Origin of the sequence: Metabacillus litoralis (assembly GCF_007994985.1) — a bacterium.
Classification (GTDB): Bacteria; Bacillota; Bacilli; order Bacillales; family Bacillaceae; genus Metabacillus; species Metabacillus litoralis.
On sequence record NZ_VOQF01000018.1, the window covers coordinates 1 to 57671 of the forward strand.

The window sequence follows — 57671 nt, forward strand, 5'->3', positions numbered from 1 at the left end:
GTGAGAGTAGGACGTCGCCAAGTAAAGAGTGGGAAAGATCAGTAGAGATACTGGTCTTTTTTTTGTGGAGAAAAAGGTAAAAGGTAAAAAATAGAGTCAATGTTCTTTACATTATATTGAATATATCGAAGATATGTATGTAAGAGGTAGAGACTAAAAAGTACTACTAGCCTGAGGCTTGGGAGCAGCAAGAAGGTCAAGGAAGCGCAGTGAATGAAGACCGGAATGTGCGTAGTTGGCGCATGAGGATCTGAATGAACAAGCTGACGCGGAGATTCGCCGCTTATCGCAAGCCGAGGTCCGAACGCGGAAGTTAAGCTCCAGCGCCGATGGTAGTTGGGGGTTTCCCCCTGTGAGAGTAGGACGTCGCCAAGTAAAGAGTGGAAAAGATCAGTAGAGATACTGGTCTTTTTTTGTGGAGAAAAAGGTAAAAAAATAGAGTCAATGTTCTTACATTATATTTAATATATCGAAGATATGTATGTAAGAGGTAGAGACTAAAAAGTACTACTAGCCTGAGGCTTGGGAGCAGCAAGAAGGTCAAGGAAGCGCAGCGAATGAAGACCGGAATGTGCGTATTTGGCACCTGAGGATCTGAATGAACAAGCTGACGCGGAGATTCGCCGCTTATCGCAAGCCGAGATCCGAACGCGGAAGTTAAGCTCTAGCGCCGATGGTAGTTGGGGGTTTCCCCCTGTGAGAGAAGGACGTCGCCAAGTAAAGAGTGGAAAAGATCAGTAGAGATACTGGTCTTTTTTTGTGCTTAAAAAAGACCAAGAGTATCATAGTAATGATTAAGCTAGAACTAGATATGTATTTAAATGTCAAGCTAGCGATGTACAATTTCAATCGTTTATGAATGTACAAAAATTAAGCAACAGCTTCTTATTCTAAGTAATATTTAATTCTGAAAGTAGACCCACCAATATTTACGACTGTTGAGTGGTATAGAATACAATCTAAATTTACATTTGCTAATTTATTTTTCCTCGCTAATGTCCTTCATCAGCTCTATGATGACCTTTTACTGGGGCTTTCCTCTGGCTAATGTCCTTCATCACCTCTATGACAATCTTTTAATTGGGATTCCCCCTTGCTTATGTATAAAGGTAGAGATTAAAAAGCACTACAAGCCTGAGGCTGGGAGAAGTAAGAATATAAGTAATGAGTGAAAAGATCAGTAGAGATACTGGTCTTTTCTGGTGTAGAAAAATATATCGAAATCATTTTATTTTAAACATTAAATCCAATGAAAATATGTTTGAGGAACTCCCTAGTATCAACGCAACTAACTCAATTCACTAAATATTAGCATATATAGTAAAAATATAATTAGTAATTAAGGGTATAAGTGACTCATTGTCTCTATAAATTAACGATGACTATTTCCTTTTTTAAAACTCTTTATTACTTTTCATATATAGCTTTTTTAATTTGGTTATATTAAAAACGGAAAACATAAAAAAAGCTTATGCTCGAACTTAAAACAAACTAATTTTTATTTTTTTAAAAGAATTGTGGTTTAACAATTCAAAATGCGTATATATATATTAAAAACTCTAAATAATTTTACTGGGAGAAAAAAATGAATCTACTTAATTTTATTGATCATGATACATATGTTATGTTTACACGAATAATTATAGCAACTATTTTATGTGGTGTTATAGGATTGGAGAGAGAGTTTAAGAATCATCCAGCAGGTTTTCGTACTCATTTACTTGTAGGAATTGGATCTTGTTTAATGATGATTTTATCTTTATATGGTTTTGATGATTATATAGAGGGAAATAATCGAGTACAGTTTGATCCTTCAAGGATTCCATCATATGTTATTAGTGGAATAGGATTTTTAGGAGGAGGAACAATTTTAGTGAAGGGAGCAACAGTGAGAGGATTAACGACTGCTGCCTCGATATGGATTGTTGCTGGATTGGGTTTAATTATTGGAACTGGAATGTACACATTAGCGATTTTCACGACAACTTTAGTATTGATGTCGCTAATATTTTTAAATAAACTGGAGAAATTTATGTATGTTAAAAAAGCAAGAAGGAAAATGAAGGTTATTGTTCACTCCAATAAATCAACGATTGATGATGTTATCAAGAAGCTAACCTCTTTTGATATTGATACGAACAAGGTTGTTATGACATCATGTAGAAAAGTTAGGGATGATTATGTCACATTTTATTATCAGTTAGATATTGATATTTCCTCTGTTACACATACACATTTAGAGAAAGTATTAGTAGAAGTTGATGAGGTTGAAAAAATATTTTAAGTAGGTTTCACTTTCCTTGAATTTGGCAATATTTAATATGGGACAGAAAAGTTGAAAAATTTCTCTGTTCCATTTATAGTTAGGTTATAGTCAAATATAGTCAAAGTCAGTGAGGGGGAGGTTGAGTGAGGAATATTTCAGACATTATTGAACAGTATCTAAAAAATGTACTGGACGGTAGTGGGAAAGAAATTGTAGAAATTAAACGCAGTGAAATAGCAGATAAGTTTCAATGTGTTCCTTCACAGATAAACTATGTTATTAATACAAGATTTACAATCGAAAGAGGCTATGTTGTTGAAAGTAAGCGTGGCGGCGGAGGATATATCCGGATTATTAAGGTTACAGCAAATAACCAAGCACATCTCCTTGATCAGATATTACATCTGATTAGTCAACGCCTTTCCCAAGCTGCTGCTGAGGATATTATAGGTCGCTTAGTAACAGAAGATGTAATATCTTCCCGTGAAGCTAAGTTGATGTTAAGTGTAATAGATCGTTCAGTCCTATATATTGAACTTCCTCATAGAGATGAATTAAGGGCAAGAATGTTTAAAGCCATGATTACATCATTGAAATATAAGTAAAGGTAGGGGAGACGAATGATTTGCCAGGAATGTAATGAAAGACCGGCAACGTTTCACTTTACAAAAGTGATAAATGGTGAAAAAACTGAGTTTCATATTTGTGAACATTGTGCAAAAGAAAACAGTGAACTTTTTATGTTTAATGGTAATGCTGGATTCTCTTTAAATAGTCTTTTAACAGGATTACTTAATATGGAGCAGGGTATAGCAAATAAAGAGGAAACTAATGTTTTTAAATCAGAAGATATACCAAAGTGTGATTGTTGTAGCATGACTCTTCACCAATTTAAAAAGGTAGGAAGATTTGGCTGTTCAAATTGTTATTCCACTTTCAAAAATTATATTACACCTGTTCTAAAGAGGGTCCATGGAGGCAATACAGTCCATTCGGGGAAAATCCCTAAAAGAAGTGGTGGAGACATTCATATACGTAAAAAAATTGATGAATTAAAAACTAAAATACACAGTTTCATAGAACAAGAAGAGTTTGAGCAAGCAGCAAAAGTTAGGGACGAGATTCGATCGCTTGAAAAAGAACTTAGTAATATTCGTGAGGAGGGATCTTAATTATGTCACTCCAAAATTTCATGAGTAAAGCAATGAGTGCATGGATGAGCCAGGAAGGTCCAGATTCTGATATTGTATTAAGCAGTCGAATTCGTCTTGCTCGTAACATGGAACAATATAAATTTCCAACCTTATCTTCAGATGAAGAGGCACAAAAGGTTCTAGATTTTTTTGAACAAACATATGCAAATAAGACACTTGAAAAAATTGGGCAGTTAGAGCTGTTAAAAATGAATGATTTACAGCCTATCCAAAAAAGAGTGTTGGTAGAAAAACATTTAATAAGCCCAAATCTTGCTGATCATTCAGTTTACGGTGGTTGTTTACTATCAGAAAATGAAGAGGTTAGCATCATGATTAATGAGGAAGATCATATCCGTATTCAATGCCTCTATCCAGGTCTTCAATTAGAAGAGGCATTGAAGATCGCGAACCAGCTTGATGATTGGATTGAAGAAGAAGTTGATTATGCTTTTGATGAGCAAAGAGGATACTTAACAAGCTGTCCAACTAATGTGGGAACAGGCTTAAGGGCGTCTGTGATGATGCATCTACCGGCTTTAGTACTCACACAAAAGATTAACCGAATTATTCCTGCTATTAATCAATTAGGTTTAGTCGTTAGAGGAATTTATGGTGAAGGTAGTGAAGCTGTAGGTAATCTGTTTCAGATATCTAACCAGATCACATTAGGTAAGTCAGAAGAGGATATTGTAGAAGATTTACTTAGTGTTGTGCAACAGCTCATTACACAGGAGAGAAATACTAGGGAAGCACTCTATGACTCATCACAAATTCAGCTGGAAGATCGAGTATATCGTTCTTTTGGAACGTTAGCTTACAGCAGGGTTATTGAATCAAATGAGACAGCAAAATGTTTATCTGATGTACGGCTAGGCATTGATTTAGGCATTATAAAAGATATTTCTCGTAATATTTTAAATGAGTTGATGGTGTTAACACAGCCAGGATTTCTTCAACAGTATTTCGGAGGTCCATTGAGACCTAATGATCGAGATATTAGGCGTGCAGCATTAATAAGAGAAAGATTGAACTTAGAGAAGGAAAGTAATAATCGGATGGAGGATGATGAATTATGATGTTTGGAAGATTTACTGAACGCGCTCAAAAGGTACTTGCTTTAGCACAAGAGGAAGCAGTTCGTTTGGGGCACAACAATATTGGTACTGAACATATTCTTCTAGGTCTAGTTAGTGAAGGTGAAGGCATTGCTGCTAAAGCATTAATTGCATTAGGCTTAGGACCTGAAAAAATCCAAAAAGAAGTTGAAGGATTAATCGGAAGAGGTCAAGATGCTTCTCAAACAATTCACTACACTCCTAGAGCAAAAAAGGTTATTGAATTATCTATGGATGAAGCTAGAAAGCTTGGACACTCTTATGTTGGAACTGAGCATATTTTATTAGGACTTATTCGTGAAGGTGAAGGAGTTGCAGCTAGGGTATTAAATAACTTAGGTGTAAGTTTAAATAAAGCAAGACAGCAGGTTCTTCAATTATTAGGAAGTAATGAATCTTCTGCAAACCACCAAGGTGGAAGTATGACAAATGCGAATACACCTACACTAGATAGTTTAGCAAGAGATTTAACTGTAATTGCAAGAGAAGGAAGCTTAGATCCTGTTATCGGAAGAAGTAAAGAAATTCAACGTGTAATTGAAGTGCTAAGCCGACGCACAAAAAATAATCCTGTATTAATTGGTGAACCAGGTGTTGGTAAAACAGCAATTGCTGAAGGGTTAGCACAGCAAATCGTACAAAATGAGGTTCCTGAAATTTTACGTGACAAACGAGTAATGACTCTTGATATGGGTACAGTTGTTGCAGGTACCAAATATCGTGGGGAGTTTGAGGATCGCCTTAAAAAGGTTATGGATGAAATCCGACAAGCAGGTAATATCATTCTATTTATTGATGAACTTCATACATTAATTGGTGCTGGTGGAGCAGAGGGAGCAATTGATGCATCAAATATTTTAAAACCATCATTAGCTAGAGGTGAACTACAGTGTATTGGTGCAACAACTCTAGATGAATATAGAAAATACATTGAAAAAGATGCTGCGTTAGAAAGAAGATTCCAACCAATTCAAGTTGATGAACCAACAGTAGATGAAAGCATTCAAATCTTAAAAGGGCTAAGAGATCGATATGAGGCTCACCATAGAGTTTCCATTACAGATGAATCTATTGATGCGGCCGTTAAGTTATCTGATCGATATATCTCTGATCGTTTTTTACCAGATAAAGCAATTGATTTAATAGATGAAGCAGGTTCAAAGGTTCGCTTACGCTCATTCACAACACCACCTAATTTAAAAGAGCTTGAGCACAAGCTAGAGGAAATACGTAATGAGAAAGATGCTTCAGTACAAAGTCAAGAATTTGAAAAAGCTGCATCATTACGAGATACTGAGCAGCGTTTACGTGAACAGCTAGAAGAAACGAAGAAAACATGGAAAGAAAAACAAGGACAGGAAAACACAGAAGTAACTGTTGAAGATATTGCATTGGTTGTATCAAGCTGGACTGGTGTTCCTGTTTCAAGACTAGCACAAACTGAAACAGATAAATTGCTCAACATGGAAAGTCTTCTACATTCAAGAGTAGTTGGTCAAGAAGAAGCTGTTGTAGCTGTTGCTAAAGCAGTGCGTCGTGCACGTGCAGGACTTAAGGATCCTAAGCGACCAATTGGATCATTTGTATTCTTAGGACCAACTGGTGTTGGTAAAACAGAACTTGCTAGAGCACTTGCAGAATCAATTTTTGGTGATGAGGATTCCATGATTCGAATTGATATGTCTGAATACATGGAAAAGCACTCAACATCTCGTCTAGTAGGGTCACCTCCAGGATATGTTGGTTATGAAGAAGGTGGACAATTAACTGAAAAGGTTAGAAGAAAGCCATATTCAGTTGTTCTTTTAGATGAAATTGAAAAAGCTCATCCTGACGTATTTAATATATTATTACAAGTATTAGAAGATGGACGTTTAACAGATTCTAAAGGCCGAACTGTAGACTTTAGAAATACTATTTTAATTATGACTTCTAATGTTGGAGCAAGTGAATTAAAGAGAAATAAATATGTTGGTTTCAATATTCAAGATGAAACACAAAACCATAAAGATATGAAAGGTAAGGTAATGAATGAGTTGAAAAAGGCATTTCGACCTGAGTTCATTAACCGTATCGATGAAATTATCGTATTCCATGCATTAGAAAAGAAACATTTAAAAGAAATTGTTTCTCTTATGTCAGATCAATTAACTAAGAGATTAAAGGAACAAGAATTATCACTAGAGCTTACTGATTCAGCAAAAGAAAAAATTGCTGACGAAGGTGTGGATCTAGAATATGGTGCAAGACCTTTACGTCGCTCTATTCAGAAAAATGTTGAAGACCGTTTATCTGAAGAGCTATTAAAAGGAACAATAAACAAAGGTCAAAAAATTGTTTTAGATGTTGAAGATGGTGAGTTTATCGTTAGAACAACTGAAAAAGAAGAAGTAAAACAATAATAAAAAAAATTATATAGAGTTAAGAAAGAAGTTGAGGCATACAAGAATTGTGTGCCTCGCTTTCTTTATTTAAATCAGACATTTATCTAAATCTTACATATGTTATTTTACATTATTTAAATATAATTACAGGATAAGTATCATAAACAACTTGTCTACTTGCTAATCTAATAAGAGAGGAACTATTTAATGGCTAAAACAAAGGTAAAATTTATCTGTCAATCATGTGGTTATGAATCACCTAAATGGATGGGCAAATGCCCTGGTTGTGGTGAATGGAATACGATGACAGAGGAAATATCTAAACCGGCATCTTCACGTAGAGCTGTTTTTGCACATTCCAGTCAAACCTTACAAAAACCCTCTCCAATCACAAGCATCGAGACCGCTCAAGAGCCTAGAATATTCACAAATTCAGAAGAATTTAACCGAGTGTTAGGTAGTGGAATTGTAAAGGGATCTTTAGTTTTAATTGGGGGAGATCCAGGTATTGGGAAATCAACATTACTGCTACAGGTGTCTTCTCAATTAGCTGATAATGGTAATGATGTTTTATATATATCAGGTGAGGAATCTGTTAAGCAAACAAAGCTTAGAGCAGATCGTCTTGGAGTAAAGTCTGATAAATTACTAGTTTTGTCTGAAACGGATTTAAGTTTTATCTCAAAAGCAATTGAAGAAGTAAATCCCTCTTTTGTTGTAGTGGATTCAATTCAGACCGTATTTCATAGTGAAATTAGCTCAGCACCAGGAAGCGTATCACAAGTTAGAGAGTCAACAGCTGAACTTATGAGAATAGCAAAAACAAAGGGCGTCGCTATTTTCATTGTTGGTCATGTGACAAAAGAGGGCTCTATTGCAGGTCCAAGGATTTTAGAGCATATGGTTGATACAGTCCTTTATTTTGAAGGTGAAAGGCATCATACTTATCGTATATTAAGAGCTGTTAAAAACCGTTTTGGCTCAACAAATGAAATGGGAATTTTTGAAATGAAGGAATCAGGTCTTGAGGAAGTTGAAAATCCTTCTGAAATTTTCCTTGAAGAAAGATCAAAGGGTGCAGCAGGCTCTACTGTAGTTGCATCTATGGAAGGTACAAGATCGGTGTTGGTTGAAATACAGGCATTAATATCACCGACAAGCTTTGGTAATCCTAGGCGGATGGCCACTGGAATTGATCATAATCGAGTTCCATTGCTTATGGCTGTGTTAGAGAAGCGTGTAGGACTTTTATTACAAAATCAAGATGCTTACTTAAAGGTTGCTGGTGGAGTGAAGCTTGATGAGCCTGCCATAGATTTAGCTATTGCTGTAAGTATTGCTTCAAGCTTTAAGGATGCCCCACCAAAGCCAACAGATGTCATCATCGGTGAGGTTGGGCTTACTGGAGAGGTTCGAAGAGTTTCTAGAATTGAACAAAGAGTCATGGAAGCTGCAAAATTGGGCTTTAAGAGGGCAATTATTCCGGAAGCAAATATAGGAGGATGGAACCCACCAGCAGATATTGAAATTGTAGGAGTAAAAAATGTTGCAGAGGCCCTTCAAAAAACATTAGGGGGTTAACAGATCGATGACTGACATAGAGAGCAAGACTGGAGAAAAAACCTTAAATGAGATCCTGCAATTTGTTGCACCAGGTACACCGATTAGAGAAGGAATTGAAAATGTCCTTAGAGCAAAAACAGGTGGGTTAATCGTAGTAGGTCATAATGAAGAGGTGAAAAAAGTAATTGATGGTGGTTTTTCAATTCAATGTTCCTTTTCATCTGCTCACCTTTATGAATTAGCTAAAATGGATGGTGCAATTGTATTAAGTGATTCTGGTCATAAGATACTGTATGCAAATGCACAATTAGTTCCAGATCCTACTATTTACTCTTCTGAAACAGGGATGAGACATCGAACAGCAGAACGAGTTGCTAAACAAACTGGAAATTTGGTTATTGCCATTTCCCAACGAAGAAATGTGATCACTTTATATCATGGAGAATTAAGGTATGCATTAAGAGATATAGGTGTTATTTTAACAAAGGCAAATCAAGCTATTCAAACGTTAGAGAAATATAAAATTGTCCTTGATCAATCAATAAAAATATTAGGCGCACTAGAGCTCGAAGAACTTGTAACATTTAAAGAAGTTTTACAAGTATTACATCGCTTTGAAATGGTGTTAAGAATCAAGGATGAAATAAATGATTATGTTAATGAGCTTGGAGCAGAGGGACATTTAATTAGGCTACAGCTGGCTGAACTTCTTACAGGCTTAGAAGGAGAGGCAGCATTATTGATTAAAGATTATGCAAGTGACAAATCTGTTGATCCTTACCCAATCATTAAACAATTACAAGATTTATCTAGCTTTGAGCTATTAGATGATTCTGTGTTATTTAAGTTATTAGGACACTCTTCATTTACTAACATTGATAGTCCTGTGGTGCCTAGAGGATATCGAACACTAAATAAAATTCCTAGACTTCCCTCCATTATTATCGAAAATTTAGTGACAAAATATAAAAATTTGAAACTTATCTTGCAGGCATCCGTAGAACAGTTAGATGATGTAGATGGTATAGGTGAAGTTAGAGCGAGGAAAATTAAGGATGGCCTTAAAAGACTTAAAGAACAGCTCCTGATTGATCGCACCATATAATTTTAAATTACTGTGAAACTTTTCATAATATTGTTTTAAGCTGGCGAAAATAGGGTATATTATAATTGTTTTTACTGTCATTTGAAATTACAGTCTTATGTCAATCTATTTACATTTTTAAATATCTATTTTATAAATAACTAAATTAGGATAAAGTAGTTATAACCTAAAAAGGAGGTGAAGGTATGTTAATTAAACGCATAATCCAACTATTATTCCTAAGTGTGGGTGGAATGCTAGGTATTCTATTCATACCAGAATTGCTTGAACTATTAAATATGCAGGACATACCTTTTATTAATACACCTTATACGTTAGCGGTACTAGGTGCAATAATATTTTTTGTCGCAACATTTTGGTTAGTTGATTATGTAGTAAACTGGATAAAGGTTTTAGAAGAAGCTGTAGTAAAAGCACCTGTTACAGATGTATTATTTGGGAGTCTAGGTTTAATATTCGGTCTTATAGTAGCTTTTCTTATTGTTATCCCATTAAAAGATATACAATATCAGGTGTTTAATACAATCATCCCAATCTTCCTTACACTATTACTTGGTTATTTAGGTTTCCAGGTAGGGTTTAAGAAAAGAGATGAGCTTGTTAATTTATTTACCGTACCTAATAAAATTGGTAAGAAAAAGGGTATGGCTGATGATGAAAATGAACATGAGGATAAAAAGCTTAAAATTTTAGATACAAGTGTGATTATAGATGGGCGGATTGCTGATATATGTCAAACCGGCTTTTTAGAGGGCACAATAGTAATCCCGCAATTTGTTTTAGAAGAGCTACAACATATAGCTGACTCTTCTGATGTGTTAAAAAGAAATAGAGGACGAAGAGGATTAGATATCCTTAATAGAATCCAAAAAGAGCTTTCAATTAATGTGGAAATATATGAAGGTGATTTTGAGGAAATACAGGAAGTTGATAGTAAGTTGGTAAAACTTGCGAAGTTAACTTCAGGTGTTGTTGTAACAAATGACTTTAATTTAAATAAAGTATGTGAACTTCAAAAAGTTCATGTGTTAAATATTAATGATTTAGCTAATGCGGTGAAACCAGTTGTTCTTCCTGGTGAAGAAATGAAGGTTCAAGTGATTAAAGATGGTAAAGAACATAATCAAGGTGTTGCTTATTTAGACGATGGTACAATGATCGTTGTGGAGGATGGCCGAAATTATATCGGAAAGCATATTGAGGTATTAGTAACAAGTGTTCTTCAAACCTCAGCAGGACGAATGATTTTTGCCAAGCCTAAGCTATTAGAAAAAGCATTATAGAAAGCGGCTTTACCATTTCTCATAGAAGATCATTATTTGTGATTAATGACTATAAAGTGCAGTGAACAGCCCATGAACAGCATATTTAATGTTCATGGGCTGTTTTACATATGATGAGTAATCTCTTATTATGTTTGTATGCATGTTTTTAAATGAACTTTTAAAGGAGTCACTTCAAATGAATTATCAAGTTGTCATACCAGCAGCTGGTCAAGGCAAACGAATGAATGCTGGGAAAAACAAACAATTTTTAGAGGTTAATGAAATCCCGCTTATTATACATACGTTAAGAGTATTTGAAAATCATTCACTATGCTCTGGTATTATCCTTGTGATTAATAAAATGGAAAGAAATGAATTTGAAGAACTAATACATAAGTATAAAATAACGAAAGTGAAACAATTGGTTTATGGTGGTGCTGAAAGACAAAATAGTGTTTATAACGGTTTAAAAGCATGCCATAAAGAAAACTATGTGCTTGTCCATGATGGTGCCCGCCCGTTTGTGTCACATACTAGTATAGAAGAACTAATACAAGCCACAAATCGTACTGGTGCAGCAACCTTGGGTGTTCCTTTGAAAGATACGATTAAAGTGGTTAGAGATGGAGTTGTCAGTCATACTCTTGATCGCTCTAATTTATGGGGAATTCAAACCCCACAAGCTTTTGAGCTAGATTTGATTTTAAATGCCCATAATCAAGCTATAGAAGAAGGTTATTTAGGAACAGATGATGCTAGCCTTATGGAAAGAACAGGTCAAGCAGTATCGATTGTAATGGGTGATTACATAAATATAAAAATAACGACTCCTGAAGATTTAATCATTGCTGAATCAATCATTAAAAGAAAGTGAAATCATATAGAGAGAATAAAAGAAAGAGGGAAGCATAATGATCAGAGTTGGACAAGGTTTTGATGTACATCAATTAGTTGAAGGAAGACCACTTATACTAGGTGGAATTGATATTCCTTATGAAAAAGGATTATTAGGTCATTCAGATGCAGATGTATTATTACATACTGTTGCAGATGCATGTTTAGGTGCTATAGCAGAAGGTGATATCGGAAAGCATTTTCCAGATACAGATCCTGAATTTAAGAATGCGGATTCTGCAGAGCTATTATCACATGTATGGAAACTAGTGAAAGACCGCGGATTTGAACTGGGAAATATCGATTGTACAATCATTGCTCAAAAGCCTAAAATGGCTCCTCATATTGAAAAGATGAGAGCGCGTATAGCAGAATTGTTAGAAGCGGATATTTCTCAAGTGAATGTAAAGGCAACAACAACTGAACAATTAGGATTTACAGGTAGACAGGAAGGAATTGCGTCACAAGCAACTATATTAATTCAGAAACGATAATTCGCAAACCGATAAGAGTGCAACTACTTTAGATTCTACTATGAATTATTTTGTGTCTCTGATACATTGGTGGTAAAATTAGGTCTTATTAATACGCTTGACAATACAGGAAAAGCATAAAGTATTATGTTAGAAGTTATCATTTAAAATATAGAAACAGTAATAAATGGAGGTAAACAAATGACAAGTGAAGTAAGAGTGCGTTATGCACCAAGTCCAACAGGACATTTACATATAGGAAATGCAAGGACTGCATTATTTAATTATTTATTTGCAAAAAACCAGGGTGGAAAATTTATTATTCGTATTGAAGACACCGATAAGAAAAGAAATATCGAGGGTGGAGAGCAAAGCCAACTGAAATATTTGAATTGGCTAGGAATCAACTGGGATGAAAGTGTCGATGTTGGCGGAGAATACGGTCCTTATCGCCAATCAGAAAGAACTGATATTTACAAAAAATATTATGAAGAGTTACTAGAAAAAGGATTAGCTTATAAATGTTTTTGTACCGAAGAAGATCTAGAAAAAGAACGTGAAGAACAAATTGCCCGTGGAGAAACTCCTCAATATTCAGGAAAACATGCTAGTCTGACTGTTGAAGAACAACAAGTGCTTGAAGGACAAGGGCTAAAGCCAAGTATTCGTTTCAGGGTGCCAGCTAAAAAAGAGTATCGTTTTAATGATATGGTAAAAGGTGATATATCTTTTGAATCTGAAGGTATGGGTGACTTTGTGATCGTCAAAAAGGATGGAACACCAACATACAACTTTGCAGTAGCAGTTGATGATCATTTGATGAAAATCTCACATGTTTTACGTGGTGAAGATCATATCTCAAACACACCAAAACAAATGATGATTTATGAAGCATTTGGTTGGGATATACCAGTATTTGGCCATATGACGTTAATTGTAAATGAAAATCGAAAAAAATTAAGTAAACGTGATGAATCAATCATCCAATTTATTGAGCAATATGAGGAGTTAGGTTATCTTCCTGATGCTTTATTTAACTTCATTTCTCTACTTGGGTGGTCTCCAGGTGGAGAAGAGGAAGTGTATTCAAAAGAACAATTAATCGAAATCTTTGATTCAGCAAGATTATCAAAATCTCCTGCTGTTTTTGATACACAAAAATTAGCATGGATGAATAACCAATATATTAAACAGTTAGATTTAGCTCAGCTGATTCCACTTTCATTGCCACATCTTGAGAAAGCTGGAAAAGTTACTGATGATATGAATGAAGAAGCTAAGGATCGAATTCATCAGCTTATCGCACTTTACCAAGAACAAATGAGTTATGGAGCAGAAATTGTTGAGCTTACAGAGCTATTCTTTAAAGAAGATATTACTTACAATAGAGAAGCAGAGACTGTTCTTGAAGGTGAGAGTGTACCAGAGGTGCTAAAGGCATTTTTAACTGAGGTAGAGAGTGTAGAGGATTTTTCTGCTGAACAAGTAAAATCTTCAATAAAGGCAGTCCAAAAAGCAACTGGTCAAAAGGGTAAAAATTTATTTATGCCTATTCGTGTGGCTATTACTGGTCAAACACATGGACCGGATTTACCAAAATCAATTGCAGTTTTAGGTAAAAATATTGTAATATCTAGATTAAATAGTGTTATTAGTTAACTTTTCGACTAAAATGTAATATAGTATGGTTAATACATTTTAAAAGTCATATAGATAAAGCATTGATAAGGAGAGTAAAGTTTAATTTCCTTTTTAGAGAGAACCTCCACTGGCTGAAAGAGGTTTAAGTGAAGTTATACTTGAAATGCACCTTTGAGCCTTTTACTAAACGTCTATTATAGATCAGTAAGTAAAAGCGTATTACTCTACGTTACAGAGTCAAAAGTTGAGGTGTTGAGATGTTCTTTTCTCATACCTAAACAGAGTGGAACCGCGCATTTAAGCGTCTCTGTATCATATATACAGAGGCGCTTTTTTATATGTAAAAAAGTTAAATTTATATCAAATAAAGGCAATAAAGGATGAGGATTGGAGGGATTAAAGTGTTAAAAATGATGAAAGAAGATGTTGATGTTGTATTTGAACAAGATCCTTCTGCCAGAAGTTATTTTGAGGTTATCCTAACTTACTCTGGTTTACATGCTATTTGGGGATACCGGATTGCACATGTGTTGTATAAGAGGAAACTCTTTTTCTTAGCAAGAGCTGTTTCTCAGGTAAGTCGCTTTTTTACTGGTGTAGAAATTCATCCGGCTGCAAAGATAGGGCGTCGCTTTTTTATAGATCATGGTATGGGTGTAGTGATCGGAGAAACCTGTGAGATCGGTGATGATGTAACCGTATTTCAAGGAGTTACTCTTGGGGGTACTGGTAAAGAAAAAGGAAAACGACATCCTACAATTAAGGACCATGCATTAATTGCAACAGGTGCAAAAGTATTAGGATCAATCACAGTTGGTGCATACTCTAAAATAGGTGCAGGATCTGTGGTGCTTAAAGAGGTTCCTGATCACTCAACAGTTGTTGGTATTCCTGGTAGAGTGGTCATTCAAAATGGTAAAAGAGTTGATCAAGACTTGAATCATTGTGATTTGCCTGATCCGGTTGCAGATCGGTTTAAGGAATTAGAAGCAGAGCTTAAAGGGTTAAGAGATGAAGTACAACAGTTAAGGAAAGGGACGAGTGAATATGACAATAAAGTTGTACAATACGCTAACAAGGCAAAAGGAAACATTTGAACCACTAGAAGCAGGTAAGGTTAAAATGTATGTGTGTGGTCCAACGGTTTATAACTATATTCATATAGGAAATGCGAGACCAGCAATCGTATATGATACTGTAAGAAGATATTTAGAATATAGAGGCTATGATGTTAATTTTGTTTCTAATTTTACCGATGTAGATGACAAATTGATCAAAGCAGCTAATGAACTTGGTACAGATGTTCCAACAGTTGCTGAGCGGTTTATTGATGCATATTTTGCTGATGTATCAGCACTAGGCTGCAAACGTGCTAATGTACATCCGCGTGTTACAGAGAACATTGAGCTTATTATTGAGTTTATTCAGGCTCTAATTGATAAAGGCTATGCGTATGAAGCAGATGGAGATGTTTATTATAAAACTAGAGAGTTTAAAGGATATGGTAAGCTTTCTCATCAATCAATTGAAGAATTAAGATTAGGTAATCGAATTGATGTAGGCGAAAAGAAGCAGGATGCATTAGACTTCGTTCTATGGAAAGCAGCGAAAGAAGGGGAAATTTCCTGGGAAAGTCCTTGGGGCAATGGTCGACCAGGCTGGCATATTGAATGCTCTGCTATGGCGAAGAAGTACTTAGGAGATACAATCGATATTCATGCTGGTGGTCAGGATTTAACATTTCCACATCATGAAAATGAAATCGCTCAATCAGAAGCAGTAAATGGGAAGCTATTCTCAAAATATTGGATGCATAATGGCTATATTAATATAAATAATGAGAAAATGTCTAAGTCTCTTGGTAACTTCGTATTAGTACACGATATTATTAAAGAGATTGATCCACAAATTGTTCGATTCTTTATGTTATCTGTTCATTATCGACATCCAATTAATTTTTCACAGGAGCTGTTAGAAAGTACAAAAAATGCTTTTGAGCGTATTACAACTTCTTATGGCAACCTTCAGCATCGAAAGAATAGCTCAACAAATTTAACAGAAAATAATGATAAGTGGTTAAATAAGATAAAAGAATTCCGCCAGCAATTTGAGAAGGAAATGGATGATGATTTTAATACAGCAAATGCAATCTCAGTACTTTTCGAGCTTTCAAAACAAGCAAACTACTATGTAGAAGAGCAAAATACGGCAGAAGACGTTATTCAAGCCTTTCTTGATGAACTAGATTCGTTAGGAGATGTTTTGGGAATTAAGTTTGCATCTAACCAACTGTTAGATGAAGAAATAGAGGCTATGATTCAGCAACGAATTCAGGCGAGAAAAGAGCGAAACTTTGCTTTATCAGATGAAATTCGTGACAAACTAAAAGAGCTAAATATTATTTTAGAAGATACTCCACAAGGTACAAGGTGGAAACGAAGTTAATCAATTTGGCTATATCCGAAAACTTTGTTGTTTTAGAAACTTAAAGGAAACAGCAATGTAGTTAGTTTAGTGGCAACTTTTCTTCTTAGAATAGTACTAATATACAATTGCAATTAAGCCAAATAACAGCAAACTTTAAGAAGAGAGCCATTGATTATGAAGTTCGTTTTGAGGGAATAAAGATAAAAAAGGTTACAAAGGTGACAAAGTACCCGAGTTGGGAACGTACGTTCTTTTATGACTTTGTCCCCTTTTTCTTTAGGAAATGAGGAGCAAAATGTTTCTAGATTTAAAAACAATTAAGGATTCTAAACTTTTAAATAGCTTAGCTTTAGCATATGTGGGAGATGCTGTTTTTGAGATATATGTTAGACATCATCTGTTGTTAAAAGGAAGTATTAGACCAAATCAGCTGCATAACCAAGCAAAAAGATTTGTTTCGGCAAAGGCACAAGCCAGTATCTTGCACTATCTGTTTTCATTAGAGCTGTTTTCTGAGGAAGAGGAAGGTGTAATCAGACGAGGAAGAAATGCGAAGTCAGGTACAGTTCCAAAAAACACAGATGTTCAAACATATCGATATAGTACAGCATTTGAGGCATTACTAGGTTATTTATATTTAGAGAAGAAGCATGATCGTTTAGAGGAATTGATAGAAAAGGCATTTCAATTCATTGATGGTGAAGGAAAGGAGGGAAGACGATGAGTCAGGATTATATTATTGGACGTAATACAGTTATTGAAGTATTAAAGTCTTCTAGAGATGTTAATAAAATATGGGTAGCTGAAAACTCTTTAAAGGGACAAGCTCAAGAAATAACGAGGCTTGCGAAAGAAAGAGGTATAACTATTAACTTTGTTCCAAAGAAAAAAATAGATCAAATGGTTGAGGGAAATCATCAAGGAGTTGTGGCTCAAGTAGCTGCGTATGAATATGTTCATATTGATGACATTTTAAAAATAGCTGAGAAAAGAAACGAAATGCCATTTCTTTTATTGTTAGATGAAATTGAAGATCCTCATAACCTTGGTTCAATTATGAGAACTGCTGATGCTGTTGGTGCACATGGAATCGTCATCCCAAAAAGAAGAGCAGTTGGACTAACTGCAACAGTTGCTAAATCTTCTACTGGTGCAATAGAACATATTCCTGTTGCTCGTATTACCAATATGGCTCGAACAATAGAAGAACTGAAAGAAAAAGGAATCTGGATTGTTGGGACTGATGCTAAGGGAGCGGATGACTATCGTAACCTTGATGGTAATATGCCGTTAGCATTAATTATCGGTAGTGAAGGAAAAGGAATTGGTCGTCTCATTAAAGAGAAGTGTGATTTCTTAATAAAAATGCCTATGGTTGGTCATGTAACATCACTGAACGCTTCTGTTGCAGCAAGTCTTTTAATGTACGAGGTATATCGGAAACGAAATCCTTTAGGGGAATAGAAGCCAATGGATATCCTATTAGTTGATGGATATAACATTATTGGAGCGTGGCCGGATTTACAAAATCTAAAAAAAAATAATCTCTCAGAAGCAAGAAATCTTTTGATAGAAAAGATGGCAGAATACCAAGCATATACTGGTTACAGAGTAATCGTTGTCTTTGATGCACATATGGTCAAGGGTATTGAAAAGAAACAAAAAAACTATCGGGTAGAAGTTATTTTTACTAGGGAAAATGAAACTGCTGATGAACGTATAGAAAAGCTAGCAAAATCATTGGGAAATATTAAAACACAGGTACATGTAGCAACCTCTGATTTTACAGAACAATGGGCGATATTTGGTCAAGGAGCTCTTAGAAAGTCAGCTAGAGAGCTCTTAAATGAAATGAATTCAATTGAAAGTCGAATCAAACATAGAGTGAAAAAGATCGAAAAAGATCGCCCATCATCTAAAATAGCTTTTCCTGATGATGTGATGGAAAAGCTTGAAAAATGGCGTAGAGGAAATTTATAGTTGGTTGACGCTTTCAAAACCATTACTGTATAATATTGTTATCTTGCGTGTGGTCGGGGGGATCGACTTGAATTCATCATTCAACAAAGACAAGGTCAACAGAGAAGAATTAGTATTAATGGAGGATGAACAAGTAGTTGAACTCGTTCATCAGGGAGAAAGTGAAGCGTTGGATTACCTTATCAACAAATATCGTAATTTTGTTAGAGCGAAAGCACGGTCATACTTTTTAATTGGGGCAGATCGAGAAGATATTATCCAAGAAGGAATGATTGGATTATACAAAGCTATACGTGATTTTAAAGAGGACAAGCTCACTTCTTTTAAAGCATTTGCTGAGTTGTGTATTACAAGGCAAATCATTACCGCTATTAAAACTGCTACTCGACAAAAGCACATTCCTCTAAATTCCTATGTTTCATTGGACAAGCCAATTTATGATGAAGAGTCAGATCGAACATTATTAGATGTGATTTCTGGTACAAAAGCATTGGATCCCGAGGAACTCATTATCAATCAAGAGGAGTTTGATGATATTGAAGTGAAGATGGGAGAATTGCTAAGTGACCTAGAACAAAAAGTATTGGTTTTATACTTAGATGGCAGATCATATCACGAAATATCTGAAGAGTTAAATAGGCATGTGAAATCGATAGACAATGCCTTACAGCGTGTTAAAAGGAAACTAGAACGATATTTAGAAATTAGAGAAATTAGTTTATGATCATAAAAGGATAAAAACTTGAATTTTATCGTTTATTGACGAAGAAACCTCACTATGATACAGTTTTAAGGAATAATGTAACGGCAGGTGAGGTTATGCGAAAGAAAGTAACATTGGCTTGTACTACTTGTGGAAGTAGAAATTATACAACAATGAAAAATGTATCAAGCACTAACGATCGGTTAGAAGTAAAGAAGTTTTGTAAAGTTTGTAACTCGCATTTAAACCACCGTGAAACGAAATAATTCTATTTATTTTATTTTATAAGAATTTCCCTATTATTCCTGGAGGTAGGCATACATGCAGCGTTTAATTAATTTTTTCCGAGATGTTTCTCGTGAAATGAAGAAGGTTAGTTGGCCTAAAGGTAAAGAACTTACGAAGTATACAGTTACAGTTGTATCAACAGTAACATTTGTGGCAGTGTTCTTTGCGATAACTGACTTAGGGATTTCCTCTTTAATTCGTTTATTTTTTGAATAATAGATGGAAAATCGTGCTATAATAGAAAATATAAATTCTTTGTCTTTGAAACCCGTTAAACGGGTTTTTTCATTGTATAAAAAAAGAGTTAGTATTTATGCACATTAATATAGAGTTACATAAACCTATCGTGGGGAGGGAAGGACAAGTTGTCCTGACACTATGGAAAAGAATTGGTATGTTGTACACACATATTCAGGTTATGAAAACAAGGTTAAAGCAAATCTTGAAAAACGTGTAGAATCAATGGGCATGGAGGATAAAATATTCCGTGTTGTTGTACCTGAAGAAGAAGAAACAGATTATAAGGACGGCAAGAAGAAAGTTGTTAAGAAAAAGGTGTTTCCTGGATATGTACTTGTAGAGATTGTCATGACTGATGACTCTTGGTATGTAGTTCGTAATACTCCTGGAGTTACTGGATTTGTCGGCTCTGCTGGACATGGTTCAAAACCAACACCTCTACTAGATGAAGAGATTATGTTTATCTTAAAAAGAATGGGTATGGATGAACATAGAGTTGAGATTGATTATGAACTAAAAGAAACAGTTAAGGTTACAGAAGGACCATTTGCTAACTTTACTGGATCAATTGAAGAGATAGATTCTGACAAAAATAAGTTAAGAGTTCTTGTTAATATGTTTGGCCGTGAAACACCTGTTGAATTAGATTTTTCTCAAGTTACTAAATTATAATGTGAAAAAACTTGAAATCAATTAAGAAAAGTGGTAATATTTCATAGGTCAGTATGTCTTAAGAACCTGAGACAGAAATAAGATGTAACGCTGATCAGAAATTTAAGTGTTTCTGAATGCATAAGGGTAGGTATGCTCATTGTGAGTTGCCCGAATTTTATCCATTTGTAAAACAAGTGGATTAGATGAGTGGGAGGGTTATTAACCCATTTACCACATCACGGACTTAAGGAGGTGTGTCTCGTGGCTAAAAAAGTAATTAAAATTGTAAAATTGCAAATTCCTGCAGCGAAAGCTAATCCAGCACCACCAGTTGGTCCTGCATTAGGTCAAGCTGGTGTTAATATCATGGGATTCTGTAAAGAGTTTAACGCTCGTACAGCTGAACAAGCTGGTTTAATCATTCCGGTTGAAATCACGGTATTTGAAGACCGTTCATTTACATTTATTACAAAAACTCCTCCTGCTGCTGTTCTTCTTAAAAAAGCAGCTGGTATTGAGTCTGGTTCTGGTGAACCAAATCGTAATAAAGTAGCGACTGTTAAACGTGACAAGGTACGTGAAATCGCTGAAACAAAAATGCCTGATTTAAACGCTGCTAGCGTTGAATCAGCAATGCGTATGGTTGAAGGTACTGCACGTAGTATGGGTATCGTTATCGAAGACTAATCATTGATTAGTTGGGAATGTTTTTTGGGGTTGCGAGTTTGCTTAAAAACAAGTTCGCAACCTTTATTCGTGGGAGGTTATTCCGCTAAAACCACTAAGGAGGAAATAAAAATGGCTAAAAAAGGTAAGAAGTTTCAAGAAGCTGCGAAACTTGTAGATCGTTCAACGTTCTATCCAGTTAATGATGCAGTAGAACTAGTTAAAAAGACTAGCGTTGCTAAATTCGATGCAACTGTAGAAGTAGCTTTTCGTTTAGGAGTAGATCCTAAGAAAGCTGACCAACAAATTCGTGGAGCGGTTGTTCTTCCGAATGGTACTGGTAAAACTCAACGTGTATTAGTATTTGCTAAAGGTGAAAAAGCGAAAGAAGCTGAAGCTGCAGGTGCTGATTATGTTGGAGATGCTGACTATATCAACAAAATCCAACAAGGTTGGTTTGAATTTGATGTAATCGTAGCAACACCTGATATGATGGGTGAAGTTGGTAAATTAGGTCGTGTATTAGGGCCAAAAGGTTTAATGCCAAACCCTAAAACAGGAACAGTAACATTTGATGTAACGAAAGCTGTTAACGAAATTAAAGCTGGTAAAGTTGAATATCGTTTAGACAAAGCTGGAATTATCCATGTTCCTATCGGGAAAGTTTCTTTCGACGATAGCAAATTAGTAGAGAACTTCACTACTGTATTTGAAACTTTACTAAAAGCTAAGCCTGCTGCAGCAAAAGGTACTTACATGAAGAGTGTTAACGCTACTTCAACTATGGGACCTGGCGTGAAAGTTGACACATCAAGCTTTTCTGTAAAATAATAACTATTGACTTCTCTATGAAGTTTAATATATAATAATCAATGTTGTTTAAAACAAATATCGCTATACCGTAGACCGTAGGTGCTAACAAGCTTAATTTCCTACCGAGGTGTATTTACGAATAAAGCATTTTGCTTGTTGTTGTATATACAAACCTCCATGTCTAGTGGAGGTTTTTTTACGGCCATCACCGAACGGTACTAGTGTTACATGAATCTACAGGAGGTGTAACAATGAGCGCAATTATCGAAAAGAAAAAACAGATCGTAGAAGAGATTTCTACAAAGTTCCGTGAAAGCAAATCTACTATCGTTGTAGATTACCGTGGATTAACTGTAGGTGAGGTTACTGAATTACGTAAACAATTACGTGACGCAGGAATTGAATTTAAAGTTTACAAAAACACGATGACTCGTCGTGCGGTAGAACTTGCTGAACTTTCAGGTCTTAACGACGCATTAACTGGTCCAAACGCAATTGCTTTTGGTGGTGATGATGTTGTGGCTCCAGCTAAAATTTTAAATGACTTCGCTAAAAAGCATGAAGCACTTGAAATCAAAGCTGGTGTAATCGAAGGAAATATTGCTTCAGTTGAAGAAGTTAAAGCTCTTGCTGAACTTCCATCACGCGAAGGTTTACTTTCTATGTTGCTTAGCGTTCTTCAAGCTCCAATCCGTAATCTTGCACTTGCTACAAAAGCTGTTGCAGATCAAAAAGAAGAACAAGGCGCATAATTTATTTGAACTAATAAGCTTTAGTATGTAATAAAACCAAATAATAGGAAAAACAAGGAGGAAATTATAATGACTCAAGAACAAATCATTGAAGCAGTTAAAAGTATGACTGTTTTAGAATTAAACGACTTAGTTAAAGCAATCGAAGAAGAGTTTGGTGTAACTGCTGCAGCTCCTGTAGCTGTAGCTGCTGCTGGTGGCGAAGCTGCTGCTGAGCAAACTGAATTTGACGTAGTACTTGCAAGTGCTGGCGGACAAAAAATCAAGGTTATCAAAGTAGTACGTGAAGCTACTGGTCTTGGATTAAAAGAAGCTAAAGAAGTTGTAGATAACGCTCCTAAAGCAATCAAAGAAGGCGTATCTAAAGAAGAAGCTGAAGAATTAAAAGCTAAACTTGAAGAAGTTGGAGCTTCTGTAGAAGTTAAGTAATATAACCAACTTATGAAAGCTCGCCGGTTTATGGCGAGCTTTTTATTATTTAGGATTGTTATATATAACTATATAAACCCTGATACCACTAAAGTTCTTTTTAGTATGAATTTATTTACTGTAAAATTAGGGGAGACTGAGAGGGATAATAAACAAACGTACATAATCTCTCATTAGCCAGTAATAGATTATGGTAGAGAGTGTAGTTGATTATTAGTTTTTGTCGATTGTTGGTATTCTACTACCGAAAATTATGGGTAAAGAAACTACAACAGAAATAAAATTAAAAATGCATGTATAAAATGGTCATTAATTGTGAACCCTAATCTTCTGAAAGAGGAGGAACAAAATGAGTAATCATTATTATTCTGAAAAGCCTACCGTAGAAAGTGATCGTAAGAAATGGTCATTTATGTTGAAGGGTCACAACTTTACCTTTCAAAGTGATCGTGGAGTATTTTCAAAAAATGAAGTAGACTTTGGTTCTCGTCTTTTAATAGATTCGTTTACTTTGTCTGAAGTAGATGGAGATATTCTTGATGTTGGTTGTGGTTATGGTCCGATTGGTTTATCTGTAGCAAAACATTATGATAGACATGTTGATATGATTGATATCAACGAGAGAGCAATTGAATTGGCAAAAGATAATGCGACCTTAAATTCTATTGAGAATGTTGAAATATTTCAGAGTAATTTATTTGAAAAGATTAACGAAGGAAGAAAATATGCTGCTATCTTAACGAACCCGCCTATACGAGCAGGGAAAGTGGTTGTTCATAGTATTTTCAAGGAAAGTTTTACACATCTAGTTGATCATGGTGAACTGTGGATTGTGATACAAAAGAAGCAAGGAGCTCCATCGACAATTGAATTATTAGAGAAACTATTTTCGGAAGTGGAAGTTGTTGTGAAGAAAAAAGGCTATTATATCATTAAAGCGAAAAAAAGTTGACTCATTTTTTTTGATGTGTTAACATTATAAAATGCCAATATATAATTTCCATAACTATCTAATTTTTGTGAAAAAGATGTATAAATTTAGAATAGATGGAGATAATTATAAAATCAATAGTACGTTTCAAATTGTGGTTTTCTTACTAGAAACCCTTTTTATTTTTTGTTTTTTCCTTGCGTTAGTACTTGATTTTCCTTTGTTTTTATTTCGGATTTTATTGGTAGTATATTAGATATTGATTTTCAAGAGAATGATCATATGTGAGTTCTCTTATTCGTCTGTCTAAAAATTAAAGGTATACATAACAGTACAACGCAAGATCTATTACGCTTGATTTGAGGGGTGAATGAGTTGACAGGTCAACTAGTTCAGTATGGACGACACCGCCAACGCAGAAGTTATGCACGCATTAGTGAAGTGTTAGAATTACCAAATCTTATCGAAATTCAAACCTCTTCCTACCAATGGTTTCTTGATGAGGGCTTGAGAGAAATGTTCCAAGATATTTCTCCTATTGAGGATTTCACTGGTAACCTCTCGCTAGAGTTTATTGATTATAGCTTAGGAGATCCTAAGTACCCTGTAGAGGAATCAAAAGAACGCGATGTTACCTATTCTGCACCATTACGTGTGAAGGTGCGTTTAATTAACAAGGAAACTGGTGAAGTAAAGGATCAGGATGTCTTTATGGGAGATTTTCCTCTCATGACAGAGACAGGTACATTTGTTATTAACGGAGCTGAGCGAGTTATCGTTTCGCAATTAGTCCGTTCACCAAGTGTATATTACAGTGGTAAAGTCGACAAAAATGGTAGAAGAGGCTTTACTGCAACTGTGATTCCAAACCGTGGAGCTTGGTTAGAGTACGAAACAGATGCAAAAGATGTTGTTTATGTACGTATAGATCGTACACGTAAATTACCTGTAACGGTGTTATTACGTGCTCTTGGGTTTGGCTCTGATCAAGAAATCATCGATTTATTAGGTGAAAATGAGTACTTACGCAATACTCTTGACAAAGACAACACAGAAACTACTGAGAAAGCATTGCTTGAAATCTATGAGAGACTGCGCCCTGGTGAGCCTCCTACAGTAGACAATGCAAAGAGTTTATTAGACTCTAGATTCTTTGATCCAAAGCGCTATGATTTAGCAAATGTTGGGCGTTACAAGATTAATAAAAAGCTTCACATAAAAAATCGCCTATTTAACCAAAGATTAGCTGAAACTCTAGTTGATCCAGAAACAGGTGAGATCGTTGCGGAAAAAGGGACAATGATTGATAGAAGAACATTGGACCGTATTATTCCGAACCTTGAAAGTGGAGTGGGCTTCACAAAAGAACACCCTTCTGGTGGAGTTACAGATGATGAAGTAACAATTCAATCTATCAAGATCTTTGCACCTAATGATCCTGAAGGTGAAAAAGTTATCAATGTATTAGGTAACGCTTATGTAGAAGAAAGTGTTAAGAACATTACTGTAGCTGATATTTTATCTTCTATTAGTTATTTCTTTAACTTATTACATGGTGTGGGCGATACAGATGATATTGATCACCTAGGTAATCGTAGACTGCGTTCTGTTGGTGAATTGCTACAAAATCAATTTAGAATTGGTTTATCAAGAATGGAACGTGTTGTTCGTGAAAGAATGTCAATTCAGGATACGAATACAATTACTCCACAGCAGTTAATTAATATTCGCCCTGTTATTGCTTCAATCAAAGAATTCTTTGGTAGCTCTCAGTTATCTCAGTTCATGGATCAAACGAATCCTCTTGCTGAATTAACACATAAACGTCGTTTATCAGCATTAGGGCCTGGTGGATTAACACGTGAACGTGCAGGATTTGAAGTACGTGACGTACATTATTCTCACTATGGTCGTATGTGTCCAATTGAAACTCCTGAGGGACCAAACATTGGATTAATTAACTCTTTATCTTCATATGCAAAAGTTAATCGATTTGGATTTATTGAAACTCCTTATCGTAGAGTCGATCCTGAAACAGGTAAAGTAACAGCGCGAATTGACTATTTAACAGCTGATGAAGAAGATAACTATGTTGTAGCACAAGCAAACGCTCGACTTGCAGATGATGGATCGTTTATCGATACAGATATCGTTGCGCGTTTCCGTGGAGAAAATACTGTTATTAATAGAGATCGCATCGATTATATGGATGTATCTCCTAAACAGGTTGTTTCAGCTGCAACAGCATGTATCCCTTTCTTAGAAAACGATGACTCTAACCGTGCATTAATGGGTGCAAACATGCAACGTCAAGCAGTTCCATTAATGAATCCAGAAGCTCCTTTAGTAGGAACTGGTATGGAATATGTATCAGGTAAAGATTCTGGTGCTGCTGTGATCTGTAAACATCCTGGTATCGTAGAGCGCGTTGAAGCTAAAAATGTATACGTTCGCCGCTATGAAGATGTTAATGGTCAAAAAGTTAAAGGTAATTTAGATAAATATAGCATGTTAAAATTCATTCGTTCTAACCAAGGTACTTGCTACAACCAACGCCCGATCGTTAGTGAAGGTGATGAAGTTGTAAAAGGCGAAATCCTTGCAGACGGACCATCAATGGAACAAGGGGAACTAGCATTAGGTAGAAACGTAATGGTAGCCTTCATGACTTGGGATGGTTATAACTATGAAGATGCTATTATCATGAGTGAAAGACTTGTTAAAGATGATGTGTATACTTCTATCCACATCGAAGAATATGAGTCTGAATCACGTGATACAAAGTTAGGACCTGAAGAAATTACTCGTGATATCCCTAACGTTGGGGAAGACGCTTTAAGAAATTTAGATGAGCGTGGAATCATTCGCGTTGGTGCTGAAGTAAAAGATGGTGATTTATTAGTTGGTAAAGTAACTCCTAAGGGTGTTACAGAATTAACTGCTGAAGAGCGTCTATTACATGCAATATTCGGTGAGAAAGCCCGTGAAGTTCGTGATACTTCATTACGTGTACCACATGGTGGAGGAGGAATCATCCTTGATGTTAAAGTATTTAACCGTGAGGATGGAGATGAATTACCACCAGGTGTTAACCAGTTAGTTCGCGTTTATATCGTTCAGAAGCGTAAGATTTCTGAAGGAGATAAAATGGCTGGACGACATGGTAACAAAGGTGTAATTTCAAGAATACTTCCAGAAGAAGATATGCCTTATTTACCAGATGGTACACCTGTTGATATCATGTTAAATCCACTTGGAGTACCTTCACGTATGAATATCGGTCAGGTGTTGGAGCTTCACTTAGGTATGGCTGCTCGTATTCTAGGAATTCATGTTGCTTCACCAGTATTTGATGGAGCGCGTGAGGAAGATGTTTGGTCAACTTTAGAAGAAGCAGGCATGGCTCGCGATGCGAAAACAGTATTATATGATGGACGCAGTGGGGAACCATTTGATAACCGTGTATCAGTTGGAATTATGTACATGATCAAACTTGCTCACATGGTTGATGATAAACTACATGCCCGTTCTACAGGACCATACTCATTAGTTACACAGCAACCACTTGGTGGTAAAGCACAATTTGGTGGTCAAAGATTTGGTGAGATGGAGGTATGGGCACTTGAAGCATATGGTGCTGCATATACTCTTCAAGAAATCTTAACTGTTAAATCTGATGATGTTGTAGGTCGTGTGAAAACTTATGAAGCAATTGTTAAAGGTGAGAATGTTCCTGAACCAGGTGTTCCAGAATCATTTAAAGTATTAATTAAAGAGCTTCAAAGTTTAGGTATGGATGTTAAGATGCTTTCAAGTGACGAGCAGGAGATTGAAATGAGAGACCTTGATGATGAAGAAGACTCTCAACAAGCAGAAGGTTTATCAGTTAACGAAACGGTTGAACCAGAACCACAATCAGCTGATTTAGATAAAGATCCAGTAGTAAAAGAATAAAGATTTACAGCAAAAGCGCTTTTGTCTCGTTGTACTTTAGTATATTGAGGCAGGGCGCTGATGCTTGAACTTTTTCTTACTTTTTAAAATAGGGTATAACCTGAAGACGAAAAGGGAGGTAGGCCCCTTGTTAGATGTTAATAATTTTGAATATATGAGCATCGGCTTAGCTTCACCTGACAAGATCCGTTCTTGGTCATTTGGAGAGGTTAAGAAACCAGAAACAATTAATTACCGTACGTTAAAACCAGAAAAAGATGGTTTATTCTGTGAACGTATCTTTGGTCCAACAAAAGACTGGGAATGTCATTGTGGAAAATATAAAAGAGTACGTTATAAAGGTGTAGTTTGTGATCGTTGTGGTGTTGAAGTTACACGTGCAAAAGTTCGCCGTGAAAGAATGGGTCATATTGAATTAGCTGCTCCTGTATCACATATTTGGTACTTTAAAGGTATTCCAAGTCGTATGGGTTTAGTATTAGATATGTCTCCTCGTGCATTGGAAGAAGTTATTTATTTTGCTTCCTATGTCACTACTGAAACTGGTGATACACCACTTGAAAAGAAACAACTATTATCTGAAAAAGAATACCGTGCTTATCGTGAAAAGTATGGTAATACATTCCAAGCATCAATGGGTGCAGAAGCAATTAAAAAGCTTCTTGCGGATATCGATGCTGATAAAGAAGTAGAAGGCTTAAAAGAAGAGTTGAAGACTGCACAGGGACAACGTAGAACGCGTGCAATTAAGCGTTTAGAAGTTCTTGAAGCATTCCGAAACTCTGGAAATGAACCTTCTTGGATGATTTTAGACGTACTACCTGTTATCCCACCTGAGTTACGTCCGATGGTACAACTTGATGGTGGTCGTTTTGCTACTTCAGATCTAAATGACTTATATAGACGTGTTATTAATCGTAATAATCGTTTGAAGCGTTTATTAGATCTAGGTGCACCAAGCATTATCGTTCAAAATGAAAAGCGTATGCTTCAAGAAGCAGTTGATGCTTTAATCGATAATGGTCGTCGTGGTCGTCCGGTAACTGGTCCAGGTAACCGTCCGTTAAAATCTCTTTCACATATGTTAAAGGGTAAACAAGGACGTTTCCGTCAGAACCTTCTGGGTAAACGTGTTGACTACTCTGGTCGTTCTGTAATTGTTGTTGGTCCAAACTTAAAAATGTACCAATGTGGATTACCGAAAGAAATGGCACTTGAGTTGTTCAAACCATTCGTCATGAAGGAACTAGTTGAAAAAGGTCTTGCTCATAATATTAAGAGTGCAAAACGTAAAATTGAGCGAGTACAGCCTGAAGTTTGGGATGTATTAGAATCGGTTATTAAAGAGCATCCAGTATTACTTAACCGTGCACCTACTCTTCATAGATTAGGAATTCAAGCTTTCGAACCTACTTTAGTGGAAGGTCGCGCAATTCGACTTCACCCTCTAGTATGTACTGCATACAATGCAGATTTCGATGGTGACCAAATGGCAGTTCACGTACCACTTTCAGCAGAAGCTCAAGCAGAAGCTCGTATATTAATGCTTGCTGCTCAAAACATTCTTAACCCTAAAGATGGTAAACCAGTTGTTACTCCTTCACAGGATATGGTTTTAGGTAACTACTACTTAACATTAGAACGTTCTGGAACAATAGGTGAAGGAATGATCTTCAATGATACAAGTGAAGCGCTACTTGCATACCAAAACGGATATGTACACTTACATACACGTGTAGCTGTAAATGCTGGGTCATTAAATAAGCAAAGCTTTACTGAAAAACAGAACAAAATGTTACTTGTTACAACGGTTGGAAAGCTGATCTTTAATGAAATTTTACCGGAATCATTCCCATATATGAATGAGCCAACAAAACAAAACATTGAAGAAAAGACTCCAGAGAAGTATTTCCTTGAAACAACTGCAAATGTAAAAGAGTTTATCGAGGCTCAAGATGAAATTGCTCCTTTCAAAAAGGGTATCCTTGGAAATGTAATTGCTGAGATCTTCAAGAAGTTCCATATCACTGAAACTTCAAAAATGCTAGATCGCATGAAAAATCTTGGCTTTAGATATTCAACTAAAGCAGGTATTACTGTTGGTGTGTCTGATATCATCGTTTTACCAGAGAAAAAAGAAATTATAAGTGAAGCACAAACGAAAGTTGATAATGTATTAAAGCAGTTCAGAAGAGGTTTAATTACTGAAGATGAACGCTATGAACGTGTTATCTCAATTTGGAGTGCAGCTAAAGATACAATTCAAGGTAAGTTAATGGCGTCACTAGATAAACGCAACCCAATCTTTATGATGAGTGATTCAGGAGCTCGTGGTAATGCATCTAACTTTACACAGCTTGCTGGTATGCGTGGACTAATGGCCAATCCGGCTGGACGAATCATTGAATTACCAATCAAGTCTAGTTTCCGTGAAGGATTAACAGTATTAGAGTACTTCATCTCTACTCACGGTGCGCGTAAAGGTCTTGCTGATACTGCACTTAAAACGGCAGACTCAGGTTACTTAACACGTCGACTTGTTGATGTTGCTCAAGATGTTATCATTCGTGATGATGATTGTGGTACAGATCGTGGTATTCTTGCAGAATCGATTAGAGAAGGTACTGAGATCATTGAAAAGTTAGATGAGCGTCTAATAGGACGTTACTGTCGTAAGGTTCTTAAACATCCTGAAACAGATGAAATCATTGTTAATGAGAACGAGTTAATTACAGAGGATATTGCTGTTGAAATCATTGAAGCAGGAATTGATAAAGTATGGATCCGTTCTGCATTTACATGTAACACTAGACATGGTGTATGTAAAAGATGTTACGGTCGTAACCTTGCTACAGGTACAGAGGTTGAGGTTGGTGAAGCAGTAGGAATTATTGCGGCTCAATCAATCGGTGAGCCTGGAACACAGTTAACGATGCGTACATTCCATACAGGTGGGGTTGCAGGAGACGATATCACTCAAGGTTTACCGCGTATTCAAGAGTTATTCGAAGCAAGGAACCCTAAGGGTCAAGCAATTATCTCGGAAATTATTGGGGTAGTTTCAGAAATAAACGAAGTGCGTGATAAACAGCAAGAAATTGTTATTCAAGGTGAAGTAGAGTCCCGTTCTTACACAGCACCATATAATGCAAGACTTAAAGTAACTCAAGGTGATAAAGTTGAGAGTGGTCAAGTCTTAACAGAAGGTTCAATCGATCCTAAAGAGTTACTAAAAGTAAAAGATTTACAAGCAGTACAACAATATCTATTACGTGAAGTACAAAAAGTATACCGTATGCAAGGGGTAGAAATTGGAGATAAGCACGTAGAGGTTATGGTACGACAAATGCTTCGTAAAGTAAGAGTAATGGATGCTGGTGACACAGATGTATTACCAGGAACATTACTAGATGTACATCAATTTACTGATGCTAATAAACAAGTATTGTTAGACGGTAAACGTCCAGCAACAGGTAGACCTGTATTACTTGGTATTACAAAAGCATCACTAGAAACAGATTCGTTCTTATCTGCAGCATCTTTCCAAGAAACAACACGTGTTCTAACAGATGCAGCAATTAAAGGTAAACGTGATGAATTACTAGGACTTAAAGAAAATGTAATCATTGGTAAACTTGTTCCAGCAGGAACTGGAATGCCAAGATATCGTCAAGCTGAACCTATCTCTAAAGTTCAACAAACTGAAGAGGTTGTATCAGTCGATTAAGTTTTAATTAAATTATAATTTAGATATCTATATGGAAATGTTGGTTTGAGATGGATGCTCAAATAATTTTATAGAGTTAGGTTGACATCCATCTCTTCCAATGTTACTATATTCAAGGTGCTCAATCTTACACCTGTTGCTTTGGAGGATATAGAATTATGTCTTATGAAAAAGTATCACAGGCAAACAAAATAATTGTTGGTACTAAGCAATCAGTGAAGGCTCTATTAAACAATGAAGTTAGAGAGATCATCATTGCTGAAGATGCTGATTATCGAATTGTCCAAAAGATTATTCAAGCAGCAGAACAACAGCAAGTTCCTTTAACAAAGGTTACTTCTATGAAAGAGCTTGGTAAAGCTTGTGGAATTGAAGTTGGAGCTGCAGCTGTAGCTATAATACAGTAAAAACTGTTTTTGCAATTTATATATAATACATTGCAGAGACTTTGTTTTTGCCTAAATATGAACCACCTGGATGTGTGGTATTAAAAATGAAGGGAGGAAAACCAAAATGCCTACTATTAATCAATTAGTGCGTAAAGGTCGCGTAAGCAAAGTTGAGAAATCAAAATCACCTGCATTAAACAAAGGTTACAATAGCTTCAAAAAAGAGCAAACGAACTTATCATCACCTCAAAAACGTGGTGTATGTACTCGTGTAGGTACGATGACGCCTAAGAAACCTAACTCAGCGCTTCGTAAATATGCTCGTGTACGTTTAACAAACGGAATTGAGGTAACAGCATATATTCCTGGTATCGGACACAACTTACAAGAGCACAGTGTTGTTCTTATTCGTGGAGGTCGTGTAAAAGATTTACCGGGGGTACGTTACCACATCGTTCGTGGAGCGTTGGATACTGCTGGTGTTGATGGCCGTATGCAAGGTCGTTCTAAATACGGTACAAAACGTCCTAAAGTTAAAAAATAATAATCAAATAGATTAAACTTAAATGAAGGGAGGACATAACATGCCACGTAAAGGTCCTGTTACGAAAAGAGATGTATTACCAGATCCACTTTACAATTCAAAGCTTGTTACACGTTTAGTAAACAGAATTATGATCGACGGAAAAAGAGGTAAAGCACAATCTGTACTTTACAATGCTTTCGATTTAATTAAAGAACGTTCAGGTAAGGATGCAATGGAAGTGTTTGAACAAGCACTTAAAAACATCATGCCAGTTCTTGAAGTTAAAGCACGTCGTGTTGGTGGTGCTAACTACCAAGTACCTGTAGAAGTGCGTCCAGATCGTCGTACTACTTTAGGTCTTCGTTGGTTAGTAAACTACGCTCGTCTTCGTGGAGAAAAGACGATGGAAGAGCGTTTAGCTAACGAAATTCTTGATGCTGCTAACAATACTGGTGCAGCAGTTAAGAAACGTGAAGATACTCACAAAATGGCTGAAGCAAATAAAGCATTTGCTCACTATCGTTGGTAGAATTAAACTTAAACTAAAACACAAAAAAATTCCAATTTGGAAGGAGAAATTACCCAATGGCAAGAGAGTTCTCCTTAGAAAATACTCGTAATATTGGTATCATGGCTCACATCGATGCTGGTAAAACAACTACAACTGAGCGTGTACTTTATTACACTGGTCGAATTCATAAAATCGGCGAAACTCATGAAGGTGCATCACAGATGGACTGGATGGAGCAAGAACAAGAGCGTGGAATCACGATCACTTCTGCTGCGACAACTGCGCAGTGGAAAGGTCACCGCGTAAACATCATCGATACACCAGGACACGTAGACTTCACTGTTGAAGTTGAACGTTCTTTACGTGTACTTGATGGTGCTGTAGCAGTACTTGATGCTCAATCAGGTGTTGAGCCTCAAACTGAAACAGTTTGGCGTCAAGCTACAACTTATGGAGTTCCACGTGTTGTGTTCGTTAATAAAATGGACAAAATCGGTGCGGATTTCTTATATTCTGTAGGAACTATCCATGATCGTCTTCAAGCTAATGCTCACCCAATCCAATTACCGATTGGTGCTGAGGATCAATTTGAAGGAATCATCGATTTAGTAGAAATGAAAGCAACATTCTATGGTAATGATTTAGGTACTGATATCGTTGATAAAGAGATACCTGAAGAATACGTAGAACAAGCTAATGAATATCGTGAAAAGTTAGTTGAAGCAGTATCAGAACTAGACGAAGATCTAATGGAAAGATACCTTGGTGGAGAAGAAATCTCTAACGATGAGCTAAAAGCTGCAATTCGTAAAGGTACACTTAACGTAGAATTTTATCCAGTAATCTGTGGATCTGCATTCAAAAACAAAGGTGTTCAAAAAATGTTAGATGCAGTACTTGACTACCTTCCATCACCTCTTGATGTACCTGCAATTAAAGGTATTGTTCCTGAGACTGAAGAAGAAGTTATTCGTGAATCTAGCGATACTGCACCATTCTCTGCATTAGCTTTCAAAGTAATGACAGATCCTTATGTTGGTAAACTTACATTCTTCCGTGTTTACTCAGGTACTTTAAGTTCTGGATCATACATCCAAAACTCTACTAAAGGTAAGCGTGAGCGTGTAGGACGTATCCTTCAAATGCATGCAAATAGCCGTGAGGAGATTTCAGAAGTTCACTCAGGAGATATTGCTGCAGCTGTAGGTTTGAAAGATACAACTACTGGTGACACTCTATGTGATGACAAAAACCTTGTTATCTTAGAGTCTATGCAATTCCCTGAGCCAGTAATCCAACTTTCTGTTGAACCTAAATCTAAAGCAGACCAAGATAAAATGACAACTGCTTTAGTAAAACTTCAAGAAGAAGATCCAACATTCCGTGCACACACTGATGTTGAAACGGGTCAAACAATCATCGCAGGTATGGGTGAACTTCACTTAGATATCTTAGTTGATCGTATGAAACGTGAATTCAAAGTAGAAGCTAACGTTGGTGCTCCACAGGTTGCTTACCGTGAAACATTCCGTCAAGGAGCTAAAGTTGAAGGTAAGTTTGCTCGTCAATCTGGTGGACGTGGACAATTCGGACACGTTTGGATTGAATTTGCACCTAACGAAGAAGGAAAAGGGTTTGAATTCGAAAACAAAATCGTTGGTGGAGTAGTTCCTCGTGAATACGTGCCTGCAGTTCAAGCTGGTCTTGAAGATGCAATGGGCAATGGAGTTCTTGCTGGATATCCATTAGTTGATGTTAAAGCTGCACTTGTTGATGGATCATACCATGATGTTGACTCAAGTGAGATGGCATTTAAAATCGCTGCTTCATTAGCACTTAAAAATGCAGTGTCAAAATGTAGCCCGGTAATTCTTGAGCCTGTTATGAAGGTTGAAGTTGTTATTCCAGAAGAATACATGGGAGATATCATGGGGGGAGTAACTTCTCGTCGTGGCCGTGTAGAAGGTATGGAAGCTCGTGGAAACGCACAAGTAGTTCGTGCAATGGTTCCACTTTCTGAAATGTTTGGATATGCTACTTCATTACGTTCTAACACTCAAGGTCGTGGAGTATTTACTATGAGCTTTGATCACTATGAAGAAGTGCCAAAATCGATTTCTGAAGAAATTATCAAAAAAAATAAAGGTGAGTAATTGATTTTACCCCCTTTAATGAAGTATAACTACTTATGTGAGAACAGAGAGTGAAGAATTCACTTTCTGTTACATATATCTTAAAACTATAATTAAAACTCTGAGGAGGTTTTTAGAATGGGTAAAGAAAAATTCGACCGTTCCAAAACGCATGCTAATATTGGTACAATTGGTCACGTTGACCATGGTAAAACAACTTTAACAGCAGCAATCACAACTGTACTTGCAAAACGCAGTGGTAAAGGTGCAGCTATGGCATATGATATGATCGACGCAGCTCCAGAAGAACGTGAGCGTGGAATCACTATTTCAACTGCACACGTTGAGTATGAAACTGACACTCGTCACTATGCACACGTAGATTGCCCAGGACATGCTGACTATGTTAAAAACATGATCACTGGTGCAGCACAAATGGATGGCGGTATCTTAGTAGTATCTGCTGCTGATGGCCCAATGCCACAAACTCGTGAGCACATCCTTTTATCTCGTCAAGTAGGTGTTCCTTACCTTGTTGTATTCTTAAACAAATGTGACATGGTTGATGACGAAGAATTATTAGAATTAGTAGAAATGGAAGTTCGTGACTTGCTTTCTGAGTACGATTTCCCTGGTGATGATGTTCCTGTAATTAAAGGTTCTGCTCTTAAAGCACTTGAAGGAGAAGCTGATTGGGAAGAAAGAATCGTTGAACTAATGAACGCAGTTGACGAATATATCCCAACTCCAGAACGTGACATTGAGAAACCATTCATGATGCCGGTTGAGGATGTATTCTCAATCACTGGTCGTGGAACAGTTGCTACAGGTCGTGTTGAGCGTGGACAAGTTAAAGTTGGTGACGTAATCGATATCATCGGTTTAACTGAAGAACCAAAATCAACTACTGTAACAGGTGTTGAAATGTTCCGTAAACTTCTTGATTATGCTGAAGCAGGAGATAACATTGGTGCACTTCTTCGTGGAGTTGCTCGTGATGATATCCAACGTGGTCAAGTACTTGCTAAACCAGGTACTATCACACCACACACTAACTTCAAAGCAGAAATCTATGTATTATCTAAAGAAGAGGGTGGACGTCACACTCCATTCTTCACTAACTACCGTCCTCAGTTCTACTTCCGTACAACTGATGTAACTGGTATCTGCCAACTTCCTGAAGGCGTAGAAATGGTTATGCCGGGAGATAACGTAGAAATGACAGTTGAGCTTATCGCTCCAATCGCGATTGAAGAAGGTACTAAATTCTCAATCCGTGAAGGTGGACGTACAGTAGGCGCTGGCGTAGTTGCTTCTATCCAAAAATAATAAACCTTCTATTATATAGAAGATAAAAGCGAGCATATCGATGCTCGCTTTTTTTTGTGCCGAAATTATTGATAATAGTTACTATTCAACTAAAAATGAATTAAGCACATATGGTTAATGATAAGGCTAATAGCAATAAATAGTTCTAATCCTTAAATTTTTCTTCTATATGTATAGTCTTCATAGAGGCTTCTTAAAAAACTGCTTTATTAATTAAAAGACTACCTTAGTGCTTAATGTTGATTATTAAATGAAAATCAACAACAAAGTTTAACAGAGCCACTTAAAAAATAGACAAAATCCAAAGTAAGTATTCTATTAAAGATTTTTTGTAATTGTCTTTATGATGGGTTATCTATAATTTTATATTAAACAATGCTCTCTTCATTATCAGAATAAACTTTCTTTATAGTTAGAAATATAAACCACATAGACTATTGTTGATATTATTATACAATGTATGTATAATAGTAAAAGTGCTCAAGAATATTAATAATTTATTAATTAGCTCTTGCATATAACATCAGTTTTTTGTATAATAGACAATGTTGGTCTTTGACTGCGATGAAGCAGGAGGTTGCCGATACACACGGCCGCTTTGCCATGGCGTGTGTAGGGAAAATTCTTGCGGAGAAAATGTCTATTTTAAAAGTAGGCGAAAAGGAGGGAAAATAATGGCAAAACAAAAGATTCGTATTCGTTTAAAAGCTTATGATCACAGAATTCTTGATCAATCAGCTGAGAAAATCGTAGAAACTGCAAAACGTTCTGGTGCAAATGTATCTGGTCCAATTCCGTTACCGACTGAAAGATCTGTATACACAATCCTACGTGCGGTTCATAAGTACAAAGATTCTCGTGAGCAATTTGAGATGCGTACTCATAAACGTTTAATTGATATCATCAGCCCAACACCACAAACTGTTGATGCGCTAATGCGTTTAGACTTACCGTCTGGTGTTGACATTGAAATCAAACTATAATTTTAAAAAATAAATTAATTAATATTAATAGGAGGTGTGACTCATGACCAAAGGAATCTTAGGAAGAAAAATAGGTATGACGCAAGTATTTGCTGAAAATGGTGATTTAATTCCGGTAACTGTAATCGAAGCTACTCCGAACGTTGTACTTCAAAAGAAATCTGTTGATACTGATGGATACACAGCAGTTCAATTAGGATTTGAAGACAAGCGTGAGAAGTTATCTAACAAACCAGAAAAAGGCCATGTAGCAAAAGCAAATACTGCACCTAAGCGCTTCGTTAAAGAACTTCGTGAAGCTAGCTTAGAGCAATACGAAGTTGGTCAAGAAGTCAAAGTTGATATATTCACTGCTGGTGAAACAGTTGATGTAACAGGAGTATCTAAAGGGAAAGGTTTCCAAGGCTCTATCAAGCGCCACAACCAATCTCGTGGACCTATGTCTCATGGTTCTCGTTACCATCGTCGTCCAGGTTCAATGGGACCTGTAGCACCAAACCGTGTATTTAAAAACAAACTTTTACCTGGTCGTATGGGTGGAGAACGTATTACTGTTCAAAACTTAGAAATCGTTAAAGTAGATGCAGAACGCAATCTATTATTAATTAAAGGTAATGTACCTGGGCCAAGAAAAGCTCTTATTACTGTGAAAAGCGCAGTAAAATCTAAATAATTTCAGTAGGAAAGGAGGAATTGGGTAATGCCTAAAGTAGCATTATTAAACCAAACTGGATCAAACGTTGGAGAAATCGAACTTAATGATTCTGTATTTGGTATCGAACCTAATCAGCATGTATTATTTGATGCGGTTATCATGCAAAGAGCTTCCTTACGTCAAGGAACTCATAAAGTAAAAGGACGTTCTGAAGTAGCAGGCGGAGGACGCAAACCTTGGCGTCAAAAAGGAACTGGTCGTGCTCGTCAAGGATCAATCCGTTCGCCACAATGGCGCGGTGGTGGTATCGTATTCGGACCAACTCCACGTTCATATGCATATAAATTACCTAAAAAAGTTCGCCGCTTAGCGATTAAATCAGCTTTATCATCTAAAGTAATTGACAACAGTATCGTTGTATTAGAGGACTTAGCGCTTAATGCACCTAAAACGAAAGAAATGTCTTCAGTATTAAAAGGACTTTCTGTAGAGAAGAAAGCATTAATCGTAACAGCTGACAATAACGAAAATGTTGCATTATCAGCACGTAACATCCCTGGAGTAACAGTAGTAACTGCAGATGGTGTAAATGTTCTTGATGTACTTAACCATGATAAACTTATTATGACGAAAGCTGCAGTGCAAAAAGTAGAGGAGGTGCTTGCGTAATGAAAGATCCTCGTGATATTATTAAGCGCCCCGTTATCACTGAACGTTCAACTGATCTTATGACTGAGAAAAAATATACTTTTGAAGTAGATGTTAGAGCTAATAAAACTGAAGTTAAAGATGCGATCGAATCGATCTTTGGTGTGAAAGTTGAAAAAGTTAACATCATGAACTATAAAGGTAAATTTAAACGTGTAGGTCGTTACAGCGGTTTAACTAACCGTCGACGCAAAGCAATCATTAAGCTTGCTGCGGATAGCAAAGAAATCGAATTATTTGAAGTATAAATTCTAATAGAAAAGGAGGGATATCGATATGGCGATTAAAAAATACAAACCAACCTCAAATGGTCGTCGTGGGATGACAGTATCTGATTTTGCTGAAATTACTACAGACCAACCTGAAAAGTCATTACTTGCACCGGTTCATAGAAAAGGTGGACGTAATAACCAAGGTAAAATTACAGTTCGTCACCAAGGGGGCGGACACAAACGCCAATATCGTGTGATCGATTTTAAACGCGACAAAGATGGTATACCAGGACGCGTTGCTACAATCGAATACGATCCAAATCGTTCTGCAAACATTGCACTTATCAATTATGTTGATGGTGAAAAAAGATACATCCTTGCTCCTAAAAACCTAAAAGTAGGTTTAGAGATTATGTCTGGTCCTGAGGCTGACATTAAAGTAGGGAATGCACTTCCACTTATTAATATTCCTGTTGGTACTGTGGTACACAACATCGAATTAAAACCAGGAAAAGGCGGACAATTAGTTCGTTCTGCAGGTACATCTGCTCAAGTTCTTGGTAAAGAAGGTAAATACGTACTTGTACGTTTAAACTCTGGTGAAGTTCGTATGATTCTTTCTTCTTGCCGCGCGACTGTAGGTCAAGTTGGTAACGAGCAACACGAATTAATCAACATTGGTAAAGCAGGTCGTTCTCGTTGGTTAGGTAAACGCCCAACTGTACGTGGATCTGTAATGAACCCTAATGACCATCCACACGGTGGTGGTGAAGGACGTTCTCCAATCGGACGTAAATCACCAATGTCTCCATGGGGTAAACCAACTCTTGGTGCTAAAACTCGTAAGAAGAAAAACAAATCAGATAAGTTTATCGTGCGTCGTCGTAAAAAATAACGTGGTTGAACTACGGTTCATTCGAACCGTAGCGCGATCGCGAAGGGAGGTACAATCATGGGCCGTAGCTTAAAAAAAGGACCATTCGTGGATGAACATTTAATAAGCAAAGTTGAAAAATTGAATGAAACTGAAAAGAAGCAAGTAATTAAAACTTGGTCTCGTCGTTCTACAATTTTCCCACAATTCATTGGTCATACAATTGCAGTTTATGATGGTCGTAAACATGTTCCTGTATATGTAACTGAGGACATGGTAGGACACAAACTTGGTGAGTTTGCACCTACACGTACGTACAAAGGTCATGCAAATGACGATAAAAAAACAAGACGTTAATGAGAGGAGGCATATTACATGCAACAATCTAAAGCTGTCGCAAGAACAGTACGCATTGCTCCTCGTAAAGCTCGTTTAGTTTTAGATCTTATTCGAGGTAAGCAAGTAGGCGAAGCAGTAGCGATTTTAACACATACGCCAAAGGCTGCTTCTCCAATCATAGAGAAAGTTTTAAAATCTGCAGTGGCAAACGCTGAGCATAACTATGAAATGGACATTAATAGCTTAGTTGTAACTGAAGCTTTTGCTAATGAAGGTCCAACTCTTAAACGTTTCCGCCCACGTGCTATGGGTCGTGCAAGTGCAATTAACAAGCGCACAAGTCACATCACAATCATCTTAACAGAAAAGAAGGAGGGATAAACTGTGGGTCAAAAGGTAAATCCAGTCGGTCTTCGTATTGGGGTTATTCGTGATTGGGAGTCAAAATGGTTCGCTGGTAAAGACTACTCAACTCTTTTACATGAAGATATCAAAATTCGTGAATACGTATCTAAGCGTCTTAGTGATGCATCTGTATCTAAAATTGAGATCGAACGTGCTGCAAACCGTGTAAACATTACTATCCACACTGCTAAGCCAGGTATGGTAATCGGTAAAGGTGGTACTGAAGTTGAAGCACTTCGTAAAGCACTTAACCAATTAACTGGTAAACGTGTACACATCAACATTTTAGAAATCAAAAAAGCTGATTTAGATGCTAAATTAGTTGCTGAAAATATCGCACGTCAATTAGAGAATCGTATCTCATTCCGTCGTGCTCAAAAACAAACTATTCAACGCGCAATGCGTTCTGGTGCACAAGGTATTAAAACTCAAGTATCTGGTCGTTTAGGTGGAGCAGATATCGCACGTGCAGAGCATTATAGCGAAGGAACAGTTCCACTTCACACACTTCGTGCTGACATTGATTATGGAACAGCTGAAGCTGATACAACTTACGGTAAATTAGGCGTTAAAGTATGGATCTATCGTGGAGAGGTTCTTCCTACTAAGAAGAAAACTGAGGAAGGAGGAAAATAATATGTTATTGCCAAAACGCGTAAAATATCGCAGAGAGCACCGTGGAAAAATGCGCGGTCGTGCTAAAGGCGGTACTGAGGTTCATTTCGGTGAATTTGGTATTCAAGCTCTAGAAGCTTCATGGATTACAAACCGTCAAATCGAGGCTGCTCGTATTGCGATGACACGTTACATGAAACGTGGCGGTAAAGTTTGGATTAAAATCTTCCCTTCTAAGCCTTATACAGCAAAACCTCTTGAGGTGCGTATGGGATCTGGTAAAGGTGCTCCAGAAGGTTGGGTAGCAGTAGTTAAACCAGGTAAAGTATTGTTTGAAATTTCAGGTGTTTCTGAAGAAGTTGCTCGTGAAGCATTACGTTTAGCATCTCATAAATTACCGATCAAAACGAAATTTGTAAAACGTGAAGAAATTGGTGGTGAATCTAATGAAAGCTAATGAAATTCGTGACCTTACCACTGCTGAAATTGAACAAAAAGTAAAGTCTCTTAAAGAAGAATTATTTAACCTTCGCTTTCAACTAGCGACAGGACAATTAGAAAATACTGCTCGCATTCGTGAAGTTCGTAAATCTATCGCTCGTATGAAAACTGTTATACGTGAAAGAGAACTCGCTGCTAATAATCGTTAATAAGAGAGGAGGTTTACCGAATGAGTGATCGTAACCAACGTAAAGTGTATACTGGTCGTGTTGTTTCTGACAAAATGGATAAGACAATTACAGTTCTTGTAGAAACTTATAAAACACACTCACTATACGGCAAACGTGTAAAATACTCTAAAAAATTCAAAGCACATGATGAAAACAACCAAGCAAAAACTGGTGATATCGTAAGAGTAATGGAAACTCGTCCATTATCAGCTACTAAGCGTTTCCGTCTAGTAGAAATCGTTGAAGAAGCTATTATCATTTAATTTTGTTCGGATAGTTAATTCCGAAGGGAGGTAACATAAGTGATCCAACAAGAATCTCGTTTAAAAGTTGCTGACAACTCTGGTGCTCGTGAAGTACTTACAATCAAAGTATTAGGTGGTTCTGGTCGTAAAACTGCTAATATTGGTGATGTTATCGTATGTACGGTAAAACAAGCAACACCAGGTGGCGTTGTCAAAAAAGGTGAAGTTGTTAAAGCTGTAATCGTTCGTACTAAGAGCGGTGCACGTCGTTCAGATGGTTCTTACATCAAATTCGACGAAAATGCATGTGTGATTATTCGTGACGATAAAGGCCCACGTGGTACTCGTATTTTCGGACCTGTTGCACGTGAATTACGTGAAAACAATTTTATGAAAATCGTTTCTTTAGCTCCGGAAGTTCTATAATAAATATTATTGCGTTACTAAGGAGGTGCGACAGGATGCATGTCAAAAAAGGTGATAAAGTAATGGTTATCTCTGGTAAGGATAAAGGAAAACAAGGTGTAATACTTGCTTCTTATCCTAAAAAAGATCGTGTACTTGTAGAAGGTATTAATATAGTGAAGAAACACTCTAAACCTTCTCAAGCTAATCCACAAGGTGGAATCTTAAGCCAAGAGGCACCTATCCATGTATCAAATGTTATGCCACTTGATCCAAAATCAGGTGAGCCGACTCGTGTTGGTTCTAAAGTGGTAGACGGTAAAAAGGTACGTGTAGCTAAAAAATCTGGTGAAACTTTAGATAAATAGTAAATCAGGAAGGGAGGTATTTGTATGAACCGCCTTAAAGAAAAGTATCAAAATGAAATTACGCCTGCATTAGTGAAGAAGTTCTCTTATAAATCAGTTATGCAAGCTCCTAAATTAGATAAAATCGTAATCAACATGGGTGTTGGTGATGCAGTTTCAAACTCTAAATCATTAGATGTTGCTGTTGAAGAGTTAACTCAAATCACTGGTCAAAAACCAGTTGTTACTAAAGCAAAAAAATCAATCGCTGGTTTCCGTCTTCGTGAAGGTATGCCAATCGGTGCAAAAGTTACATTACGCGGTGAGCGTATGTACCAATTCTTAGATAAGTTAATCGCTGTTTCATTACCACGTGTACGTGATTTCCGTGGAGTATCAAAGAAATCATTTGACGGTCGCGGTAACTACACATTAGGTGTTAAAGAGCAATTAATCTTCCCTGAGATTGATTATGATAAAGTAAACAAAGTTCGTGGTATGGATATCGTTATTGTTACAACTGCGAATACTGATGAAGAAGCACGTGAACTATTAACACAGTTCGGAATGCCGTTTCAAAAATAATCGCTAAGTAAAGGGAGGCGAAATTGTGGCTAAAAAATCAATGATTGCTAAGCAAAAGCGCACGCAAAAATTCCAAGTACAAGAGTACACTCGTTGCGAACGTTGCGGACGTCCACACTCTGTACTACGCAAATTTAAACTTTGCCGTATTTGTTTCCGTGAACTTGCTTACAAAGGTCAAATTCCAGGCGTGAAAAAAGCTAGCTGGTAAAACCGTAAAACGGGAAGGAGGTTATTTAGTAATGGTTATGACAGATCCTATTGCAGATATGCTTACTCGCATTCGTAATGCGAATATGGTACGTCACGAGAAACTTGAGTTTCCTGCATCGAAAATCAAGAAAGAAATTGCTGAAATTCTTAAGCGTGAAGGTTTCGTACGTGATGTTGAATATGTAGAAGATAACAAACAAGGTATCATTCGTATTTTCCTTAAATACGGATCAAACAATGAGCGTGTAATTACTGGTCTTAAAAGAATCAGTAAACCAGGTTTACGTGTTTATGCTAAATCTGATGAAGTACCACGTGTACTTAATGGTTTAGGTATCGCGATCGTTTCAACTTCTCAAGGTGTTTTGACTGACAAAGAAGCTCGTGCAAAACAAGCTGGTGGAGAAGTATTAGCATACGTTTGGTAAAAAGTTCAAAATGAATGGAGGTGTAATGAATGTCTCGTATTGGTAAAAAACTACTTGAAATCCCTGCTGGTGTTACTATTGATATCGCTGAAGATAACACAGTAACAGTTAAAGGTGCTAAAGGGGAATTAACTCGTACATTCAACCCTGATATGAAAATCTCTATCGAAGAGAATATTTTAACAGTATCTCGTCCTTCAGATGCGAAAGAACACCGTGCTCTTCACGGTACTACTCGTAGCTTACTAGGTAACATGGTAGAAGGCGTTTCTAAAGGATTTGAAAGAGGATTAGAGCTTATCGGTGTCGGTTACCGTGCTTCTAAATCTGGCGATAAATTAATTCTTAACGTTGGTTACTCTCACCCTGTTGAGATCACACCAGAAACTGGTATCGAAATTGAAGTACCAACTCAAACAAAAGTACTTGTTAAAGGTACTGATAAAGAACGCGTAGGTGCTATTGCTGCAAATATCCGTGACGTTCGTCCACCAGAGCCTTACAAAGGTAAAGGTATACGCTATGAAGGCGAACATGTTCGTCGTAAAGAGGGTAAAACTGCGAAGTAATATCGCTTAGATGATAAGAAAGGAGTGACCTAAATGATTACTAAGGCTGATAAAAATGCTGTACGTAAAAAAAGACATGCACGTGTTCGTTCTAAACTTACTGGTACAACAACACGTCCACGTCTAAACGTATATCGTTCAAACCAACACATTTACGCTCAAGTAATTGATGATACTAACTCAGTTACTCTAGTAAGTGCTTCTACATTAGAAAAAGATTATAATCTTGATTCTAAGAGCAATGTTGAAGCAGCGCAAAAAATTGGTGAATTAGTAGCAAAACGTGCTATTGAAAAAGGTGTTAAATCTGTCGTTTTTGATCGCGGTGGATACTTATATCATGGTCGTATTAAGGCTCTAGCTGAAGCTGCTCGCGAGGCTGGACTTGAATTTTAATCGCAAAAGGAGGGACATAAAGAATGCGTCGTATTGATCCAAACAAATTAGAGCTTGAAGAACGCGTAGTTACCGTTAACCGTGTTGCTAAAGTTGTTAAAGGTGGTCGTCGTTTCCGCTTTGCAGCACTTGTTGTTGTAGGTGATAAAAACGGTCATGTAGGCTTTGGTACTGGTAAAGCACAAGAGGTACCTGAAGCAATCCGTAAAGCTATTGAAGATGCTAAAAAGAACTTAATTGAAGTTCCTATGGTTGGTGCAACAATTCCTCACCAAGTTATCGGTCAATTTGGAGCAGGAAATATTCTTTTAAAACCAGCTTCTGAAGGTACTGGAGTTATCGCTGGAGGACCTGTTCGTGCGGTATTAGAATTAGCAGGTGTAGCAGATATCCTATCTAAATCTTTAGGTTCAAATACTCCAATAAATATGATCCGTGCTACGATTTCTGGATTAAGTGAACTTAAAAGTGCTGAAGAAGTTGCTAAGTTACGTGGAAAAACGGTCGAAGAACTGTTAGGATAAGGAGGGAACAAGATGGCGAATAAGTTAGAAATTACCCTCACTCGCAGTGTGATTGGTCGTCCTGAAGATCAACGAGTTACTGTTAAAACACTTGGACTAAAAAAGTTACACCAAACTGTAGTTCAAGAAGATAATCCTGCGATTCGCGGTATGATTAATAAAGTTGCTCACTTAGTTACAGTTAAAGAACAATAAAAGAAACATCAATATATAAGGAGGTGTCCCGATGAAACTTCATGAGTTGAAACCTGCAGAAGGATCACGTAAAACACGTAACCGTGTTGGTCGTGGTATTGGTTCTGGTAATGGTAAGACAGCTGGTAAAGGTCATAAAGGACAAAATGCTCGTTCTGGTGGTGGAGTTCGTCCTGGATTCGAAGGTGGTCAAACTCCTTTATTCCAACGCTTACCTAAACGTGGTTTTACGAACATTAACCGCAAGGACTTTGCAATTGTTAACCTTGAGACTCTTAATCGTTTTGAAGATGGTACTGAGGTTACTCCAGAACTTTTACTTGAAACAGGTGTTGTTAGCAATGTAAAATCTGGTGTGAAAATCCTAGGTAATGGTCAATTAGAGAGAAAACTTACTGTAAAAGCTAACAAGTTCTCTGCTTCTGCTAAAGAAGCTATTGAAACTGCTGGCGGTTCAGTTGAGGTGATCTAATGTTTAAAACAATCTCCAATTTTATGCGCGTGGGTGATATTAGAAGTAAGATCATATTCACCCTTATAATGTTAATAGTATTTCGTATCGGTACTTTCATTCCAGTTCCTAATGTCAATGCTGACGTTTTAAAGGCTCAGGATGAACTAAATGTGTTCGGAATTCTAAATACTTTCGGTGGTGGAGCATTATATAACTTCTCAATTCTTGCGATGGGTATAATGCCTTACATTACAGCTTCGATCATCATTCAGCTATTGCAGATGGATGTTGTACCGAAGTTTACTGAATGGTCAAAACAAGGTGATGTTGGGCGTCGTAAGCTCGCTCAATTTACAAGATACTTTACAATAATATTAGGTTTTATCCAAGCGTTAGGTATGTCTTATGGGTTTAATACTCAATCAGGCGGAATGTTAATCGAGAATCCTGGTGTAGGAACATACTTGCTAATTGCGATTGTATTAACAGCTGGTACAGCATTTTTAATGTGGTTAGGTGAACAAATCACTTCTAAAGGTGTTGGAAATGGTATTTCTATTATCATCTTTGCTGGGATTGTTGCTAGTATTCCTTCAACTGTTAACCAAATTTATGCGCAACAGTTTGAAGATGCTGGTGATCAATTGTTCTTAAATATCATAACTGTTGTCATTCTATTATTGGCAATTTTAGCTGTTGTTGTCGGTGTTATCTTTATTCAACAAGCACTTCGTAAAATTCCGATTCAATATGCAAAAGGTTCTGGAGGAAATAATATGGGTGGGGGTCACACGACTCATTTACCACTTAAGGTGAATCCAGCTGGTGTAATTCCTGTAATCTTTGCAGTATCATTTATCATTACACCACCAACTATAGCAGCATTTTTCGGTCCAAACGATGTAACTGAATGGATATCAAAAACATTTGATTACACTCAGCCTATTGGTATGATAATCTATGTTGCATTAATTATTGCTTTCACATACTTCTATACATTTGTTCAAGTTAATCCTGAACAAATGGCAGAAAACTTGAAGAAACAAGGTGGCTATATTCCTGGTATTCGTCCAGGTAAGAGCACTCAAGAATATGTTACAAAGGTATTATATCGTTTAACTTTTGTTGGTTCTCTTTTCTTAGCAGCTATAGCTGTTCTTCCTGTTTTCTTTATTAAGTTTGCTGATCTCCCTCAATCTGCACAGATTGGTGGAACAAGTTTGCTAATTGTAGTAGGGGTTGCTCTTGAGACAATGAAACAACTTGAAAGTCAGCTAGTGAAACGTCATTATAAAGGCTTTATAAAATAAAGAGGATGTGGGAGTCTCTTCCCATTCCTTCTATATATAAAGAGACTGAGGGGGGAATACAAATGAATCTAGTATTGATGGGCCTTCCTGGTGCTGGGAAAGGTACTCAGGCTGAACGTATTGTAGAGAAATACAACATCCCTCATATCTCAACAGGAGATATGTTTAGAGCTGCTATGAAAGAAGAAACAGAACTAGGTCTACAAGCTAAATCATTTATTGATAAAGGTGAACTTGTACCTGATGAAGTTACCATTGGTATTGTTCGTGAGCGTTTGGGAAAGAATGATTGTCAAAAAGGTTTTCTTTTAGATGGTTTCCCTAGAACTGTTGCTCAAGCAGATGCGCTTGAAGCGATTCTAGCAGATCTTAACAGAAAGATAGATTACGTCATAAATATTGAAGTTAATAAAGATATTCTGATGGAGCGCTTAACTGGTCGTAGAATCTGTAAACAATGTGGTGCAACATATCATCTAGTATTTAATCCACCTGCTGTCGAAGGTACGTGTGATAAATGTGGTGGAGAGTTATATCAACGTGCAGATGATAACGAAGAAACGGTTGCAAATCGTTTAGAAGTTAACCTTCAACAAACTCAACCTTTATTAGATTTTTATAACCAAAAAGGTTACTTGAAAAATATAAATGGTGAACAGGATATCAATAAAGTATTTGTTGATGTAGATCAGTTACTTGGGGGATTAAATGCATGATCATTTGTAAGACTCAGCGAGAACTTGATATCATGCGAGAAGCTGGTCGGATAGTGGCATTAACTCATCAAGAGCTGAAAAAGCATATTAAACCAGGTATCACTACAAAGGAATTGGATGCAATTGCTGAAAACTTTATTCGTTCTCATGATGCAATCCCATCCTTTAAAGGGTATAATGGTTTTCGCGGAAGCATTTGTGCTTCTGTAAATGAAGAACTCGTTCATGGTATACCGGGAGATCGTGTATTAAATGAAGGAGATATTATCAGCATTGATATTGGTGCTAAATATAATGGGTATCATGGAGACTCAGCTTGGACATATGCAGTAGGTGAAATTTCAGATGGAGCTAAAAGACTTCTAGAAGTTACAGAAGAATCTTTATATAAAGGTCTTAATGAAGCAAAACCTGGTGATAGATTATCAAATATATCTCATGCAATTCAAACTTATATTGAAGAACATAATTTTTCAGTTGTTAGAGAATACGTTGGTCATGGTGTCGGGCAAGAGTTACATGAAGATCCGCAAATTCCTCATTATGGTCCACCTAATAAAGGTCCTAGGCTTAAGCCTGGTATGGTATTAGCGATCGAACCGATGGTTAATGCGGGGACTCGTTATGTTAAAACACTAGCAGATGATTGGACTGTTGTGACAGTTGATGGTAAAATGTGTGCTCACTTTGAACATACAATTGCTATTACTGAAACAGGCTATGAAATCTTAACAAAAGCCTAAATGAAGGTGACATTGCTTAAACGAACCGAATTTCGATTCCAGGTGTGTTACAGCTTGTGTCTAGCATATTATTGGGTTAGCTAAGAAGTATACGCCAGATTGATAAGGAATTCGTTAATAGCTGATGGAGAAAAGTAATATAAAGATCTCCAATTAGAAAGATGTTCATCATCAAGAATTCTTTTATAGCGTATCTCCGGAAGTTCAGAACAGTATAATGTAAGCAGGTCGTGTGACAATTAGGAATTTATCTCTTAAGTTTGTCTATGAGCAAGTTACTGATTTGATGAAGGGAGAACAGTTCAATGGCGAAAGACGATGTAATTGAAGTAGAAGGAACTGTTATTGAAACATTACCAAATGCAATGTTTAAAGTAGAACTAGAGAACGGTCATACAGTTTTAGCACATGTATCTGGAAAGATACGTATGCATTTCATCCGTATTTTACCTGGAGACAAAGTTACGGTAGAATTATCTCCATATGATTTAACTCGTGGCAGAATTACGTACCGTTTTAAATAATTAGCACTCCGTACTACTAAGGAGGTATTAAAATCATGAAGGTCAGACCATCTGTTAAACCAATTTGTGAAAAATGTAAAGTCATTCGCAGAAAAGGCAAAGTCATGGTTATATGTGAGAATCCTAAACATAAGCAAAAACAAGGTTAATCTATAAGGAGGTGCAAGCTTAATGGCTCGTATTGCAGGTGTTGATATTCCACGTGACAAACGTGTTGTCATTTCATTAACTTATATTTTCGGAATCGGACGCCCAACTGCTGAGAAAGTATTAGCAGAAGCTGGTGTTTCTGTAGATACACGTGTACGTGATCTAACTGAAGATGAGTTAGGAAAAATTCGTGAAGTAATTGATAAGCTTAAAGTTGAAGGTGACCTTCGTCGTGAAGTATCTTTAAATATTAAGCGTCTAATCGAGATTGGCTCTTTCCGTGGTATCCGTCACCGTCGTGGCTTACCAGTTCGCGGACAGAATACTAAAAACAATGCACGTACACGTAAAGGTCCACGTCGTACAGTAGCAAACAAGAAAAAATAATTAAAAAGGGAGGTTAGCCCACAATGGCACGTAAAACGAATACTCGTAAACGTCGTGTGAAAAAGAATATTGAGAGTGGTATCGCACATATTCGTTCAACTTTCAATAACACGATTGTTACTATTACTGATACTCATGGTAATGCAATTTCATGGTCAAGTGCTGGTGCATTAGGTTTCAGAGGTTCTCGTAAATCTACTCCATTCGCTGCACAAATGGCTGCTGAAACAGCTGCTAAAGCATCACAGGAACATGGCTTAAAAACATTAGAAGTTACAGTTAAGGGACCAGGTGCAGGACGTGAAGCAGCAATCCGTTCTTTACAAGCTGCAGGTCTTGAAGTAACTGCAATCAGAGATGTTACACCAGTTCCACATAATGGATGCCGTCCACCAAAACGTCGTCGTGTATAAATTTTCTGTATAGATTTTGTATCCCTGTCAATAATGGGTTATGATACAGTATATAAGTTCTAGCAGAATCACTTAGTTGTTGTGCACATTCGGGAACTTTTGAATGGGGAATTTCGGTTAGACTCTTAATCAAACTCTATGTCTAGCCGGGGTTTCGACGTTTTGAAGGAGGGTTTATAGATGATAGAAATTGAAAAACCAAAAATCGAAACGGTTGAAATCAGCGATGATGCCAAATATGGTAAATTCGTCGTCGAGCCACTTGAGCGTGGATATGGAACAACTTTGGGTAACTCCTTACGTCGTATCCTTTTATCCTCACTACCTGGTGCCGCTGTAACATCAATCCAAATAGATGGCGTACTTCATGAGTTTTCAACGATCGAAGGTGTTGTTGAAGATGTTACTTCGATTATCTTAAACATTAAAAAGCTTGCTCTTAAAATCTATTCAGATGAAGAAAAGACGCTTGAAATTGATGTTCAAGGTGAAGGTATTGTAACTGCTTCAGATATTACTCATGATAGCGATGTAGAGATTCTTAATCCGAATCTTAAAATTGCTACACTTGCATCTGACGCTAGCTTTAGAATGAGACTTACTGCTAAGCGCGGACGTGGGTACACTCCAGCTGTTTCCAACAAAAGAGAAGACCAACCTATTGGTGTGATTCCAATTGATTCGATCTTCACTCCAGTTGCTCGAGTTTCTTACCAAGTTGAGAAAACTCGTGTAGGTCAAGTCGCTAACTATGATAAGTTAACGTTAGACGTTTGGACAGATGGTAGTACAGGGCCAAAAGAAGCAATTGCTCTTGGTTCAAAGATTCTGACTGAACACCTTAACATTTTTGTAGGGCTAACTGATGAAGCTCAAAATGCAGAAATAATGGTCGAGAAGGAAGAAGATCAAAAAGAAAAAGTTCTTGAGATGACGATTGAAGAATTAGACCTGTCGGTTCGTTCTTACAACTGTTTAAAACGTGCTGGTATCAATACAGTACAAGAGCTTGCTCACAAAACAGAAGAAGATATGATGAAAGTTCGTAATTTAGGTCGTAAATCTCTTGAAGAAGTTAAGGCAAAATTAGAAGAACTAGGTTTAGGTCTTCGAAAAGACGACTGACGACTAGTTAGACATTAACTAGCGTTTTCGTATGTTATAATAGATAGATATGTTAAAATAGCATTATCTAAAAACATACATTATACAACGAAGGAGGGGACATCTCATGTCATACAGAAAATTAGGTCGTACAAGTGCTCAACGTAAAGCAATGCTTCGTGACTTAACGACTGATTTAATTATCAGTGAGCGCATTGAAACAACAGAAGCTCGTGCAAAAGAATTACGTTCAACTGTTGAAAAGATGATAACTTTAGGTAAGCGTGGAGATCTTCATGCTCGCCGTCAAGCAGCATCTTATGTGCGTAATGAAGTAGCTGAAGTTGTAGCTGTTACAACTGCAGAAGGTAAGGAAAAAGAAAAACCGAAATATGCTTTAGAAAAGCTTTTCAGTGATATCGCTCCACGTTACGAAGATCGCCAAGGCGGTTATACTCGTATCATGAAACTTGGACCTCGTCGCGGTGACGGTGCTCCAATGGTAATCATTGAGTTAGTTTAATATATACTTTTACAAGGGCGTGACAGTTGCAGAACTGGATCAATGCCCTTTTTTTATAGATTTAATTTCTATGTCACATCATGGTTTTAGAACTAGTTTACCTTTTGACGATTTTTAGATAAATTTTATAAAGTACTGCTATTTTGCATAAACCCTTTTGCTTAAGAGCTTGAAGTAATATGTTACTAGATCATGATGCGGTAAACTCCTATATAATAGAATCATTCTATTATCTTATTTATTCTTCTTTAATAATGGCTGCTTTTATGAACCTTGTTGCTATTAAGAAGCTTTAGGAAACTTCTTTAATGGTATCTTATCTTCAACGATTAGGTCCTTTAACTCAATAATTAATGTGTCTAAAAGTTTTGTAACAATAATTCAGAAAAAGAGCTTAAAAATTTCATTCGTAAACTACAGAGTAAATAGTGTGAAAAAACTAGAAAAAACGTGTAACAAAACCCATAAATTTTTATCAAGATAAGCATGGGTTAAGAGACGAGGAGAGACGAGCTGTGAAGGAAACAATCATTAATGTGGAGAATATAACCTTTCATTATGATCAAGAAGCTGACCCTGCATTAGATCAAGTGTCAATTGAGATTCATAAAGGGGAATGGCTAGCAATTGTTGGACATAATGGATCTGGTAAATCCACATTAGCACGGATAATAAACGGTCTATATCTTCCCAATCAGGGATCTGTGCGTGTATGTGGGATAGAATTGTCATCAGAGTCAATCTGGGATATCAGGAAGCATGTTGGAATGGTATTTCAAAATCCTGATAATCAGTTTGTTGGTGCTACTGTTAGAGATGATGTCGCATTTGGTCTTGAGAATAATGGTATCGATCGAGATGAAATGATTAGAAGAATTGAATGGGCTACTAAAAAGGTGAAAATGGAAGAATTCCTTGAACATGAACCACACCATCTTTCAGGTGGCCAAAAGCAGCGTGTGGCTATAGCTGGTGTTATCGCTGTTCAGCCTGATGTGATCATACTGGATGAGGCAACATCTATGTTAGATCCTGTTGGTAGGGCGGAGGTTATTCAAACTGTTCGTGAGCTTAATAAACAAGGTATTTTAACTGTCATCTCCATTACACATGATCTTGAGGAAGCTTCTAAAGCTGATAGAATGATTGTAATGAATGCCGGGAAGAAATTTGCTGAGGGTACACCAGATGAGGTATTTCAGCTAGATCAGCAGCTAGTTGATATTGGTCTTGATCTTCCTTTTCCGTTTCTTTTAAGTAGAAAATTAAAAGAAGCTGGTGTTTCTTTACAAAATCATCATCTTACTGAGGAAGGGTTGGTGAATGAGCTATGGACATTACTCTCAAAAGTGTAGAACATCGATATCAAGCTCGTTCACCATTTGAAAGGCTTGCTCTTTACGATGTGAATTTGGCAATTAAAACAGGTTCTTATGTATCTATTATTGGGCATACTGGTTCAGGTAAGTCTACAATTCTTCAGCATCTTAATGGGCTTTTGAAACCTACTAAAGGATCAATAGCTATTGGAGATCACCTGATTGAAGCTGGAAAAAAGAATAAGAACCTTAAGGAAGTAAGAAGGCTAGTAGGAATCGTTTTTCAATTTCCAGAGCATCAGCTTTTTGAGGAAACAGTTGAAAAGGATATTGCCTTTGGTCCCATGAATTTTGGTGTAAGTGAGAATGATGCTATTTTAAAAGCAAGAAAATCATTAGAAATAGTTGGTTTACCAGAATCAGTGCTGAATAAGTCTCCTTTTGACTTAAGTGGGGGACAAATGAGAAGAGTTGCTATTGCTGGGGTATTAGCAATGGGTCCCAACGTACTTGTCTTAGACGAACCTACAGCAGGTCTTGATCCTAGAGGTAGAAAAGAAATAATGGAACTCTTTTCCCGATTACGTAAGGAGCAACACCTAACAATCATTCTTGTTACACATAGCATGGAAGATGCTGCGAGATATTCTGATGAAATATTCGTTATGCATAAAGGTACTGTTGAAATGAAAGGAACTCCGAGAGAGATATTTAACCAGGCAGAGAAACTATCATCACTAGGCCTTGATTTACCTGAAACAATTAAGCTACAAAAAAAATTGCTTGATAAGGGTATTGTATTTAATGAGATTCCTTTAACCTTAGAAGAGACTGTTTTACAAATAACGTCTCTTATAAAAGGGGTGGATTCTCAATGATGGATAGTATCATTATTGGTAAATATGTTCCTGGTCAATCTCTTATTCATAGAATGGATGCACGAGCAAAATTATTATTAATATTTGCATTTGTTTTTATTGTATTTCTTGCGAATAACTTGTTCACATATTTGGTACTGGGGATTTTTACAATCACCATTGTTACATTAACTAAATTGCCTATTCGATTTTTAGTTAAAGGTCTTAAACCTGTTCTATGGATTATCCTTTTTACATTTGTGTTGCATTTATTTGTTACAAAAGAGGGAGAGCTATTATTTCAACTAGGTTTTATCTCAATCTATGAAGAAGGACTTAAGCAGGGCATATTTATTTCATTGCGCTTTCTCTATTTAATTTTAATGACAACAATATTAACGTTGACGACAACGCCAATTGAAATTACAGATGGTATGGAAAGCTTGCTAGGTCCCTTTAAGAAGATTGGGTTACCAGTTCATGAATTAGCTTTAATGATGTCAATATCTTTAAGGTTTATTCCTACACTTATGGAGGAAACTGATAAAATATTGAAGGCACAAATGGCTAGAGGTGTAGACTTTACTAGTGGCCCAATAAAGGATCGTTTTAAGGCAGTTGTTCCTTTACTAGTTCCATTATTCATCAGTGCATTTAAACGTGCAGAAGAGCTTGCAACAGCTATGGAAGCACGTGGATATAAAGGTGGAGAAGGTAGAACAAAGCTTAGACAGTTACAATGGGCAGGTTTAGATACTATTATGATGATCATGTTAGTAGCATTAGGGATTGTCTTACTATATTTACGAACATAGGAGCAAGTCGATGAAAGTGAAATGCACTGTATCTTACGATGGTTCACAATTTTATGGATATCAAGTTCAACCAAATAAGCGAACGGTACAAAGTGAAATAGAAGAGGCCTTAACAAAGCTTCATAAAGGTGAAAAAATAAAAATATTTGCTTCAGGTAGAACTGATGCAAGTGTTCATGCTGTGGGACAGGTTTTTCATTTTGAAACTAATTTACGCATACCTGATGATAGATGGCCATTTGCATTAAATAGCTTACTACCAGAAGATATTGTGATTAAGTCGGCTGCTTATGTAGAACATGAATTCCATGCTCGATTTGATGTTGTTAAAAAGGAATACCGTTATATTATTAATCAAGAAAAAATTCAGGATGTTTTTAAAAGAAAATATTGTTTTCATTATCCTTATGAGATAGATCTGCAATCTATCGAAAAAGCCTGTGACCTTTTATTAGGCACACACGATTTTACAAGCTTCTGTGCGGCAAAAACCGAGGTAGAAGATAAAGTGAGAACATTATATTCTATTGAAGTAATTAAGGAAGAAAATGATATAATTTTTCGTTTTATTGGAAATGGATTTTTGTATAATATGGTAAGAATTTTAGTAGGAACTTTATTAGAAATTGGACAAGGAATTAAATCTTTTGAGGATATTCCCGCTATTTTCAAGGGGCTGGATAGGCGATTAAGTGGGAAAACAGTGCCAGGACATGGATTATATTTATGGAAAGTTTACTATGACAACTAAACCAGGTGTAACATGTTCTTGACATTCGCTTATTTAAAGTATATCATATCTAATGGTATGTATTTCAACCCCACGAATAAGCCCCGGAAACTTATCGTGTTATGAAATAGAATAGGAACCATCTTATATTATTTATTTAGGAGGAAAACACATGCGTACAACGTTTATGGCTAACGCTGCTACTATCGAACGTAAATGGTACGTAGTTGATGCTGAAGGCAAGACTTTAGGTCGTCTTTCAAGTGAAATTGCATCAATTCTACGTGGCAAACATAAACCAACTTTCACACCTCATGTTGACACTGGTGATCATGTGATCATTATCAACGCTGAGAAAATCGAATTAACAGGTAAAAAATTAACTGATAAAATTTACTACCGTCACAGCCAATTCCCTGGTGGATTGAAATCTAGAACTGCATTGGAAATGCGTACGAACTACCCTGAAAAAATGCTTGAATTAGCAATTAAAGGGATGCTTCCAAAAGGTTCATTAGGTCGTCAAATCGGTAAGAAATTATATGTATATGCTGGTAGTGAACATCCACACCAAGCTCAACAACCTGAAGTTTACGAACTTCGCGGATAATTAAAAAGGAGGTTATTAATTTGGCACAAGTTCAATATTACGGTACTGGCCGTCGTAAGAGCTCAGTAGCACGTGTACGCTTAGTTCCTGGCGAAGGTCGTATTGTTGTAAATAGTCGTGAAATTAAAGACTATATCCCATCAGAAGCTTTAATCGAAGATATTAAACAACCATTAAACATAACTGAAACTACAGGAAGCTACGATGTTCTTGTAAATGTTTCAGGTGGTGGATATGCTGGTCAAGCTGGCGCTATCCGTCATGGTATTTCTCGTGCTTTATTAGAAGCAGATCCAGAATACCGTGCATCACTTAAAAGTGCTGGTATGTTAACTCGTGACGCTCGTATGAAAGAACGTAAAAAATACGGTCTTAAAGGCGCACGTAAAGCACCTCAGTTCTCTAAACGTTAATTTTGAATTTAAGGACTCCCAATCTTTATTGGTTGGAGTCCTTTTTTATTTTAAAGAGGTAAACAGAGAGATGAAGATGAAGCAGAATAGGTATAATCAGTATCGTAAGTGATTAGAAAAACATTCTATAACAATTGTTTCTTTAAGTGTTTATCAATCATATTTCACTCTATTTTTATATTTTTGAAGTATAATTAGTTTAACGAATAGACAATAAGGGTAAATGTATTTATTAACTTTATGGTTTGACTTTTATTGTTTTTCACAGTAGCAAGGAGAGGGGATAGATTATGAAGAAAGTTTCAAATGTATTTTGGATAACTTTAGCGATTGTTTTAGCTTCAGTTATATTTGGGGTATCAGCTCCAGATAGTTTTGAAGAAGTTACTGCAAATATACAATCATTTATTACATCTACATTCGGATGGTATTATCTAACATTAGTGACGATTGTTGTGATATTTTGTATATTTCTTATCTTTAGTCCGATTGGGACAATTAAATTAGGTAAAGCAGATGAAGAGCCTGAATATTCAAAAGGTACATGGTTTGCCATGCTCTTTAGTGCAGGTATGGGGATTGGTCTTGTGTTTTGGGGAGCAGCTGAGCCATTATCACATTTTATGAGTCCTCCTTTATCAGAAGGTGGAACATCTGTAGCCTTTAAAGAATCCATGAGGTATACATTTTTCCATTGGGGTATTCATGCTTGGGGAATATACGCAATTGTAGCCTTAGCTTTAGCGTATTATAAATTTCGTAAAGATGAACCGGGTTTAATATCTGCAACATTAAAACCTGTACTAGGCAAACGTATGGAAGGACCACTTGGTACAGTAGTTGATGTATTAGCCGTTTTTGCTACAGTTATTGGTGTTGCA

At 36.7% G+C, this 57671-nt stretch carries 69 protein-coding genes and 2 other annotated features (1 of these 71 running past the window's edge); all 69 genes read left to right on the plus strand.

What is annotated here, in order from left to right; genetic code table 11:
* Positions 1-1585 precede the first annotated feature (1585 nt).
* Positions 1586-2284, plus strand: coding sequence for an MgtC/SapB family protein (locus FS935_RS20340; RefSeq protein WP_146950481.1), 699 nt, complete (start codon positions 1586-1588; stop codon positions 2282-2284).
* Between the two features lie 125 nt (positions 2285-2409).
* The gene (locus FS935_RS20345) at positions 2410-2871 is read left to right on the plus strand and encodes a CtsR family transcriptional regulator (RefSeq protein ID WP_146950482.1); all 462 of its coding nucleotides are present in this window, start codon (positions 2410-2412) and stop codon (positions 2869-2871) included.
* 15 nt (positions 2872-2886) lie between these two features.
* Positions 2887-3438, plus strand: a complete 552-nt coding sequence (gene mcsA, locus FS935_RS20350; protein WP_146950483.1) for a protein-arginine kinase activator protein McsA — start codon at positions 2887-2889, stop codon at positions 3436-3438.
* Between the two features lie 2 nt (positions 3439-3440).
* Positions 3441-4538, plus strand: a complete 1098-nt coding sequence (mcsB, locus tag FS935_RS20355; RefSeq protein ID WP_146950484.1) for a protein-arginine kinase McsB — start codon at positions 3441-3443, stop codon at positions 4536-4538.
* On the plus strand, positions 4535-6979 hold the full coding sequence (gene clpC / locus FS935_RS20360; RefSeq protein ID WP_146950485.1) for an ATP-dependent protease ATP-binding subunit ClpC: 2445 nt from the start codon (positions 4535-4537) through the stop codon (positions 6977-6979). The genes mcsB and clpC overlap by 4 nt, the downstream gene beginning before the upstream one ends.
* 189 nt (positions 6980-7168) lie before the next feature.
* Positions 7169-8542, plus strand: a complete 1374-nt coding sequence (radA, locus tag FS935_RS20365; protein WP_146950486.1) for a DNA repair protein RadA — start codon at positions 7169-7171, stop codon at positions 8540-8542.
* Positions 8543-8549: 7 nt separating this feature from the next.
* A complete protein-coding gene (gene disA / locus FS935_RS20370; protein WP_146950487.1) occupies positions 8550-9629 on the plus strand; it encodes a DNA integrity scanning diadenylate cyclase DisA in 1080 nt (359 codons plus the stop codon).
* 185 nt (positions 9630-9814) lie between these two features.
* Entirely contained in the window at positions 9815-10912 is a 1098-nt protein-coding gene (locus FS935_RS20375) for a PIN/TRAM domain-containing protein (protein WP_146950488.1), read from the plus strand.
* 178 nt (positions 10913-11090) lie between these two features.
* Positions 11091-11768 carry a 2-C-methyl-D-erythritol 4-phosphate cytidylyltransferase gene (gene ispD / locus FS935_RS20380; RefSeq protein ID WP_146950489.1) on the plus strand — a complete coding sequence of 226 codons (678 nt, stop codon included), beginning with the start codon at positions 11091-11093 and terminating at the stop codon, positions 11766-11768.
* Between the two features lie 37 nt (positions 11769-11805).
* Positions 11806-12282 carry a 2-C-methyl-D-erythritol 2,4-cyclodiphosphate synthase gene (gene ispF / locus FS935_RS20385; protein WP_146950490.1) on the plus strand — a complete coding sequence of 159 codons (477 nt, stop codon included), beginning with the start codon at positions 11806-11808 and terminating at the stop codon, positions 12280-12282.
* A gap of 180 nt (positions 12283-12462) precedes the next feature.
* Positions 12463-13920 (plus strand): glutamate--tRNA ligase, encoded by a 1458-nt coding sequence (gltX, locus tag FS935_RS20390; RefSeq protein ID WP_146950491.1) that lies wholly within the window; start codon positions 12463-12465, stop codon positions 13918-13920.
* 53 nt (positions 13921-13973) lie between these two features.
* Positions 13974-14214 (plus strand) — a binding site (T-box leader).
* 98 nt (positions 14215-14312) lie between these two features.
* A complete protein-coding gene (gene cysE / locus FS935_RS20395) occupies positions 14313-14999 on the plus strand; it encodes a serine O-acetyltransferase (protein ID WP_240050982.1) in 687 nt (228 codons plus the stop codon).
* On the plus strand, positions 14950-16347 hold the full coding sequence (cysS, locus tag FS935_RS20400; protein ID WP_146950493.1) for a cysteine--tRNA ligase: 1398 nt from the start codon (positions 14950-14952) through the stop codon (positions 16345-16347). The genes cysE and cysS overlap by 50 nt, the downstream gene beginning before the upstream one ends.
* Before the next feature lie 277 nt (positions 16348-16624).
* On the plus strand, positions 16625-17053 hold the full coding sequence (locus FS935_RS20405) for a Mini-ribonuclease 3 (protein ID WP_146950494.1): 429 nt from the start codon (positions 16625-16627) through the stop codon (positions 17051-17053).
* The gene (gene rlmB, locus FS935_RS20410; RefSeq protein WP_146950495.1) at positions 17050-17793 is read left to right on the plus strand and encodes a 23S rRNA (guanosine(2251)-2'-O)-methyltransferase RlmB; all 744 of its coding nucleotides are present in this window, start codon (positions 17050-17052) and stop codon (positions 17791-17793) included. Before FS935_RS20405 ends, rlmB begins: the two co-directional genes overlap by 4 nt.
* 6 nt (positions 17794-17799) lie before the next feature.
* Positions 17800-18309 (plus strand): NYN domain-containing protein, encoded by a 510-nt coding sequence (locus FS935_RS20415; protein ID WP_146950496.1) that lies wholly within the window; start codon positions 17800-17802, stop codon positions 18307-18309.
* A gap of 67 nt (positions 18310-18376) precedes the next feature.
* Positions 18377-19033 carry an RNA polymerase sporulation sigma factor SigH gene (sigH, locus tag FS935_RS20420; protein ID WP_146950497.1) on the plus strand — a complete coding sequence of 219 codons (657 nt, stop codon included), beginning with the start codon at positions 18377-18379 and terminating at the stop codon, positions 19031-19033.
* Positions 19034-19128: 95 nt separating this feature from the next.
* Positions 19129-19278: a 50S ribosomal protein L33 gene (gene rpmG, locus FS935_RS20425; RefSeq protein WP_146950549.1), complete on the plus strand. Its 150-nt coding sequence runs from the start codon at positions 19129-19131 to the stop codon at positions 19276-19278.
* Positions 19279-19333: 55 nt separating this feature from the next.
* Complete coding sequence (gene secE / locus FS935_RS20430; RefSeq protein WP_146950498.1) at positions 19334-19516, plus strand: preprotein translocase subunit SecE; 183 nt, start codon at positions 19334-19336, stop codon at positions 19514-19516.
* A gap of 162 nt (positions 19517-19678) precedes the next feature.
* Positions 19679-20212: a transcription termination/antitermination protein NusG gene (nusG, locus tag FS935_RS20435; protein ID WP_146950499.1), complete on the plus strand. Its 534-nt coding sequence runs from the start codon at positions 19679-19681 to the stop codon at positions 20210-20212.
* Positions 20213-20455: 243 nt separating this feature from the next.
* Entirely contained in the window at positions 20456-20881 is a 426-nt protein-coding gene (rplK, locus tag FS935_RS20440) for a 50S ribosomal protein L11 (RefSeq protein ID WP_141549707.1), read from the plus strand.
* Positions 20882-20992: 111 nt separating this feature from the next.
* Positions 20993-21691, plus strand: coding sequence for a 50S ribosomal protein L1 (rplA, locus tag FS935_RS20445; RefSeq protein WP_146950500.1), 699 nt, complete (start codon positions 20993-20995; stop codon positions 21689-21691).
* 50 nt (positions 21692-21741) lie between these two features.
* Positions 21742-21879: a sequence feature (ribosomal protein L10 leader region), on the plus strand.
* 45 nt (positions 21880-21924) lie between these two features.
* A complete protein-coding gene (rplJ, locus tag FS935_RS20450; protein ID WP_146950501.1) occupies positions 21925-22425 on the plus strand; it encodes a 50S ribosomal protein L10 in 501 nt (166 codons plus the stop codon).
* Positions 22426-22494: 69 nt separating this feature from the next.
* Complete coding sequence (gene rplL, locus FS935_RS20455) at positions 22495-22854, plus strand: 50S ribosomal protein L7/L12 (RefSeq protein WP_146950502.1); 360 nt, start codon at positions 22495-22497, stop codon at positions 22852-22854.
* A 349-nt stretch (positions 22855-23203) separates the two neighbouring features.
* Complete coding sequence (locus tag FS935_RS20460; RefSeq protein WP_146950503.1) at positions 23204-23806, plus strand: class I SAM-dependent methyltransferase; 603 nt, start codon at positions 23204-23206, stop codon at positions 23804-23806.
* 354 nt (positions 23807-24160) lie between these two features.
* Positions 24161-27739 carry a DNA-directed RNA polymerase subunit beta gene (rpoB, locus tag FS935_RS20465; RefSeq protein ID WP_146950504.1) on the plus strand — a complete coding sequence of 1193 codons (3579 nt, stop codon included), beginning with the start codon at positions 24161-24163 and terminating at the stop codon, positions 27737-27739.
* A 127-nt stretch (positions 27740-27866) separates the two neighbouring features.
* Complete coding sequence (gene rpoC / locus FS935_RS20470; protein WP_146950505.1) at positions 27867-31466, plus strand: DNA-directed RNA polymerase subunit beta'; 3600 nt, start codon at positions 27867-27869, stop codon at positions 31464-31466.
* Between the two features lie 158 nt (positions 31467-31624).
* Entirely contained in the window at positions 31625-31873 is a 249-nt protein-coding gene (locus tag FS935_RS20475) for a 50S ribosomal protein L7ae-like protein (protein ID WP_146950506.1), read from the plus strand.
* A 106-nt stretch (positions 31874-31979) separates the two neighbouring features.
* Positions 31980-32399, plus strand: coding sequence for a 30S ribosomal protein S12 (rpsL, locus tag FS935_RS20480; protein ID WP_146950507.1), 420 nt, complete (start codon positions 31980-31982; stop codon positions 32397-32399).
* A 40-nt stretch (positions 32400-32439) separates the two neighbouring features.
* A complete protein-coding gene (gene rpsG / locus FS935_RS20485; RefSeq protein WP_111618110.1) occupies positions 32440-32910 on the plus strand; it encodes a 30S ribosomal protein S7 in 471 nt (156 codons plus the stop codon).
* 56 nt (positions 32911-32966) lie between these two features.
* A complete protein-coding gene (gene fusA, locus FS935_RS20490; protein WP_146950508.1) occupies positions 32967-35045 on the plus strand; it encodes an elongation factor G in 2079 nt (692 codons plus the stop codon).
* 117 nt (positions 35046-35162) lie between these two features.
* Entirely contained in the window at positions 35163-36353 is a 1191-nt protein-coding gene (gene tuf / locus FS935_RS20495; RefSeq protein ID WP_146950509.1) for an elongation factor Tu, read from the plus strand.
* A 674-nt stretch (positions 36354-37027) separates the two neighbouring features.
* Positions 37028-37336, plus strand: coding sequence for a 30S ribosomal protein S10 (gene rpsJ / locus FS935_RS20500; protein ID WP_026561219.1), 309 nt, complete (start codon positions 37028-37030; stop codon positions 37334-37336).
* 43 nt (positions 37337-37379) lie between these two features.
* Positions 37380-38009: a 50S ribosomal protein L3 gene (gene rplC, locus FS935_RS20505; RefSeq protein WP_146950510.1), complete on the plus strand. Its 630-nt coding sequence runs from the start codon at positions 37380-37382 to the stop codon at positions 38007-38009.
* Positions 38010-38036: 27 nt separating this feature from the next.
* Positions 38037-38660, plus strand: coding sequence for a 50S ribosomal protein L4 (rplD, locus tag FS935_RS20510; protein ID WP_146950511.1), 624 nt, complete (start codon positions 38037-38039; stop codon positions 38658-38660).
* The gene (gene rplW, locus FS935_RS20515; protein ID WP_146950512.1) at positions 38660-38947 is read left to right on the plus strand and encodes a 50S ribosomal protein L23; all 288 of its coding nucleotides are present in this window, start codon (positions 38660-38662) and stop codon (positions 38945-38947) included. Before rplD ends, rplW begins: the two co-directional genes overlap by 1 nt.
* 28 nt (positions 38948-38975) lie before the next feature.
* Positions 38976-39806 carry a 50S ribosomal protein L2 gene (gene rplB / locus FS935_RS20520; protein WP_146950513.1) on the plus strand — a complete coding sequence of 277 codons (831 nt, stop codon included), beginning with the start codon at positions 38976-38978 and terminating at the stop codon, positions 39804-39806.
* 57 nt (positions 39807-39863) lie between these two features.
* Positions 39864-40142 (plus strand): 30S ribosomal protein S19, encoded by a 279-nt coding sequence (gene rpsS, locus FS935_RS20525; protein ID WP_146950514.1) that lies wholly within the window; start codon positions 39864-39866, stop codon positions 40140-40142.
* Between the two features lie 18 nt (positions 40143-40160).
* Positions 40161-40505 carry a 50S ribosomal protein L22 gene (rplV, locus tag FS935_RS20530; RefSeq protein WP_146950515.1) on the plus strand — a complete coding sequence of 115 codons (345 nt, stop codon included), beginning with the start codon at positions 40161-40163 and terminating at the stop codon, positions 40503-40505.
* A gap of 3 nt (positions 40506-40508) precedes the next feature.
* The gene (gene rpsC / locus FS935_RS20535; RefSeq protein WP_146950516.1) at positions 40509-41165 is read left to right on the plus strand and encodes a 30S ribosomal protein S3; all 657 of its coding nucleotides are present in this window, start codon (positions 40509-40511) and stop codon (positions 41163-41165) included.
* Position 41166: 1 nt separating this feature from the next.
* Positions 41167-41601, plus strand: coding sequence for a 50S ribosomal protein L16 (gene rplP / locus FS935_RS20540; RefSeq protein ID WP_003225801.1), 435 nt, complete (start codon positions 41167-41169; stop codon positions 41599-41601).
* Positions 41591-41794: a 50S ribosomal protein L29 gene (gene rpmC / locus FS935_RS20545; RefSeq protein WP_098798317.1), complete on the plus strand. Its 204-nt coding sequence runs from the start codon at positions 41591-41593 to the stop codon at positions 41792-41794. The genes rplP and rpmC overlap by 11 nt, the downstream gene beginning before the upstream one ends.
* Positions 41795-41814: 20 nt before the next feature.
* Positions 41815-42078 (plus strand): 30S ribosomal protein S17, encoded by a 264-nt coding sequence (gene rpsQ, locus FS935_RS20550; RefSeq protein ID WP_146950517.1) that lies wholly within the window; start codon positions 41815-41817, stop codon positions 42076-42078.
* Positions 42079-42117: 39 nt separating this feature from the next.
* On the plus strand, positions 42118-42486 hold the full coding sequence (gene rplN, locus FS935_RS20555; RefSeq protein WP_146950518.1) for a 50S ribosomal protein L14: 369 nt from the start codon (positions 42118-42120) through the stop codon (positions 42484-42486).
* Positions 42487-42521: 35 nt separating this feature from the next.
* On the plus strand, positions 42522-42833 hold the full coding sequence (gene rplX / locus FS935_RS20560) for a 50S ribosomal protein L24 (protein ID WP_146950519.1): 312 nt from the start codon (positions 42522-42524) through the stop codon (positions 42831-42833).
* Positions 42834-42857: 24 nt separating this feature from the next.
* On the plus strand, positions 42858-43397 hold the full coding sequence (gene rplE / locus FS935_RS20565; protein ID WP_146950520.1) for a 50S ribosomal protein L5: 540 nt from the start codon (positions 42858-42860) through the stop codon (positions 43395-43397).
* A gap of 25 nt (positions 43398-43422) precedes the next feature.
* Positions 43423-43608 (plus strand): type Z 30S ribosomal protein S14, encoded by a 186-nt coding sequence (locus FS935_RS20570; protein ID WP_046180680.1) that lies wholly within the window; start codon positions 43423-43425, stop codon positions 43606-43608.
* 31 nt (positions 43609-43639) lie between these two features.
* The gene (gene rpsH / locus FS935_RS20575) at positions 43640-44038 is read left to right on the plus strand and encodes a 30S ribosomal protein S8 (protein WP_146950521.1); all 399 of its coding nucleotides are present in this window, start codon (positions 43640-43642) and stop codon (positions 44036-44038) included.
* A gap of 29 nt (positions 44039-44067) precedes the next feature.
* The gene (gene rplF / locus FS935_RS20580; protein ID WP_146950522.1) at positions 44068-44607 is read left to right on the plus strand and encodes a 50S ribosomal protein L6; all 540 of its coding nucleotides are present in this window, start codon (positions 44068-44070) and stop codon (positions 44605-44607) included.
* A gap of 33 nt (positions 44608-44640) precedes the next feature.
* Positions 44641-45003: a 50S ribosomal protein L18 gene (rplR, locus tag FS935_RS20585; protein ID WP_146950523.1), complete on the plus strand. Its 363-nt coding sequence runs from the start codon at positions 44641-44643 to the stop codon at positions 45001-45003.
* A 23-nt stretch (positions 45004-45026) separates the two neighbouring features.
* On the plus strand, positions 45027-45527 hold the full coding sequence (rpsE, locus tag FS935_RS20590; RefSeq protein ID WP_146950524.1) for a 30S ribosomal protein S5: 501 nt from the start codon (positions 45027-45029) through the stop codon (positions 45525-45527).
* A 12-nt stretch (positions 45528-45539) separates the two neighbouring features.
* Complete coding sequence (rpmD, locus tag FS935_RS20595) at positions 45540-45722, plus strand: 50S ribosomal protein L30 (RefSeq protein ID WP_146950525.1); 183 nt, start codon at positions 45540-45542, stop codon at positions 45720-45722.
* Between the two features lie 31 nt (positions 45723-45753).
* Positions 45754-46194, plus strand: a complete 441-nt coding sequence (gene rplO, locus FS935_RS20600) for a 50S ribosomal protein L15 (protein ID WP_146950526.1) — start codon at positions 45754-45756, stop codon at positions 46192-46194.
* Positions 46194-47486, plus strand: a complete 1293-nt coding sequence (gene secY / locus FS935_RS20605) for a preprotein translocase subunit SecY (RefSeq protein ID WP_146950527.1) — start codon at positions 46194-46196, stop codon at positions 47484-47486. The genes rplO and secY overlap by 1 nt, the downstream gene beginning before the upstream one ends.
* A gap of 62 nt (positions 47487-47548) precedes the next feature.
* Positions 47549-48202 (plus strand): adenylate kinase, encoded by a 654-nt coding sequence (locus FS935_RS20610; protein WP_146950528.1) that lies wholly within the window; start codon positions 47549-47551, stop codon positions 48200-48202.
* Positions 48199-48945: a type I methionyl aminopeptidase gene (map, locus tag FS935_RS20615; RefSeq protein WP_146950529.1), complete on the plus strand. Its 747-nt coding sequence runs from the start codon at positions 48199-48201 to the stop codon at positions 48943-48945. Before FS935_RS20610 ends, map begins: the two co-directional genes overlap by 4 nt.
* 305 nt (positions 48946-49250) lie before the next feature.
* Positions 49251-49469: a translation initiation factor IF-1 gene (infA, locus tag FS935_RS20620; RefSeq protein WP_010191517.1), complete on the plus strand. Its 219-nt coding sequence runs from the start codon at positions 49251-49253 to the stop codon at positions 49467-49469.
* A gap of 35 nt (positions 49470-49504) precedes the next feature.
* A complete protein-coding gene (gene rpmJ, locus FS935_RS20625; RefSeq protein ID WP_003156543.1) occupies positions 49505-49618 on the plus strand; it encodes a 50S ribosomal protein L36 in 114 nt (37 codons plus the stop codon).
* A gap of 22 nt (positions 49619-49640) precedes the next feature.
* Entirely contained in the window at positions 49641-50006 is a 366-nt protein-coding gene (rpsM, locus tag FS935_RS20630) for a 30S ribosomal protein S13 (protein WP_146950530.1), read from the plus strand.
* Between the two features lie 23 nt (positions 50007-50029).
* A complete protein-coding gene (rpsK, locus tag FS935_RS20635; protein WP_066330403.1) occupies positions 50030-50419 on the plus strand; it encodes a 30S ribosomal protein S11 in 390 nt (129 codons plus the stop codon).
* Between the two features lie 180 nt (positions 50420-50599).
* A complete protein-coding gene (locus FS935_RS20640; RefSeq protein WP_146950531.1) occupies positions 50600-51544 on the plus strand; it encodes a DNA-directed RNA polymerase subunit alpha in 945 nt (314 codons plus the stop codon).
* Positions 51545-51650: 106 nt separating this feature from the next.
* Complete coding sequence (rplQ, locus tag FS935_RS20645) at positions 51651-52046, plus strand: 50S ribosomal protein L17 (protein ID WP_146950532.1); 396 nt, start codon at positions 51651-51653, stop codon at positions 52044-52046.
* 515 nt (positions 52047-52561) lie between these two features.
* Positions 52562-53401 (plus strand): energy-coupling factor ABC transporter ATP-binding protein, encoded by an 840-nt coding sequence (locus FS935_RS20650; RefSeq protein WP_146950533.1) that lies wholly within the window; start codon positions 52562-52564, stop codon positions 53399-53401.
* The gene (locus FS935_RS20655; protein ID WP_146950534.1) at positions 53377-54243 is read left to right on the plus strand and encodes an energy-coupling factor ABC transporter ATP-binding protein; all 867 of its coding nucleotides are present in this window, start codon (positions 53377-53379) and stop codon (positions 54241-54243) included. The genes FS935_RS20650 and FS935_RS20655 overlap by 25 nt, the downstream gene beginning before the upstream one ends.
* Positions 54240-55037 (plus strand): energy-coupling factor transporter transmembrane component T family protein, encoded by a 798-nt coding sequence (locus FS935_RS20660; RefSeq protein WP_146950535.1) that lies wholly within the window; start codon positions 54240-54242, stop codon positions 55035-55037. Before FS935_RS20655 ends, FS935_RS20660 begins: the two co-directional genes overlap by 4 nt.
* Positions 55038-55047: 10 nt before the next feature.
* Complete coding sequence (gene truA, locus FS935_RS20665; RefSeq protein WP_146950536.1) at positions 55048-55788, plus strand: tRNA pseudouridine(38-40) synthase TruA; 741 nt, start codon at positions 55048-55050, stop codon at positions 55786-55788.
* 151 nt (positions 55789-55939) lie between these two features.
* A complete protein-coding gene (rplM, locus tag FS935_RS20670; protein WP_146950537.1) occupies positions 55940-56377 on the plus strand; it encodes a 50S ribosomal protein L13 in 438 nt (145 codons plus the stop codon).
* Positions 56378-56397: 20 nt separating this feature from the next.
* Positions 56398-56790, plus strand: coding sequence for a 30S ribosomal protein S9 (rpsI, locus tag FS935_RS20675; RefSeq protein WP_146950538.1), 393 nt, complete (start codon positions 56398-56400; stop codon positions 56788-56790).
* Positions 56791-57080: 290 nt separating this feature from the next.
* A protein-coding gene (locus FS935_RS20680) for a glycine betaine uptake BCCT transporter (RefSeq protein WP_146950539.1) crosses the window boundary here: on the plus strand, positions 57081-57671 show its beginning. It continues 930 nt past the right edge of the window; only the first 591 of its 1521 coding nucleotides appear in the window; it begins with the start codon at positions 57081-57083; its stop codon lies beyond the right edge, outside the window.

What these genes read in the sequence shown, in the direction of transcription:
- rplO (WP_146950526.1), top strand. Translation starts at nt 45,754, where the DNA reads ATGAAACTTCATGAGTTGAAACCTGCAGAAGGATCACGTAAAACACGT.
- rplA (WP_146950500.1), top strand. Translation starts at nt 20,993, where the DNA reads ATGGCTAAAAAAGGTAAGAAGTTTCAAGAAGCTGCGAAACTTGTAGAT.
- clpC (WP_146950485.1), top strand. Translation starts at nt 4,535, where the DNA reads ATGATGTTTGGAAGATTTACTGAACGCGCTCAAAAGGTACTTGCTTTA.
- FS935_RS20655 (WP_146950534.1), top strand. Translation starts at nt 53,377, where the DNA reads ATGGACATTACTCTCAAAAGTGTAGAACATCGATATCAAGCTCGTTCA.
- rplV (WP_146950515.1), top strand. Translation starts at nt 40,161, where the DNA reads ATGCAACAATCTAAAGCTGTCGCAAGAACAGTACGCATTGCTCCTCGT.
- rplB (WP_146950513.1), top strand. Translation starts at nt 38,976, where the DNA reads ATGGCGATTAAAAAATACAAACCAACCTCAAATGGTCGTCGTGGGATG.
- rpsJ (WP_026561219.1), top strand. Translation starts at nt 37,028, where the DNA reads ATGGCAAAACAAAAGATTCGTATTCGTTTAAAAGCTTATGATCACAGA.
- rpsE (WP_146950524.1), top strand. Translation starts at nt 45,027, where the DNA reads ATGCGTCGTATTGATCCAAACAAATTAGAGCTTGAAGAACGCGTAGTT.
- FS935_RS20460 (WP_146950503.1), top strand. Translation starts at nt 23,204, where the DNA reads ATGAGTAATCATTATTATTCTGAAAAGCCTACCGTAGAAAGTGATCGT.
- rplM (WP_146950537.1), top strand. Translation starts at nt 55,940, where the DNA reads ATGCGTACAACGTTTATGGCTAACGCTGCTACTATCGAACGTAAATGG.
- FS935_RS20415 (WP_146950496.1), top strand. Translation starts at nt 17,800, where the DNA reads ATGGATATCCTATTAGTTGATGGATATAACATTATTGGAGCGTGGCCG.
- truA (WP_146950536.1), top strand. Translation starts at nt 55,048, where the DNA reads ATGAAAGTGAAATGCACTGTATCTTACGATGGTTCACAATTTTATGGA.
- fusA (WP_146950508.1), top strand. Translation starts at nt 32,967, where the DNA reads ATGGCAAGAGAGTTCTCCTTAGAAAATACTCGTAATATTGGTATCATG.
- rpsK (WP_066330403.1), top strand. Translation starts at nt 50,030, where the DNA reads ATGGCACGTAAAACGAATACTCGTAAACGTCGTGTGAAAAAGAATATT.
- cysE (WP_240050982.1), top strand. Translation starts at nt 14,313, where the DNA reads ATGATGAAAGAAGATGTTGATGTTGTATTTGAACAAGATCCTTCTGCC.
- rplX (WP_146950519.1), top strand. Translation starts at nt 42,522, where the DNA reads ATGCATGTCAAAAAAGGTGATAAAGTAATGGTTATCTCTGGTAAGGAT.
- tuf (WP_146950509.1), top strand. Translation starts at nt 35,163, where the DNA reads ATGGGTAAAGAAAAATTCGACCGTTCCAAAACGCATGCTAATATTGGT.
- mcsB (WP_146950484.1), top strand. Translation starts at nt 3,441, where the DNA reads ATGTCACTCCAAAATTTCATGAGTAAAGCAATGAGTGCATGGATGAGC.
- infA (WP_010191517.1), top strand. Translation starts at nt 49,251, where the DNA reads ATGGCGAAAGACGATGTAATTGAAGTAGAAGGAACTGTTATTGAAACA.
- ispF (WP_146950490.1), top strand. Translation starts at nt 11,806, where the DNA reads ATGATCAGAGTTGGACAAGGTTTTGATGTACATCAATTAGTTGAAGGA.
- rplE (WP_146950520.1), top strand. Translation starts at nt 42,858, where the DNA reads ATGAACCGCCTTAAAGAAAAGTATCAAAATGAAATTACGCCTGCATTA.
- FS935_RS20660 (WP_146950535.1), top strand. Translation starts at nt 54,240, where the DNA reads ATGATGGATAGTATCATTATTGGTAAATATGTTCCTGGTCAATCTCTT.
- rpmD (WP_146950525.1), top strand. Translation starts at nt 45,540, where the DNA reads ATGGCGAATAAGTTAGAAATTACCCTCACTCGCAGTGTGATTGGTCGT.
- rplC (WP_146950510.1), top strand. Translation starts at nt 37,380, where the DNA reads ATGACCAAAGGAATCTTAGGAAGAAAAATAGGTATGACGCAAGTATTT.
- mcsA (WP_146950483.1), top strand. Translation starts at nt 2,887, where the DNA reads ATGATTTGCCAGGAATGTAATGAAAGACCGGCAACGTTTCACTTTACA.
- rplR (WP_146950523.1), top strand. Translation starts at nt 44,641, where the DNA reads ATGATTACTAAGGCTGATAAAAATGCTGTACGTAAAAAAAGACATGCA.
- rplP (WP_003225801.1), top strand. Translation starts at nt 41,167, where the DNA reads ATGTTATTGCCAAAACGCGTAAAATATCGCAGAGAGCACCGTGGAAAA.
- FS935_RS20405 (WP_146950494.1), top strand. Translation starts at nt 16,625, where the DNA reads ATGTTTCTAGATTTAAAAACAATTAAGGATTCTAAACTTTTAAATAGC.
- rlmB (WP_146950495.1), top strand. Translation starts at nt 17,050, where the DNA reads ATGAGTCAGGATTATATTATTGGACGTAATACAGTTATTGAAGTATTA.
- map (WP_146950529.1), top strand. Translation starts at nt 48,199, where the DNA reads ATGATCATTTGTAAGACTCAGCGAGAACTTGATATCATGCGAGAAGCT.
- rpsL (WP_146950507.1), top strand. Translation starts at nt 31,980, where the DNA reads ATGCCTACTATTAATCAATTAGTGCGTAAAGGTCGCGTAAGCAAAGTT.
- FS935_RS20640 (WP_146950531.1), top strand. Translation starts at nt 50,600, where the DNA reads ATGATAGAAATTGAAAAACCAAAAATCGAAACGGTTGAAATCAGCGAT.
- rplL (WP_146950502.1), top strand. Translation starts at nt 22,495, where the DNA reads ATGACTCAAGAACAAATCATTGAAGCAGTTAAAAGTATGACTGTTTTA.
- rpsH (WP_146950521.1), top strand. Translation starts at nt 43,640, where the DNA reads ATGGTTATGACAGATCCTATTGCAGATATGCTTACTCGCATTCGTAAT.
- rplW (WP_146950512.1), top strand. Translation starts at nt 38,660, where the DNA reads ATGAAAGATCCTCGTGATATTATTAAGCGCCCCGTTATCACTGAACGT.
- ispD (WP_146950489.1), top strand. Translation starts at nt 11,091, where the DNA reads ATGAATTATCAAGTTGTCATACCAGCAGCTGGTCAAGGCAAACGAATG.
- secY (WP_146950527.1), top strand. Translation starts at nt 46,194, where the DNA reads ATGTTTAAAACAATCTCCAATTTTATGCGCGTGGGTGATATTAGAAGT.
- FS935_RS20610 (WP_146950528.1), top strand. Translation starts at nt 47,549, where the DNA reads ATGAATCTAGTATTGATGGGCCTTCCTGGTGCTGGGAAAGGTACTCAG.
- rpmG (WP_146950549.1), top strand. Translation starts at nt 19,129, where the DNA reads ATGCGAAAGAAAGTAACATTGGCTTGTACTACTTGTGGAAGTAGAAAT.
- FS935_RS20340 (WP_146950481.1), top strand. Translation starts at nt 1,586, where the DNA reads ATGAATCTACTTAATTTTATTGATCATGATACATATGTTATGTTTACA.
- cysS (WP_146950493.1), top strand. Translation starts at nt 14,950, where the DNA reads ATGACAATAAAGTTGTACAATACGCTAACAAGGCAAAAGGAAACATTT.
- secE (WP_146950498.1), top strand. Translation starts at nt 19,334, where the DNA reads ATGCAGCGTTTAATTAATTTTTTCCGAGATGTTTCTCGTGAAATGAAG.
- radA (WP_146950486.1), top strand. Translation starts at nt 7,169, where the DNA reads ATGGCTAAAACAAAGGTAAAATTTATCTGTCAATCATGTGGTTATGAA.
- rpsM (WP_146950530.1), top strand. Translation starts at nt 49,641, where the DNA reads ATGGCTCGTATTGCAGGTGTTGATATTCCACGTGACAAACGTGTTGTC.
- rplF (WP_146950522.1), top strand. Translation starts at nt 44,068, where the DNA reads ATGTCTCGTATTGGTAAAAAACTACTTGAAATCCCTGCTGGTGTTACT.
- rpmJ (WP_003156543.1), top strand. Translation starts at nt 49,505, where the DNA reads ATGAAGGTCAGACCATCTGTTAAACCAATTTGTGAAAAATGTAAAGTC.
- rplQ (WP_146950532.1), top strand. Translation starts at nt 51,651, where the DNA reads ATGTCATACAGAAAATTAGGTCGTACAAGTGCTCAACGTAAAGCAATG.
- rpsG (WP_111618110.1), top strand. Translation starts at nt 32,440, where the DNA reads ATGCCACGTAAAGGTCCTGTTACGAAAAGAGATGTATTACCAGATCCA.
- gltX (WP_146950491.1), top strand. Translation starts at nt 12,463, where the DNA reads ATGACAAGTGAAGTAAGAGTGCGTTATGCACCAAGTCCAACAGGACAT.
- FS935_RS20375 (WP_146950488.1), top strand. Translation starts at nt 9,815, where the DNA reads ATGTTAATTAAACGCATAATCCAACTATTATTCCTAAGTGTGGGTGGA.
- rpmC (WP_098798317.1), top strand. Translation starts at nt 41,591, where the DNA reads ATGAAAGCTAATGAAATTCGTGACCTTACCACTGCTGAAATTGAACAA.
- rpsS (WP_146950514.1), top strand. Translation starts at nt 39,864, where the DNA reads ATGGGCCGTAGCTTAAAAAAAGGACCATTCGTGGATGAACATTTAATA.
- disA (WP_146950487.1), top strand. Translation starts at nt 8,550, where the DNA reads ATGACTGACATAGAGAGCAAGACTGGAGAAAAAACCTTAAATGAGATC.
- nusG (WP_146950499.1), top strand. Translation starts at nt 19,679, where the DNA reads ATGGAAAAGAATTGGTATGTTGTACACACATATTCAGGTTATGAAAAC.
- rplJ (WP_146950501.1), top strand. Translation starts at nt 21,925, where the DNA reads ATGAGCGCAATTATCGAAAAGAAAAAACAGATCGTAGAAGAGATTTCT.
- FS935_RS20475 (WP_146950506.1), top strand. Translation starts at nt 31,625, where the DNA reads ATGTCTTATGAAAAAGTATCACAGGCAAACAAAATAATTGTTGGTACT.
- rplD (WP_146950511.1), top strand. Translation starts at nt 38,037, where the DNA reads ATGCCTAAAGTAGCATTATTAAACCAAACTGGATCAAACGTTGGAGAA.
- rpsQ (WP_146950517.1), top strand. Translation starts at nt 41,815, where the DNA reads ATGAGTGATCGTAACCAACGTAAAGTGTATACTGGTCGTGTTGTTTCT.